We start from the raw sequence: 57671 nt of genomic DNA, 5'->3' as shown, positions 1-57671 counted from the left end.
CCGGCGGCGGTCGACTCCTGCCTGTCCGACCTGCGCGTCAGCGAGGTCGCGCTGCTGGTGCTGACCCACGGCGACCTCGACCACGTCGGCGGGACGCGCGGCGCCGTCGAGGGCCGCCGGGTGCGCGCCGCCCTGCTGCCGCCCGCGTTCGACCACCCCGCGACCCTGCGCACCCTGCGGTCCGCCGACATCCCCGTGCACGTCGGCACCGCCGGGCAGCGCTGGCGGGTCGCGCCGTGGACGCTGGACGTGCTGTGGCCGCGCGGGGGCGGCGGGGTAGGCGCGGGCGGCAACGACGGCAGCGTCGTCCTGCTCGTCCGGTGGCCGCTGTCCTCGGGCGGGGCCATGACCGCGCTGCTCACCGGCGACATCGAGGAGCCCGCGCAGCGCGCGCTGCTGGGGTCGCACGCCGTACGCGGCGTGGACGTGCTCAAGGTCCCCCACCACGGCGCCGGGTCGCAGGAGCCCGCCTTCATCACGGCCACCCGCCCCGACATCACCCTCATCTCGGTGGGGGCCGACAACCCGTACGGCCATCCGGACCCGGGCACCTGGGGGCTGCTGCGGCGGATGCCCTCGGCCGACTACCGCACCGACCGGCACGGCGACATCGCCGTCGTCCCGGAGCCGCGCGGCGCGGGCGTGCGCCCGTCCGGACCCGCCGTCGTGTGCCGCGACCCGGGGCCGCGTCGAGCGGCCCGCCACCGGCCCCGGCCCCACCTCTTCCCGCTGTCCCGGCCCGTGCTCCTACCTCCGCACCGGGTCCGGCGCCTGCCCACGCACCGGCACCGGTACCGGCACCACTCCCGGCGCCCCTCCCCGCACCGGCACCCGAACTCGGCGACGAACGGTCGGCGGGGCGTGGCATGCTTCAGGTATGTCCTCCGCATCCGCTCCGCCTCCGCTGTCCGTCGTGGTCGGCGACGAGGAGCTTCTGGTCGACCGCGCCGTGGCCGAACTGGTCGCCGCCGCCCGCGCCGAGGAGCCGGGCGTGGACGTGCACGACCTCATGCCCGGACAGGTCACGGCGGGCAAGCTGGTCGAGGTCACCTCGCCCTCGCTGTTCGGCGAGCGGCGTGTGGTGGTGCTGCGGGGCGTCCAGGACCTGGGCAAGGACCTCGCCGCCGAGGTCACCGGCTACCTCACCGCGCCCGTAGACGACGTCATGCTGGTGCTGGTGCACGCGGGCGGCGCCAAGGGCAAGGCGCTGCTCGACGCCGCCGTCAAGGCGGGCGCCGCCCGGATCAACTGTGCCAAGCCCACCAAGTCCGGGGAGCGCCTCCAGTTCCTCAAGGGCGAGTTCTCCCGCGCCGGACGGCAGGTCACCGCCGACGCCGCCCAGGCGCTGCTCGACGCCGTCGGCACCGACCTGCGCGAACTCGCCGCCGCGTGCACCCAGCTCGTGGCCGACACCGAGGGCCGGATCGACGCCGCCGCCGTGGCCCGCTACCACACCGGCAAGGCCGAGGTGACCGGGTTCACCGTCGCCGACCGCACCGTGGAGGGCCGGATCCCCGAGGCCCTGGAGCAGTTGCGGTGGTGCCTGGCCGTCGGCACCGCCCCCGTGCTGATCAACAGCGCCCTGGCCGGTGCGGTGCGCGGCCTGGCCGTGGTGGCGCAGCCGCAGCGCGGGGTGCCCGAGACCGAACTCGCCAAGGCGGCCAAGGTCCCGCCGTGGAAGCTGAAGACGCTGCGCCAGCAGGCGCGCGGCTGGACCCCCAAGGGGGTCGCCCGCGCCATGGCCGTGGTCGCCGAGACCGACGCCCTCATCAAGGGCGCGGGCCGCGATCCGGCCTACGCCCTCGAACGCGCCGTCATCGAGATCGCCGGAGCCCGCAACCAGCGCTGACCCGGGCGCGACGACGTTCCTCCGCAGTCGCCGTTGACAAACCAACGGTTGTGAGTGTGTACTCACATACATGGAAAGCACCGAACCCGCGCGCTCGACCGCCGAAGCCCGCCGCGCCGTGGTGATCGACCGGGCCGTGGCCGTCTTCGCGAAGAACGGGTACCACGCCACCCCGGTGGCCGATGTCGCGGCCGCCGCCGGGATCTCCCAGGCGTACGTCTTCCGCCTGTTCGAGGGGAAGCTGGGCCTGTTCGTCGCGGCGCTGGAGCGGTGCTACGCCCGCATCGAGGACGCCCTGCGCGAGGGCGCCCGCAAGGCGGGCGACGGCGGCTCCCCGGCCGAGGTGCTGGAGGCCATGGGCGACGCCTACGCCGACCTCATCGCCGACCGCGACCTGCTCATGATGCAGGTCCACGCCCAGAGCGTGGCCGACGTCCCCGAGGTGCTGGCGGCCATGCGGCGCGGCTACGCCTCGGTGGTGTCCCTGGCCTACGCCCTCTCGGGCGCCAACCGCGACCAGGTCCAGCACTTCATGGCCATGGGCCAGTTGTGCCACCTGATCGTGGCCATGGACCTCGACTCCGTGGACGAGACCTGGGCGCGCACCCTCACCAAGGGCATGCGCCACGTTCCCGCCCCGCCTCGGGACGCCCCCTCCGCCTGACCCGCCCCGCCCGCCCCCGGGCGCCGGCGCCACCGGACACCCCGCCGGACCGGGTCGGCGCCCGCGCCTGCGGCCGGTCACGCCTTCGCCGCACGAGGCGGTTTTGTCACCCGTTTCAAGTGACTGACTACTCACTAACAAGTTCGACATACGACCCTTCCAAGGGAGCCACCATGGACCGCACCGAGCACACCCCCGCCGCCGAGACCGCCGCCAACCCCCGCCCCGCACCCCGGGACCGCACCTCCGAAGCCGTCGAGGTCGTCCTGCCGGGCATCGTCGAGCCCGCCGGGCTCCAGGTCCGCCGGCGGGACCTGCCGCCGCCCGCCGCCGGCGAGGCGGTGGTGGAGGTCGAGGCCACCGGCGTCTCCTTCGCCGAGCAGCAGATGCGCCGGGGCAAGTACTACGACCAGCCGCCCTTCCCCTTCGTGCCGGGCTACGACCTCGTGGGCACCGTCGCCCGGGTCGGCCCCGGCGTCGACCCCGCCATGGTGGGGCGCCGCTACGCCGCCATGACCAAGACCGGCGGCTGGGCCAGCCGCGTCGTCCTGCCCGCCGCCGACCTGGTGCCGGTGCCCGACGGCGTGGACCCGGCCGAGGCCGAGACCCTGGTCGTCAGCGGCATCACCGCCTGGCGCATGCTGCACGGCCTCGCCCGCGTCCGCGCGGGCCAGACCGTGCTCGTCCACGGCGCCAACGGCGGGGTGGGCACCACGCTGGTGCAACTGGCCCGCCACGCGGGCGCCCGGGTGATCGGCACCGCCGCACCGCGCCACCACGACGCCGTGCGGGCGCTGGGCGCCGAACCCGTCGACTACCGCGACCCCGACCTGCCCGCGCGCGTGCGCGCCCTCGCCCCCGAGGGGATCGACGCCGTCTTCGACCACGTCGGCGGCCCCGGGATCGTGGACTCGTTCCGCCTGCTGAACCGGGGCGGCACGCTGGTCTCCTACGGCACGGCCGCCACCCGCGACGTCGCCGGGTCCTCGCGCCTGCCCGTGCTCGCGCTCCTGCTGCGGCTGGCCGTGTGGAACGCGCTGCCCAACGGCCGCCGGGCGCACTTCTTCAACGTCTGGTCGGGCAGCCGCGACCGCGACCGCTTCCGCGCGCGCCTGCGCGACGACCTCGGCGCCGTGTTCGCGCTGCTCGCCGAGGGCACGCTCACCGCGCGGGTCGCCGCGCGCCTGCCGCTGGCCGAGGCCGCGGCGGCGGTGGAGCTGGCGGAGTCCAAGACGGTGGTCGGCAAGGTCGTGCTGCTCGGCGCGGAGTCCTGACCCGCGGCCTCCACCGCCCGCGCCCGCGCGGCCCGCCCCCACCTGGATCCGCACCCACGCGACCCGCCCGGCCCGCCCGCCTCCGGCCGCTCCGCCGCAGCGGCGGCCGCACACACGTCGGCCGCCCCGGACCGCGAAGGCCCGGGGCGGCCGGCGGTGTGCTCCCCGCGCGCCGGGGACGCGCGGCAACCCGGCGGGCCGGCCGCTCAGGGCCGACCGGCCGGCCTTTAGCGGATGGTCTCGCCGCCGCGCCACACGCGCAGCGTGTTGAGGCCGTAGGACCAGGCGAACGCGCCCTCGTGGTCGGCGTCCCACTGCACGATGTCGGCGTAGTGGCCGGGCGCCAGCAGGCCGCGGTCGGTCAGCCCCAGCGCGAACGCCCCGCCGACCGTGGCGGCCCGCAGCGCCTCCAGCACGCTCATGTTGAACATGGACACGGCCATGGAGATCGCCAGCGGCAGCGACATGGTGCCCGACTGCCCGGGGTTGTGGTCGGTGCCCAGCCCCACCGGCACGCCGTGGTCCAGCAGCGCGCGCACCGGCGGGGTGCGGCGCTCGTGCAGCGAGGTGGTGGGGCAGACCACCACCGGGGTGGAGGTCTTGGCCAGGGCCAGGACGTCGTCCTCGTCGGTGTCGTGCAGCAGGTCCACCGAGGAGCACTGCATGTCGGCGGCCATGCGCACCGCGCCGTGCCGGGGCTTGGCGCAGGCGTGCATGTGGGTGCGCAGTCCGGCCGCCCGCGCCGCCGACAGCAGCCGGGCGGCGTCGTCGGTGGTGAACTGCTGGTTGTCGCAGTAGACGTCCACCCCGTGCGCGCCGGCCTGCGCGGCGTCGCTCAGCCAGGAGCACACCGCGTCGACGTAGTCGTGCGGACGGCCGAAGTACTCCGGCGGGACCGCGTGGGCGGCGAAGAAGGTGACCTGGAGCCGGGGCATGCCGGGCTCCTCCTCCAGGGCGCGCAGCAGCCGGACGTCGGCGAGTTCGCCGTCGCGGGTGAGGTGGTAGCCGGTCTTGGCCTCGACCGTGGTGCAGCCCGACAGCACCCAGTGCCGCAGCCGCTCGCGCACCGCGTTGCACAGGGTCCAGGGATCGGTGCCGCGGGTCACGGTGACGGTGGAGGCCACCCCGCCGCCCGCGCCGGTGATCTCGGACTTGGAGGCGCCGCCGGCGCGCATGGCGATCTCGGCGTAGCGGTTGCCCGCGTACACCGGGTGGCAGTGGGCGTCGATCAGCCCGGGGGTGACCAGGCCGCCGCCGATGTTGTCGACCTCGTCCACGTCCACGATGTCGTTGATGACACCGGGCAGGCTCTGCGGGAGGTCGGCCGCCGGACCCACCCACGCGATGCGGTCGTGGTGCACCAGCATGGCGGCGTTACTGAGGAGATCGGTGCCGGTCCACAGCCGCCCGATGTTCGTCAGCAGTCGTACGGTCATCGTCTCACCGGCCCGCCCCAGTAGTCATGGCCGCCGGATCGCGGATGCGGGGCGGAACACGCGAGTAGACATAGGCGACCTCGTTCTCGACTGGGTCTGGCTGGGGGGAGGGGTGGTGCGGCCGGGGAGGCGGGCAACTCACGGGTCTCGAACCAGTGGTTCAAAACCGTAGTTCATCCTCCGACGCCGTGTACACCTCTCCCCTCTGCAATCCCGCTCCAATTCAGGCTCTGCACACGACAACGGCGGAACCCCGTCCGGGGTTCCGCCGTAGCATATCCGGCCTGTGACCGCTCCGTTACCCTCGGGGCGCGCGGAGGCTAGCCGACGACCGCGTACTCCTCCAGCTTGCCCGCCAGAAGCTCGGGCACCCAGGCGTGCAGCCGCGTGCCCTCGCCGGTGTGGTCTTCGTCGACGATCCGGCCCTCGGCGTGCACCCGGGACACCAGGTCGCCGCGTTCGTAGGGCAGGACCACGCGGACCTCGCGGTCGAGGGTGGGCAGCGCGGCGGCCACGGCCGCCACGAGGTCGTCGACGCCCTCGCCGGTGCGCGCCGACACCTCGACCGCCTGCGGCTCCTTGGCCTTGAGCTGCTTGAGCACCAGCGGGTCGGCCGCGTCGGTCTTGTTCAGCACGACGAGTTCGGGCACGTCCTGCGCGCCGATCTCGGCGAAGACCTCGCGCACCGCGCTGAGCTGCTGCTCGGGGTCGGGGTGGGAGGCGTCGACCACGTGCAGGATGAGGTCGGAGTCGGCGACCTCCTCCAGGGTGGAGCGGAACGCCTCGACGAGCTGGTGCGGCAGGTGCCGCACGAACCCGACCGTGTCGCTGAGCGTGAAGGACCGGCCGTCGGGCGTGCGCGCCTGGCGGACCGTGGGGTCGAGCGTGGCGAACAGGGCGTCCTCGACCAGCACCCCGGCGTTGGTCAACCGGTTGAGCAGGCTGGACTTGCCGGCGTTGGTGTAGCCGGCGATCGACACCGCCGGCACCTGGCGGACCTGGCGCTGGTCGCGCTGGACCTCGCGGGTGGTGGACATGTGCGCGAGCTGGCGGCGGAGCTTGGCCATGCGGGCGTTGATGCGCCGCCGGTCGGTCTCGATCTTGGTCTCACCGGGGCCGCGCAGGCCCACACCGCCGTTGCCGCCGCCGGCGCGGCCGCCGCCCTGCCGGGACAGCGCCGAACCCCACCCGCGCAGGCGCGGCAGCAGGTAGCTGAGCTGGGCCAGCTCGACCTGGGCCTTGCCCTCGCGGCTGCGCGCGTGCTGGGCGAAGATGTCGAGGATCAGCGCGGTGCGGTCGATGACCTTGACCTTGACGACGTCCTCGAGCTGGCGGAGCTGGCTGGGCGCGAGTTCGCCGTCGCAGATGACAGTGTCGGCGCCGGTGCTCTCGACGATCTCGCGGAGTTCGTCGGCCTTGCCGCGGCCGATGTAGGTGGCGGGGTCGGGCTTGCGGCGCCGCTGGGTGACGCCCTCCAGGACCGCCGCGCCGGCGGTCTCGGCGAGCTGCTTCAGCTCGTACAGGGAGTTGTCGGCGTCGACCTGGGTGCCGCTGGTCCACACGCCCATGAGGACGACGCGCTCCAGCCGCAGCGAGCGGTACTCGACCTCGGTGACGTCGGTCAGCTCAGTGGACAGGCCCTCGACCCGGCGCAGCGCGTGGCGCTCGGCGAGGTCGAGTTCGCCCTGCTCGGGGACACCGGCCAGGGTGTCGGCGCGGTCCTCGGCGGTGTACTCACGGTCCCCGTCCCAGGCGCCGCGGGCGGCGGAGTCGGTCGGACCGTGGTCAAAGAAAGTATTCATATCCCTCCGGTTGGGAGAACGCCGGGACCGCGGTGACTTGTTCCCGCCCCGTCCGTCCCCTTGATGGTCGCATGCGGGGGTTGCCCGGGGCACGCGTTTTTCCCGGTGGCGCGCTGCGGAAAAAGCGGGCGACCTTTCCACCTGGGCAAAAGGTGCGGCGCTGCGGCCGGGGGGCGCCGTTGACCCTGCCGCGACCGGCGAGTAGCGTCAATTCCACATAACAGAAGTAAATTTCGCTTCGTGGAAGGTACTCCTATGGGCGCCACCCCTGGGGTCGAGATCACCGGCCCCATGCACGACCGGTTCGACCAGATCCTCACCGACGACGCGCTGGCCCTGATCGCCGACCTGCACCGCCGGTTCGAGGGCCGCCGCCAGGAGCTGCTGGCGGCCCGCGCCCGCCGGCAGGAGGAGATCGCGGCGGGCGCCGACCTCGACTTCCTGCCCGAGACCCGCGCGATCCGCGAGGACCCGTCCTGGCGCGTCGCCCCGCCCGCCCCCGGCATCACCGACCGCCGCGTCGAGATCACCGGGCCCACCGACCGCAAGATGACGGTCAACGCGCTCAACTCCGGCGCCAAGGTGTGGCTGGCCGACTTCGAGGACGCCAACACCCCGCTGTGGGAGAACATGATCGGCGGCCAGCTCAACCTGCGCGACGCGCTGGACCGCACCATCGACTTCACCACGCCCGAGGGCAAGTCCTACGCGCTCAAGGACGACTCCGAGCTGGCCACGGTCATCGTGCGCCCGCGCGGCTGGCACCTGGACGAGAAGCACATCCTGGTCGACGGGCAGCGCGCCTCCGGCGCGATCGTGGACTTCGCGCTCTACCTGTTCCACTGCGCCCAGCGCCAGCTCGACAAGGGCAAGGGCCCCTACTACTACCTGCCCAAGATGGAGAGCCACCTTGAGGCGCGGCTGTGGAACGACATCTTCGTCGCCGCCCAGGAGCGCCTGGGCATCCCGCGCGGCACCATCCGCGCCACCGTGCTGATCGAGACGATCCCGGCCGCCTTCGAGATGGAGGAGATCCTCTACGAGCTGCGCGAGCACTCCGCGGGCCTCAACGCCGGGCGCTGGGACTACCTGTTCAGCATCATCAAGGTGCACCGCACCCGGGGCCGGCGCTTTCTGCTGCCCGAGCGCAACGCCGTCACCATGACCGCGCCGTTCATGCGCGCCTACACCGAGCTGCTGGTGAGCACCTGCCACCGGCGCGGCGCCTTCGCCATCGGCGGCATGGCCGCGTTCATCCCCAGCCGCCGCGACCCCGAGGTCAACGAGCGCGCCCTGGCCAAGGTCCGCGACGACAAGGCGCGGGAGTCCGGCGACGGCTTCGACGGCTCCTGGGTGGCCCACCCCGACCTGGTCCCGGTGTGCCGCGAGGTCTTCGACGGCGTCCTGGGCGAGCGCCCCAACCAGCTCGACCGGCAGCGCGACGACGTCGCGGTCAAGGCGGGCGACCTGCTGGCCGTGGACTCCGCCGAGGGCGGCGTCACCGAGGCCGGGCTGCGCGGCAACATCAACGTCGCCCTCCAGTACCTCGCGGCCTGGCTGGGCGGCAACGGCGCGGTGGCCATCCACAACCTGATGGAGGACGCCGCCACCGCCGAGATCTCCCGCTCCCAGATCTGGCAGTGGCTGCACAACGGCGTCACCCTGGACGACGGCCCCCAGGTCACCCGCGACCTCGTCACCCGCCTCATCGACGAGGAGCTGGCCGCCATCCGCGAGCAGAGCGGCGACGCCTTCGACGCCGGCCGCTACGAGCGCGCCATGGAGCTGTTCACCGAGGTCGCGCTGGCCGACGACTACGTGGAGTTCCTGACCCTGCCGGCCTACGAGCGGATGCCCTGACCCGGCTGCGCTCCACCCGCTCCACCCGCGCCGCCGGGGCGCCCTGCCCCGCGCACCGGCGGCGCCCCCCGCGCTCCCCCTTGCCCCGGGCGGGCGCGTGCGCGAAAGTACGGCTAGGACGAGCTGGGGAGGCGATCCTCGTGCCCGAACCGCTCCACGCGCTGCTGCCGCGCCTGCGCGCCGTCTGCGGCGACGACGGCGTCATCACCGACACCGCCCGCCGCCGCACCTACGAGAGCGACGGCATCACCTACCACGCGGCCCTGCCCGGCGTGGTCGTCCTGCCCACCAGCACCGCCCAGGTCGCCGCCGTGGTGTCCCTGTGCGCCGAGCACGGGGTGCCGTTCGTGCCGCGCGGCGCGGGCACCGGGCTGTCGGCCGGCGCGCTTCCCCACACCGAGGGCGTCCTGATCGTCACCTCGCGGATGCGCTCGATCCTGGAGATCGACGTCGCCAACGAGCGGGCCGTGGTCCAGCCCGGCGTGGCCAACCTCGACATCACCCGCGCGGCGGCGCCGCACGGCTACTACTACGCGCCCGACCCCTCCAGCCAGCAGGTGTGCTCGGTGGGCGGCAACATCGCCGAGAACTCCGGCGGCGCGCACTGCCTGAAGTACGGGTTCACCGTCAACCACGTGCTGGGGCTGGAGGTCGTCACCCCCGCCGGCGAGGTGGTGCGGCTGGGCGGCAAGGCCGCCGACGCCCCCGGCTACGACCTGCTGGGCGCCTTCATCGGCTCCGAGGGCACCCTGGGCATCGCCACCGAGGTCACCGTGCGGCTGCTGCGGGCGCCGCAGAAGGTCCGCACCCTGCTCGCCGCCTTCCCCACCATGGACGCCGGCGGGGCGGCGGTGTCGGCGATCATCGCCGCCGGGGTGCTGCCCGCCGCCGTGGAGATGATGGACGCGCTGTCCATCGAGGCCGCCGAGGCGGCCGTGGCCTGCGGCTACCCCGCCGGCGCGGGCGCGGTGCTCATCGTGGAGCTGGACGGCCCCGCCGCCGACGTCGACGCCCAGTTCGAGGAGGTCGCGGCGCTGTGCCGGGCCGAGGGCGCCTTCGAGATCCGCACCGCCTCCGACGCCGCCGAACGCGCGCGCATCTGGAAGGGCCGCAAGTCGGCGTTCGCGGCCGTGGGGCGCATCAGCCCCGCCTACATCGTCCAGGACGGCGTGGTGCCGCGCACCTCGCTGCCGGAGGTGCTGCGGCGCATCGCCGAGCTGTCGGCGGAGTCGGGCATCCGGGTGGCCAACGTCTTCCACGCCGGCGACGGCAACCTGCACCCGCTGGTGCTGTTCGACGACGCCGAACCCGGGGCCGCCGAGCGCGCCGCCGAGGTCTCCGGCGCGATTTTGGACCTGTGCATCGAGCACGGCGGCTCCATCACCGGCGAGCACGGGGTGGGAGTGGACAAGGCGTGCCACATGCCCGAGATGTTCAGCCCCGCCGACCTGGAGACCATGGACCTGTTCCGCGGCGCGTTCGACCCCGCCGGGATCGCCAACCCCGAGAAGCTGCTGCCCACCCCGCGGCTGTGCGGCGAGCGGCCCGGCGTGCGCAAGGGCGTCCACCCGCTGGTGGAGCGGGGCGCGGCGGAGCAGTTCTGAGCGGGCGCGCCGGGGTCCGCGCCGCGCGGCGCGGCGGCGGACCGCGCGGCGGCGGGCGCCCGCGCGATGCGCGGCGCGCGAGAGGGGCACCCGGGCGAGCACGGCCGCCGGCCCGGCGCCCCCTGACCGGTTCGGCGGCCGAGGAGGCGGGCGCGTGATGCACGAGGCGACCACGACCACCCTGACCGAGGCGCTCAGCGCGGGCGGCGCGGCGGTGCGCGAGGGCACCTCCGCCGACGCCGTGCACGGCCGCGTGCCGCGCCTGGTCGCCACCCCGCCCGACACCGCCGCCGCCTCGGCGCTGCTGGCCGCCGCCCACCGCCACGGCCTGGCCTCGATCGCGCGGGGCAACGGCACGGCGCTGGCGTGGGGCGCCCCGCCGCTGCGCTGCGACCTGCTCGTCGACACCACCGCCCTCACCGGGATCGAACACGCGGCCGGCGACCTGGTGGTGCGCGCCGGCGCGGGCACCCCGCTGGCCGACCTGCGCGACCACCTGGCGCGGGCCGGGCAGCGGCTCACCCTGGACCCGCCGGTGCCCGGCGGCACCGTGGGCGGCGCCGTGGCCACCGGGCTGTCGGGGCCGCGCCGCATGCTGCACGGCCCCCTGCGCGACCTCATCATCGGCATGACCGTGGTGCGCGCCGACGGGGTCGCCGCGTCCTCCGGCGGGCGGGTGGTGAAGAACGTCGCAGGGTATGACCTGGGCAAACTGCACACCGGTGCGCTGGGCACGCTGGGGCTGATCACCTCGGTCACCTTCCGGCTGCACCCGGTACCGCCGGCGCTGCGGCTCGTCAGCGCCCAGGCGCCCGACGCCGCCGTCCTCCAGGAGTGGACGGCGCGGGCGCTGCGCTCGGCGGCGGTGCCCGCGGCCGTCGAACTCCGCTGGCCCGCCGAGGGGCCGCCCCGGCTCCAGGTGCTGCTGGAGGGCGCGCGGGGCGGGATCGACGCCCGCGCCGCCGAGGTCGCCGCCCTCCTGGACGCCCCGCACACCGCCGAGGCCCTGCCGCCCGACTGGGGCGCCCCGCCCGGCGGCGCGCGGGACACCCTGCTCAAGGTCACCGCGCCGGTGTCGGCGTCGGCCCTGGCGGCCCGCACCGTCCGCGAGGCCGCCCGCGCCCTGGGCACGTCGGCCGACGTCGGCGGCTCGGCGGGGGCGGGGGTCCTCTACGCCGCCCTTCCGGCCGACGCCGACCCCGAGGCGGTCGCGGGGGTCGTCGCGCGGGCGCGGGCGGCCCTCGCCGAGGCCGGGGGCACGCTCACCGTCGCGCGCACCGCGCCGCACCTGGCCGACCCCGCCCTCGACCTCGGTCTCGACCGCTGGGGACCGGTCGGCGGCCTCGCGCTGATGCGCGCGGTCAAGGACCGGTTCGACCCGCACCGCCTGCTGTCGCCGGGGCGCGGCCCCGGCGGCATGTGAGGCGCCGCACCGCGCCCCTGGTCCCCGCCGCCCCCGCACCACCGGCCCGACCGGCACCACCGGCTCACAAGGAGGACGCCGTGACCGACAGCGACACCGAGGCCGGGGCCGCCCGGCCCGCCCGCTCCTTCGACGACCTGCTCGGCGACTGCGTGCACTGCGGGTTCTGCCTGCCCACCTGCCCCACCTACGTGCTGTGGGGCGAGGAGATGGACTCGCCGCGCGGCCGGATCCACCTCATGGGCCAGGTCCGCCAGGACGACGTGCTCACCGACGCCGCCGTGCAGCACTTCGACAACTGCCTGGGCTGCCTGTCCTGCGTCAGCGCCTGCCCCTCCGGCGTGGCCTACGACGCGCTCATCGAGTCCACCCGCGCCCGGGTCGAGGCCGAGCACGAGCGCTCCCCCGGCGACCGGCTGCTGCGCGCGGCGGTCTTCGCGCTGTTCCCCCACCGGCGGCGGCTGGAGCTGCTGCGCGCGCCCCTGCGCGCCTACCAGGCCAGCGGGCTGTCCGCGCTGGTGCGGCGGACGCGAATCCTGGACCGCCTCGCGCCGCCGCTGGCGGCCATGGAGCGCATCGCCCCGCCAATCCGGGGCGGGGTGCCGCGCCTGCCCGCGCGCGTCCCGGCGCGGGGGCGGCGCCGCGCCGTGGTGGGCATGCTGACCGGGTGCGTGCAGGGGGCGTTCTTCCCGCAGGTCAGCACCGCCACCGCGCGCGTGCTGGCCGCCGAGGGCTGCGACGTGGTGGTGCCGCCCGAGCAGGGCTGCTGCGGCGCGCTGTCCGCCCACACCGGGCGCGCCGAGGAGGCGGCCCGGTTCGCCCGCGCCACGGTCGCGACGTTCACGCGGGCGGGGGTTGAGGCCGTGGTGGTCAACTCCGCCGGGTGCGGCGGCACCATGAAGCACTACGGGCGGGTGCTGGAGGAGGCCGGCGCCGCCCCCGCCGAGGTGCGCGCGGCCGAGGCGCTGTCGGAGCGCGTGGTCGACCTCACCGAGTTCCTGGCCGACCTGGGTCCACGGGCGCCCCGCCACCCGCTGCCCCTGCGCGCCGCCTACCACGACGCCTGCCACCTGTCCCACGGCCAGGGCGTCACCGCCCAGCCGCGCGCCCTGCTCGCCCAGATCCCCGACCTGGAGGTGGCCGACCTGCCCAACCCCGAAATCTGCTGCGGGTCGGCCGGGGTCTACAACCTGCTGCGCCCGGAGGCCGCGACCGACCTGGGCGACCGCAAGGGCGCCGACGTGTCCTCGACCGGAGCCGAACTGCTGGTGGCGGGCAACCCGGGGTGCTCCCTGCAAATCGCCTCCGCCCTGGAGCGCGCGGGCACCCCGATAGCCGTCGCCCACACCGCCCAGGTCCTCGACGCGTCGTTGCGCGGCCTGCCGCCCTCGGCTGTGCTGAGCCGCTGAGGACGAGGCCGAGGACGGCGAGGGGGCGGGGCGGGGGCGCGTGCGGGTACCGCTTCGGCCATCGGTCTCCACGGCCGATGGCCGATGAGGCCGCCCCGCGCCTCAGCTCTCCAGCGCCTCAACCACCGTGCGCCGGCATCGCGGCATGTGCGTCTCAGGCGGGCGCGTCCACGGAGTCCAGCAGGGTGGTCTCGCCTTCGGCGACGATGACCGCCGGGCCGCGCAGGCGGGCGCCGTCGGCGTCGAGGAACACGACGCACTCGCCGCCGGGCACGCGCACCCGCCAGGTGGCGCCCTCATCGGCCGGGGTGGCGGCGGCGGCCACCGCCACGATCCCGGTGCCGCAGGAGCGGGTCTCGCCCGCGCCGCGCTCGTAGACGCGCATGCGCAGGGTGCCCGGCGCGGCCACCGCGAAGACCTCGACGTTGGCCCCCTCGGGGAAGTCGTCGGGGTCCAGCCCGGGGGCGGCGGAGAGGTCGACGTCGTCGGGGTCGCGGTCGACCTGGCAGGCCAAGTGGGGGTTGCCCACGAACACCCGCTCCCCGTGCACGGTGCCGTCGGCGAGTTCGGCGGCGGACTCCCCGCGCCGCTCGGGGCGGCCCATGTCCACGGTGAGGTCGCCGTCGTCCTCGACCGTGACGCGCCGCGCGCCCGCGCGCGTGCCCACCGGGATCTCCGGCCCCTTTGCCAGTCCGCGGTCGAGCAGGTAGCGGGCGAAGACCCGCACACCGTTGCCGCACATCTCGGCGACGCTGCCGTCGGCGTTGCGGTAGTCCATGAACCACTCGCACGCGGCGGAGGAGGCGGCCGGGCCGGTCAGCGCCTCGCCCAGGGCGGCGGTGCGCACCACGCGCAGCACGCCGTCGCCGCCGATGCCGGCGCGGCGGTCGCACAGCGCGGCGACCTGGGCGGGCCGCAGGTCCAGGGCGCCCTCGGGATCGGGGATGATCACGAAGTCGTTCTCGGTGCCGTGGCCCTTGGCGAATCGCATGGAGATCATCTTAGGAGCAGCCAGGGCAACGCACGCCCACCGTCCGGCCGCTGCCACACTGGAGGGACGGACGTGGACAAGGACGACGCGTGAGGAGGTCCGCGACATGGCAGCGCGATCCACGGGGGCGGACCGCCCGGGCGCGGTCCGATGACCGCCGCCGCGAACGCGGCGGGCGGCCCGCCGGTGATCGCCGTCGTGGGGCCCACGGCCGCCGGGAAGTCCGACCTCGCCGTCGAACTGGCGCTGCGGCTGGGCGCCCGCCGGGGCGCGGCCGAGATCATCAACGCCGACTCCATGCAGCTCTACCGGGGCATGGACATCGGCACCGCCAAGCTCACCGTGGCGGAGCGGCGGGGCGTGCCCCACCACCTCCTCGACATCTGGGACGTCACCCGCGCCGCCAACGTCGCCGAGTACCAGGACCTGGCGCGCGCCCTCATCGACGGCCTGCGCGGGCGCGGCGCCGCCCCCGTGCTGGTCGGCGGGTCGGGGCTGTACGTGCGCGCCGCCCTGGACGAACTCGACTTCCCCGGCACCGACCCCGCCGTGCGGGCGCGCCTGGAGGAGGAGCTGGAGCGCCGGGGACCCGCGCCCCTGCACGCCCGGCTGGCCGAGCGCGACCCCGAGGCCGCGCGGGCGATCCTGCCCGGCAACGGGCGGCGCATCGTGCGCGCGCTGGAGGTGATCGAGCTGACCGGGCGGCCGTTCACCGCCACCCTGCCCGAGCACACCTCGCACTACCCGTGCGTGCAGATCGGCCTGCGCGTGCCGCGCCCGGTGCTCGACGACCGCATCGAGGAGCGCGTGGCGCGGATGTGGCGGGCCGGGCTGGTGGAGGAGGTCCGCGCGCTGCGCGACGCCGGCCTCGCCGAGGGCCGCACCGCCTCGCGGGCGCTGGGCTACGCCCAGGCGCTGCGGTTCCTGGCCGGTGAGTGGACCGAGGAGGAGGCCCGCGAGGAGACCGTGCGGGCCACCCGCCGCTTCGCCCGCCGCCAGGAGTCCTGGTTCCGCCGCGACCCCCGGGTGCACTGGCTCGACCACGGCGACCCCGACCTCACCGAGCGCGCGTTGGAACTGGTGCACGCGGCCTGGCCCGACCCGGCGGCGACCGGCGGCCACTGAGCCCTGACTGGGAGCGCGCCCCCGCCGCTGGACGGACGGTCCGCACCGCAGGGGCGGCCGCTACAGGCGTTCCCCGACCGAGGGAGCACGGTCCAGCATCTGCCTGACCCGCATGCCTTCTGCGCGTGAGGCCACCCTCGGCAGCGGGGCGAAGTCGTCGGGAAGCACGTCCAGCAGGCTCAGCACCCGGTCTCCACCGCGCAGCGTGATCAGCAGCTCGCACCGCAGGTGGCGGGGAACGTCGGGGCGGTGGGACAGGCCGTGCCACAGGGCCGGCCACAGGTAGTGCGTTCCCTCGGGCGCCGTGTTCGCCCGCACCCACGCCGGGTCCAGGCACTGGTTCAGGCTGAGGACACCCGCCCGCTCCTCCAGCCGGAGCAGCGAGGCCGAGTCGATGACCTTGACCTCGCGAGGCAGTGGCTGATCGACGTGCATCGCCCCATACTGCCCGGCAGCGCCCCCGGCGCCGAGCGGGCGACCACCCTTGCGGCGGCGTGTTTCGGCCTGTTTGCATCCACTTTGCCGACGCGCCGAATGCGCCGAGTAGAACACGGGTACGACGCCGCCATGACGACTGCGGTGGAGTACCCGGCCGGCGCCCCCTGCTGGATGGATCTTTCCGTGCCCGACCTGGACCTCGCCCGGCGGTTCTACGGCGGCGTCCTGGGCTGGGAGTTCGACGACCTGCCCTACTCCATGGCCCGCCTGAACGGCCGCCGCGTCGCCGGGCTCTCGCAGCGCTGGGGACCCGACCCCGAGGCCGAGGCCGCGCGCTCCGCCGCGTGGACCGTCTACCTGGCCACCCAATCCCTCGCAGGCACCCTGGAGGCCGTCACCAACGCCGGCGGCCGGCCGCTGGGCGTGCCGCAGGACATCGGCGACCTCGGCGCCATGGCCATCGCCCGCGACCCCGCCGGCGCGGTGTTCGGAATGTGGGAGCCCGGCACCCTGCGCGGGGCCGAGGCGTACGGCGAGCCGGGCGCGCCGGTGTGGTCGGAGGTGACCAGCGGCGACGTGGAGGCGGCGAGCGCGTTCCTGGTGCGGGTGTTCGGCTACGAGCCCGAACGGCTCGCCGGCTACGACTTCGTCACCCTCTACAGCGGCGGCACACCGGTGTGCGGCGTCTACGGCGGCACCGCCGACCGCCCCAGCCGGGGCCTGGCCGCCTGGCTGACCTACTTCGCCGTGCGCAGCGCCGACGACGCGGCCGCCCTCGCCCAGGACTCCGGCGGCACGGTGGTCGACCCGCCCGCGGACTCCCCGTTCGGCCGCCGGTGCCTGCTGGCCGACCCCTTCGGCGCCCGGTTCGCCGCGGTCGAACCCGCCGAGCGCTCCGGACCGGCCGGGCCGACCGCTCCCCCGCCCGCGCCGCGCTGAACACGCCGGGGGACGGTGCCTGGCCGCCCGCTCCGGCCGGGCCGGGGTCCGCGTCCTCGCTGAACACACCCGCGCTCATGCTCGCGCCCGTACCCGGCCGGACACGTCCGCGCCCGCGCGCCCGCGTCCGGCCGGCCCGCGCGCCCACGGCCAAGCGCGGCGCCTCGGACGTGCCGCCCCGTCAGCGGGCCGCTGCCTCCACTCCCCCGGCCTCCTGGGTCCACACCGCCACGAAGTAGCCCACGCCGTACGGTGCCTCGTGCGCCAGCAGCTCGCCGCGCAGCGGCCTTCCCTCCGGTAGGGCGCGGGCGGCGCCCGCCAGGACCTGCCAGGCGGGGCGGCCCTGGGCCATCAGCCGCTCGGCCGCGCGCGGCTCCAGGCGCGCCAGCGCGTCGGCGTCGGCGGCCGCCAGGGCCGCGGCGACCGCACGGTCGAAGGCGGGGGCCTGGGGGTCGGCGGGGGCCGGGGCCGCCTCGCCGTTGCGCGCGCTGCCGTCGCCCATCACCAGCAGCGCCACCCGCCGCCCGGCCCCGGCCAGCGCGGCGCCGCGCGCCAGGCAGCGCTCGGGGCCGGCGGCGGCGGCCACCTCCGCGTACCGGTCGGGGCGCACGCCCGCGCGCTCGGCCAGCCACCGCCCCACCGTCAGCGCCGGCGGCAGCACCGGCTCCCCCGGCCCCACCCGCAGCGGCACCCCGAAGTCGGCGAACCCGCCGCCCGCCCCGGCCGGGTGGTCGCGGTCGCGCGCGCCCGCCCCCACCACCGCCACCACGTCGGGGCCGGAGGCGGCCAGGGCCGCCACGGCGCGGTCGCAGGCCGCCCGCAGCCCGGCGAGTTCGGCGGCGGCACCCGCCGCGACCTGCGGGACGAGCAGCGGCGGGTGGGGGCACACGGCGGCGGCGGTCAGCACACCGGCAGGCTACCCGCCCACCGTTGACGGCTTCCTAACGCCGGACGCCCTTGCCGCCGCCCGCCCGCCCCGCCTAGGTTGACTTCATGACCGGATTTGAAATCTGGTCAAACAGTCACAGCGTCCGGCCCCCGCGCCGGACCCGCCCGCATCCGCCTCCGACACCGAACAGGAGCCGTTCCGCCCGTGACGCAGCACCCCGTGGACGACCAGCACCCGCCCGCCCCCGCCGCGGCCGACACCGAACGCGAGGCCCGCGCCGAGCGGATCCTCGCGGCCGCGGCGGACCTGCTCGTCTCCCTGGGCTACCGCCGGGTCACGGTCGAGGACGTCGCCCGCCGCGCCGACATCGGCAAGGGCACCGTCTACCTGCACTTCCGCACCAAGGAGGTGCTGTTCCTCTCCGTGGTCCTGCGGTCGCAGGAGGCCATGATGCGGCGCCTCATCGACGGCATCCGCGCCGACCCCCATCAGGTGCGGCCCTCCGAACTGGCGCGCGCCTCCTACCTGCTGGTCCACGAGGACCCCGTGCTGCGCGCCGTCGTGGTGGGCGACCCCGACACCCTGGGCTTCCTGGCGCGCGGCGGCGCCAAGCACATGCGGGCGCTGATGGACCAGCGCCGCGACACCATGCGGGACTACTTCGCCGTCCTGCGCGAGCACGGCGTGCTGCGCGGCGACCTGCCCGTGGACGCCCAACTGATGCTCTACATGCACGTCTTCACCGGGTACTTCCTGGCCGAGCCGCTCGCCGCCGTGTTCTTCCCCGAACCCGACCCCGTGACCGAGCGGGCCGACCTGCTCGCCCACGTCCTGCGCACCTCCATCGAGGCCGCGCCGGACGACCCCGGCCCCGACCGCGCCGCCGCGCCCCACGTCATCGCCGTGTTCGACCGGGTGCTGACCGCGGTGCGGACCGAACTCGCCACCCAGAAACGCACCTGACGCCCCTTGAGGAGGGCACCATGACCGCACCCACCCCCCAGCACGAGAGCCCCGACTCCGCCACCGTGAGCCTGCTCGACCCCGACCTGCTCGCCGACCCCTACACCGGGTTCGCCCGGCTGCGCGAGGCCGCGCCCGTCCAGCGCGTGCGCCACCTCGACGGCAGCACGATGTGGCTGGTCACCCGGCAGGACGACGTCCGCACGGTGCTGGACGACCCCCGGTTCGTCAACGACCCCGGTCGCATCGAGGGCGGCCCCGGCGACAAGCGCGCCCAGATGATCACCACGTTCGGGATCCCCGAGGAGTACATCCCCTACCTCGCCGACACGATGCTGGACGCCGACCCGCCCGACCACACCCGGCTGCGCAAGCTGGTCTCGCGCGCCTTCACCGTGCGCCGCGTCAACGCGCTGCGGCCCCGCGTCGAGGAGATCACCGACGACCTGCTGGACCGCCTGCCCGCGGCCGCCGGAGACGACGGCGCCGTGGACCTGGTCGAGCACTTCGCCTACCCGCTGCCCATCACCGTCATCTGCGAGATGGTCGGCGTGCCCGAGGCCGACCGGCCGCTGTGGCGCGACTGGGGCGCCCGGATGATGGGCCTGGACCCGGCCAGCATGTCCTCGGCCTTCCGCGAGATGATCGACCACATCCACGGCATGGTGGAGGAGCGCCGCGCGCGCCCGGCCGACGCCCTGCTCGACGCGCTGATCGCCGTGCGCGACGACGACGGCGACCGGCTCACCGAGACCGAACTGGTCACCATGGTCCTCACCCTGGTCATCGCCGGCCACGAGACCACCGCCCACCTGATCGGCAACGGCACGCACGCGCTGCTCACCCACCCCGAGCAGGCCCGCATGCTGCGCGAGGACCCCGCCCTGGCGCCGGGCGCCGTGCACGAGCTGATGCGCTGGTGCGGCCCCGTGCTGATCACCCGGCCGCGCTGGGCCGCCGAGGACGTCGTCCTCGCCGACACCCTGGTCCGCAAGGGCGAGGGCGTGGAGGCGGTCCTCGTCTCGGCCAACCACGACCCCCGCCACTACCCCGACCCGACGCGGCTGGACATCACCCGCACCTACGACACGCGCGGCGAGCACCACCTCGGGTTCGGCCACGGCCTGCACTACTGCCTGGGCGCGGCGCTGGCCCGCCAGGAGGGCGAGGTCGCCTTCACCCGGCTGCTGAGCCGCTACCCCGACCTGGCGCTGGCCGTGCCCGAGGACGAGGTGCGGTGGATGCCGCGCCCGGGGCTGCGCCGGCTGATCGAGCTGCCGCTGCGCCTGGGGTGACACGGGCCGGGCCGCCGGCAGCGCCGACCGGACGCGGGCACGCCCGGCGCGGCGGGGCCGGCGGCCCTCCACCCGCGTGCGGCGCGGGGGCGCCACCGCCGGGGCCGCCCACGGGGAGCCCCCGAACCGGTCGGCCCGCCGCGCCCGCGCGGAGTAAGGTCGAAGGCATGGAGTCCTGCCCCGTGCCGATCTCCGCACCCCGGACCCGTGTGGGCCGCCGCTGCCGATGGGAGGCACACCACCCGCACGCCCGGACCCCGCCCCCGGGCACCCGCCCCGGCGCGCGCTGCCGGCTGCGGCCGGGCGGCACCCGCCGCAGGCCGGGGACGGCGGGCTAGGCCGACCCCGGACCGGCCCTCTACATACCGGCCCTAATACGGACCGGCCCTAGTCCAGGGCGCAGCCGCCGGTGGCCGCGGGCAGCGGCGCGGGCACGCCCACCTTCGGCATGCCCAGCAGCACGCCCGGCGCCTGCGGTGCGCGGCCGTTGCGCGCGGCCCAGGCGTCGCCGGCCCGCGTGGGCCGCACCGCGCGCACCCCGGAGTCGGCCACCAGGTGGTGCGGGGCGGCGTAGGTGACCTCGACGGTGGCGAGGTCGCCGGGCCGCAGCCGCTCGGCGGCGGTGTCGTCGACGGCGAAGTGCACCAGCCGGTTGTCGGGGGCGCGCCCCGACAGCCGCCGCCGCTCGCCGTCCTTGCGGCCCTCGCCCTCGGCCACCAGCAGCTCGACCTCGCGGCCCACCAGCTTCTGGTTCTCCTCCCAGGAGATGCGCTCCTGGAGTTCCAGCAGCCGCTCGTAGCGCTCCTGCACGACCTCCTTGGGAAGCTGGTCGGGCATGTCGGCGGCGGGGGTGCCCGGCCGCTTGGAGTACTGGAAGGTGAACGCCGCCGCGAACCGGGCCTCGCGCACGACCTCAAGCGTCTCGGTGAAGTCGGCCTCGGTCTCGCCGGGGAACCCGACGATGATGTCGGTGGTGATGGCGGCCTCGGGCATGGCCTCGCGCACCTTGGCCAGGATGCCCAGGTAGCGCTCGCGCCGGTAGGAGCGGCGCATGGCCTTGAGCACCCGGCTGGACCCCGACTGGAGCGGCATGTGCAGTTGCGGCATGACGTTGGGGGTCTCGGCCATGGCCTCGATGACGTCGTCGGTGAAGTCGCGCGGGTGCGGCGAGGTGAACCGCACGCGCTCCAGTCCCTCGATGCCGCCGCAGGCGCGCAGCAGCTTGGAGAACGCCTGGCGGTCGCCGAACTCGCTGCCGTAGGCGTTGACGTTCTGGCCCAGCAGGGTGACCTCGGCGACGCCCTCGGCCACCAGCGCCCGCACCTCGGCCAGGATGTCGCCGGGGCGGCGGTCCTTCTCCTTGCCGCGCAGGGACGGCACGATGCAGAAGGTGCAGGTGTTGTTGCAGCCCACCGAGATGGCCACCCACGCGGCGTAGGCGGACTCGCGGCGGCTGGGCAGGGTGGAGGGGAACGCCGAGAGCGACTCCTCGATCTCGACCTGGGCCTCGCGCTGGACGCGGGCGCGCTCCAGCAGCACCGGCAGCGAGCCGATGTTGTGGGTGCCGAACACGACGTCGACCCAGGGGGCGCGGCGCACGATCTCGCCGCGGTCCTTCTGCGCCAGGCAGCCGCCCACGGCGATCTGCATGCCCGGATGGGAGTCCTTGACCGGGCGCAGGTGCCCGAGGTTGCCATACAGGCGGTTGTCGGCGTTCTCGCGGACCGCGCAGGTGTTGAACACGACGACGTCGGCGGTGGTGCCCTCGGCTGCGCGTGCGTAGCCCGCGTCCTCCAGCAGGCCGGACAGCCGCTCGGAGTCGTGGACGTTCATCTGGCAGCCGTAGGTGCGCACTTCGTAGGTACGGCTCTGGCTCACCGCTCCAGGCTAGTGGCTGCCACCGACCGCCCGGGGCGCGCGGTGCGGCCCGCGCCGCGCCGCGCGCCCCGGCCGCCTCAGCTTGCCGCCGGCGCCGCCGAGGGGGCGGCCTGGGTCCGGCCGCCGCGGCCGGCCCAGTACTGCCAGGCGAACAGCGCGGCGCCCACGACGAACCCGGCGACGTCGCCCTGCCAACTGGCGTGCAGCAGCGCCAACCCGCCCAGGGCCGTCGCGATGCGCACCGCCCAGTTGATGTCGGTGCGCAAATGGCCCACCACCGCGATACCGACCAGGACGATGCCCAGCACCGCCGTGAGGAAGGCCCACGTGCCCTCCACCCAGCCGGTCTCCTGGAGCAGCAACTGCGGGGAGAACACGAACATGTAGGGCACCACGAACCCCGACACCGCGATCCGCACCGAGTACACGCCCGTCATGATCGGGTTGCCGCCGGAGATGCCCGAGGCGGCGTAGGCCGCCAGGCACACCGGCGGGGTGATGTCGGCCATCACCCCGAAGTAGTAGACGAACATGTGCGCCATCAGCAGCATCGCCACGGTCGGCTCGGCCAGGTCGGCCTGGAGGATCGCGATGATGGCCGGCGCCGCCAGGGTGGCGGTGATGACGTAGTTGGCGGTGGTCGGCACGCCGATGCCCAGGATCAGGCAGGCCAGCATCGACAGCAGCAGCGTGCAGAACAGCAGGCTCTGGGTGGGGTCGAGCAGCCCGAAGGTGATGAGCTGGAGCCCCGGCGAGAGCACGTCCTCGGCCAGGTTCACCAGCCCGCCGCTCAGCCGCAGGCCCAGCCCGGTCAGCGTGATGACGCCGGCGATGATGCCGGCCGCCGCGCACGCGATGATGATCGGAATTGCCACCCGGGTGGCGTCGACCAGGCCGTCCAGCAGCGTCCACAGCGTGAGCCGGTCGTCCATGCCGCGCCACCGGCGCAGCGCCAGCGCCACCAGTTGGGCCAGCAGGTTCACCCCGACCGTCAGCGCGATGGCGCCCATGGCCGAGCGGATCGGCGAGAAGCCCAGCGACAGCAGCACGAACAGGCCGATGATGGGCACCAGCAGGTAGCCCTTGGTGGCCATCAGCATCCGCACGTTGGGCAGCAGCTCGCGCGGCACGCCCCGGATGCCCAGCTTCTTGGCGTCGTAGTGCACCACCACGAACTGGGCGATGAAGAACAGCAGCGCCGGCACGATCGCCGCCTGCATGATCTGGAGGTAGGGCACCCCGGTGAACTCGATCATGATGAACGCCGCCGCGCCCATCACCGGCGGGGCGATCTGCCCGCCGGTGGAGGACGCCGCCTCCACCGCGCCCGCGTAGTTGGGGCTGTAGCCCGAGCGCTTCATCATCGGGATGGTGAACGCGCCGTTGCTGACGGTGTTGGCCACCGAGCTTCCGGTGATGGTGCCCGAGAACGCGCTCGTCACCACCGCCACCTTGGCGGTGCCGCCGGTGGTGCCGCCGGTCAGGCCCAGCGCCAGGTCGGTGAAGAACCGCTCCATGCCGGTGCGCGCCAGCATCGCCGAGAAGATCAGGAACAGGAAGATGAACGTCGAGGAGATCGCCAGCGGGGTGCCGAACACGCCCTCGGTGCCCAGGAACAGCGTCGAGACGATCCGGTCGATGCTGTAGCCGCTGTGGTGCAGGAACCCGGGCAGGAACGGCCCGAAGAACGCGTAGGCCAGCATCAGCCCGGCCAGGATCACCAGCGCCGCGCCCAGTGTGCGCTGGGCGGCCACCAGGACCAGCAGCAGGCCCACCGTGCCCACCGCGACGTAGACGGGGTTGATGACGCCCACCGAGCTGACGATGTCCTCGTAGGCGAAGAACAGGAACAGGCCCGCGCCGGTGCCCAGCAGCGCCAGCAGCACGTCGGCCGCCGGCATGCCCATCGGCTGCCAGGGCACGTAGCGCGCGGCCTGCACCAGCGCCAGGATCGCCGCGCCGGGCGCCCACACGTACCAGTCGGCGATGCCCTCCACCTGCACGTAGACGATCAGTCCGATGCCGGCGGCGATCAGCCCCCAGCCGTACCAGCGCTGCCGCCGGGTGTCCTGGGGGGTCGAGGGGTAGAGCAGGAACACCAGGCCCAGGCCCAGCGCCAGGTGGAAGGAGCGCTGCTGGAGCCCGGGCAGGGTGCCGAAGTAGCCGGTGTAGAGGTGGAATAGCGACAGCGCCAGGCCCACCGCGAAGATCGTCCAGCGCCACACGGCGCGGATGTCGCGGCGGGTGCCGGCGGTCTCCTCGGCCAGGTTGTGGCCCTCGAGTTCGGCGACCTCCTTCTGTAGCTCGATGTCGCTGAAGTCGTCGGCGCCCTTCTGCGGCGGCGCCGTCGACGGCGGATCCGTCGTCATCGCCCATCCCCTTCCTGTCGCCGCGGACCGCGTCGCGGCCCGCGCCCGCTGATCACGGCCAGGCGCCCGGCGCGCCCTGGACGCTCCACTCCACCCGCGTGCCGCGCTCCACCACGTCCAGCAGCCGCAGCCGCCGCCCGTCGGGGAAGGTGAGGACGTGGTCGACCCGGGGGCCGCCCACCATCTGCTGCACGCGGTCCAGCGGCCGGTCGTGGTGCAGCACCCGGTAGCCCTCGTCGGTGCGCAGGAAGGTCGTGGTGACCGAGCCGATGCGCTCGGGGCCGGCGGGCAGGTTCGCGCCGAAGGTGTCGAAGCGCATCTCCGCCATGGCCAGCCGGCCCGGCGGGGCGACGGAGAACACCTCCTCCACCGGCCGCTTGCTCACCGAGTGGGTGTGGCGCAGCACCACGTGCTCGCCCACGGCCACCGGGTGGGCGTGCAGCACCCGGCCCGCGTCCAGGTCGGCCACCACGAAGCGCAGCCGGCGGCCGGGCACGGCGGCGCCGGGGACCGCCGCCACCGCGACGGCGGCGGCCGCCCCCGCCAGCCCGCGCAGGACGCGGCGGCGCCCGGGACCGAGCCCGCGCGCCGCCCCGACTGCGCCGGCCGCGCCGCGCGCCCTACTCGCCGAGGACGCCCTCTTCCTCGTAGTAGCGCTCCGCGCCGGGGTGGAGCTGGACCGGGCCCTGGCTCTCCACGGCGGTGTCGAGCTGGATCTGGCCGCCGACGTCGTGGCCGATGTCGCCGGCACCCTCGTACAGCTCCTTGACCAGGTTGTAGGCCGTCTCCTCGTCGAGGTCGGCGGTGGTGTAGAGCGCGGCCCAGTTGGTGACGGTCTCGGCGGCCTCGGTCTGGCCGTTGTAGGTGTCGGCCTCGATCGTCATGGCGCTGTAGCTGGGGTTGTCCTCCATGAGCTGGTCCAGGCCGTCGCCGGTGATGTCGACCAGCCGGATGTCGTTCTGGGTGGCGACCTGCTCGATGGAGCCGGCCGGCAGCGCCAGGATCGCGAAGGCCGCGTCGGTCTGGCCGTCGCCGAGCTTGGTGGCGGCCTCCTCGAAGGTGCTGTCGAACGCCTCGATGTCGTCCAGGCTCATGCCGTAGGCGTCGAGGATCTGCTCGGCGGCGACGGCCGTGCCGCTGCCGGGCGGGCCGATGTCGACGCGCTTGCCCTCCAGGTCCTCGATCGTCTCGATTCCGGAGTCGGCGGTGGTGACGATCTGGAGCACCTCGGGGTAGACATTGCCGAGGAAACGCACGTTGTCGGGGTTGGACAGCGGGTCGTCGGCGAATTCCGCGCCGCCTTCGACGGCGCTGGCGGCCACACCGTTGATGGCCATCACCAATTCGTTTTCGCCCTGGTCCAGAAGTCGCATGTTCTCCACCGAGGCGCCGCTGGCCTGCGTGCTGACGTTGACGCCCTCGATGTTCTGCGACCAGATCTCGGCGATTTCGCCGCCCAGGGGGTAGTACGTGCCGCCGGTGCTGCCCGTGGCCATGCTCAGCTCGCCACCGGCCCCGGCGTCCCCGACACCGCAGCCGCCGAGCGCGATGACGCCCGCCGCCGCTGCCGCCGACACGCCCGTCAGTCGCCTGCTCGTGGGTCTGGTCCTCATTGCGCGTCCTTTCCGCAAGGGCGCCGCGCCGGGGGTCGCCCGGCGAGGGCCACTGAAGTGCCTAAGGCGGATTCCGGCCCGGAACATTGGCTGGACTATAGACAGCGGGTCGGTACCGCGGCGCTCCGGGCGCATTACAAGTAGGGAACGAATAAGCCGTGGCGGCGAAGTGCCGCACAGTGCCTACTTTCAGCCCTATTCCGATCGCGGAGAGCACAGTCGGGGACACCGGCCTACTGCGCTCGGCCGCACATACCACTAAGGTCGACATGTCGTTCCATAAGCCCACAGAGTGCAAAGTTTCCACATGACCGACCGCGTGACGGCCCCCTACGGCGCCTGGCCATCGCCCATCGCTGCCAGCGACGTCTCCCGAGGTGAGCGCCTGCTGGGCTACCCCAGCGTCATCGGCGCGCAGACCTGGTGGGAGGAGTCCCGCCCCGAGGAGGGCGGGCGCACCACCGTCATGCACCGCGGCGCCGACGGCAGCGTCGCCGAACTCCTCCCCGCACCCTGGGACGCCCACACCCGCGTCCACGAGTACGGCGGGCGGTCCCACCTGCCCGTCCCCCGGCGCGACGACAAGGCCATCACCCGCTACGGGATCGTCTTCGCCAACCTCACCGACCAGCGGCTCTACCTGCTGGAACCCGGCGCCTCGGCGCCCCGGCCCATCAGCCCCGAGCCGCCCGCGCCCGGCGCGCTGCGCTACGCCGACTTCGCGCTCAGCCCCGACGGCAAGCGGCTGCTGTGCGTGCGCGAGAGCCACCCCCACCCCGCCGCCGACGGCACCCCGGCCCGACCCCGGCGCGCGATCGTCTCACTGCCGCTGTCGGGACGCGCCGCCGAGGACCCCGGCGCCGTCACCGAACTCGTCTCCGGCGCCGACTTCTACGCCTGGCCCACGCCCTCCCCCGACGGGCGCCACCTGGTGTGGGTGTCGTGGAACCACCCGCGCATGCCCTGGGACGGCACCGAACTGCGGGTCGGCACGCTCGCCGACGGCGGCGTCACCAACGTCTACACGCTCAAGGGCGGCATCAACGAGTCGGTGCTGGCGCCCGTCTGGCGCGACGACAGCACCGTCTGCTTCGTGTCGGACTGGCCGGGCTGGTGGAACCTGTACGAGATCGGGCTCACCGGGCCCGCCATCGCGCTGTACCCGGCCGAGGAGGAGTTCGCCCACGGCTTCCCCGGACTGGGCCAGCGACCCTACGCCCGCCTGGCCGACGGCCGCCTGGTCGCCCTGTCGGGCAACGCCGACCTCACCCCCGGGGTCTACGACCCCGCCACCGCCGACCTCACCCCGCTGGAGACCGGCGGCGCGGGCCTGACCAGTTGGCTGTCGCTGGAGAGCGACGGGCACACCGTCGTCGGGCTGGCCGGCGGGCCGCGCACCCCGCTGAGCCTGGTGCGCCTGGACGCCGACACCGGCCGCACCGAGGTGCTGCGCCGCGCCGCCGAGCACCTGCCCGAGCCCGGCTACCTGCCCGAGCCGCGCGCCATCACCGTGAGCGGGCGCTACGGCGCCACCGTGCACGCCACCGTGTACCCGCCCACCCACCCCGGGATGCGGGGCGAGGGGCCGGCGCCCTACGTGGTGTGGGCGCACGGCGGGCCGGTCGGCAAGGCGCTGGGGCTGCTCGACCTCGCCAAGGCGTTCTACACCAGCCGCGGGATCGGGGTCCTCGACGTCAACTACGGGGGATCGGTCGGGTTCGGGCGCACCTACCGCGAACGGCTGCACGGCCAGTGGGGCGTCGTGGACGTGGAGGACGTCACCGCGGCGGCGCGGGCCCTGGTGGACCAGGGGGAGGCCGACCCCGCGCGGCTGGCCGTGCGCGGCGCCAGCGCCGGCGGGCTGACGACCCTGCTGGCGCTCACCGGCGACACCTTCGCCTGCGGCACCTCCGCCTGGGGCGTGACCGACCTGCTCCGGCTGGCCGGGGAGACCCACGACTTCGAGTCGCGCTACCTCGACGGCCTGATCGGACCGCTGCCCGGGTACGCGGCCACCTACCGGGAGCGCTCGCCCATCGACCGCGCCGGGGAGATCGCCCGGCCGGTGCTGCTGCTCCAGGGGTCGGCCGACCCGGTGGTGCCGGCCAACCAGGCCCACACGCTGGCGGCGGGGCTGTCGGAGCGGGGCGTCCGGCACGCGCTCATCGAGTTCCAGGGTGAGGGGCACGGGCTGCGCGCCGCCGACAACCGCCGGCGCGCGCTGGAGGCGGAGCTGGCGTTCTACGGGGAGGTCTTCGGCTTCACCCCCAAGGGGGTGCCGCCGATCGCGCTCGGCACCGAGTACGCCCCGGTGCGAGTGGGCGCGGCGCCGCAGCGGTCGGACGGCGCGGGCACCGGCCACGATCACGGGGCAGGGTTCGGGTCCGGAGCCGGAGCCGGGGGCGAGACCGAGGCCGAGGGCGAGACCGACCTGGACCTGGTGGCCGAGCCGCTGCCGCCGCTCGACGGCCCCGACCCCCGGGCGGGCGCCCAGGAGGGCATGGCGGCGGGCCGCGACCACGGCGAGGGGTAGCGGGGACGGCCCGGGGGCGGGGTGAGCCGGGCGAGGAAGGGCCGGCGTGGGCGGGGATGTGAAGCGCGGAGCGGATCTGGACCCGACGATCATGGCGGACTATCTTGAGCGGATCTCCCACGCATCAGACCACCCTCCCTCCCTCCGCAGTGGAAAGCAGCGCCCCATGAAAGAACAACCGGATTCGGCCGCCAGCGAGCGGAAAACCGTTCGCCCCAACCTCAAAAGAGGCGGCATGGCCGCAGGTGCGATCGCGCTCGCCATCGGAGCGGGCGCGCTTTGGAACGGAGGCTCATCCCCGTCGCCCAAAGCCGACCTCGTCCGAACGTCGCAGCAGGCGGTGACGGCCGCCGAGGGCATCAGCACGTCGGTCAGATCGTTCATCAACGCGCTGCCCACAGCCGAGCAGGACGCGTTCTGGCAGCGCCGGGACCTGGGAAACGATCCCGGCCTCAACGGCTCCCGCGTCAACGACACCGCGCACTCCTCCCTCGAACTGGGGTACGTGCGGGCGGGCGACCTCGGTGAGCGCGCGGTGGCCATCAATCGCGCGCTCACCGCCGCCGAAAGGGACCTCAAGACCTATACCAAGGGCGCGTACAAGGCGACCGACGGCAACGGCATCCTGCCCGAGAACCCGCAAAGCGCCACCCTGGAGGACTATCGCAAGTTCCTCCACAACTCCGCCGAGCGCGTCTCGACGCTTCACTCAGCCGTCAACCGCGTTGCACCGTCCGTTGAACACAACAAGGACGCGAAAGCCGCACTGGACGGCATGCAGCGTTGGGCCATCCACTTCCCGGGCAAGGAGGAAATCGACGCCGGTGTCGTGGGGGAGAACCGCTCGACCAACAACGCCCTGGCGCCGAGCCTGAGCCCGAAGTCGTTGGCTGCGGCCACCACCGCCACGGCCCGCAAGTCACACGCCGCCGCCCCTCGGGCGAACGCGGCCCACCGCATGCCGAGGGCGAACACGTCCGGCAGAGCCGCACTCTAGCCCCCAGCGGCGCGGCCCGGAGGTCAAGCGCTCTCCGGACCGCGCCGCGCTGCCGTCCCCATCCCTGACCTAGCGCGTCCCAGGTCAGCGGCCATCTGCTCGCCCGACGGTGGTCAACGCGAGCGACGGGGCGGCAACGCGGCGGGGGGTCGGGGCGCGCGAGGCAGGCTCGGCGTGGCGTCGGTCCCCCACCTCCCGTCTGCGTCAACTCAATCCGCGACCGGGTTTCCGCTGCTCCCGACGGCGGGCGGCGGACGGTGAGTGGCGGGCGGCGCCCTTAGTAAGGCGCCAGCGTCGCGGCCTGTCCGCCCGCGTCGTTGCCACTGCGGCGCTGCGGCCCTCCTCCTGCTCGGGCGCGGGCGGGGCGGAGTCGGTTCCGCCCGCCAGGCTCGCGGTGATCCTCTGGCGCAGGTCGCGCATCTCCGCGACGCCCTCGCGGACGCGCCGCGTTCCGCGCGACAGGGCCGTGTGGGTGTCGTGCCCGCGCCGGTGCGCGGCCTGGGTGCTGCCCGCCAGGAACCGCACCGCCACCGCGGGGTTCATCCGGTCGGCCGTGGCGTAGCCGCCGACCTGCTCCGGGTCGAGCCGCGCCCACTTCTCCCGGATCTCGGCGGCGTGGCGCGCCCGGTCCGCCGCCGCCTGCGGCGGCACCCCTGCGGCGGCCGGACGGTCCAACTCCGGGAGAAGGTCCACCAGCGCGGCCCGCTCCCGCGCCCAGTCGCGCAGAGCGGCCACGGCCTGCTCCACGTCGACGTTCAACTGGCCCCGGATCATGCCGTGCTTGTGCTCGGCCCAGGGGAACCACGTTTTCGCGTCCGCGCTCAGCGGCGGGAACTCGATGTCGAACGCCATGCCGGCCTTTCCTCGTCCACCCGGGCCGCGCGGCGGTGCCGGGAACCGCGCCGTCGCCCGGGGGCGATCATCGCGCGTGCGCACCCAGGTGGCAAGACCGCGTCGTGCGCGGGAGCGACATGGATCCCGCCCTCGGACCGCCCCGCCCGCAGAGGGAGCGCCGGGACTCGGGGAGCATCTGGACGCCAGGGCTCCGAGAGCACCGGCCCGGAAACCGGACTACGTCGCCTTGGGTGCGGCGCGGCGGGCGGAACCGGGCGTCGGCGCCTGCGGGCGGCGCTTGACGCGCCGGGCGTTCGATCGCCCGGCGGCCAGTGTCTCGGCGTTCATCGGCAGGGCGCCCGGCAAGTCCTTCACCGTCTTGGCCGACTCCGCGGTATTCGCCGTCTTCACGGCGCTCGCAGCCGCCGTGAACAGGCCGCTCTCCAGCGCATGCTCGTCGCTGCGCTGCGCTGCGTCGATCTCCGTGGGCGACGGGAACTGCCGCACGTACTCCCGCGTGTTCGCCACCAACGCGGCGGCCTGCTCCTCCTGCGCGGTGCCGCGCCGGGTGGCGGCGTAGCGCTCCGCCCACTTCGCCACCGCGTTCAGGACCTGTCCGGAGTTGCTCAGGAACCGCGCGGCGTCGTTGGGTTTGAGGTCGCCGACGTCGTCGGGCAGCCCGCTGACGTGGCTGAACTGCGGGCTGGTGTAGTCGACTCCGTGCCCCTCGCCGATGCAGTACTCCAGGCTTTGCAGGTACCTGTTGTAGTCCATCGCGTAGGTCCCGAAGACGCCCCCGTGCTCTTTATAGTCCTTCTCGACCTCGGCCGACCTGTTCAGCCGCACCGAGTGGAAGTACCGTCTTTCCTGCTCGTACAAGTCGGGGTTCGCCGTGAGCACGGCGATGTCGTTGCGGGATTTCAGGGACGCCTGCACGACTCCGTCGTGGGCGTCGCGGGCCATGGCGGTGAGAGCCCCCGCGTCGGCCCAGTGCGGGCGCACGCCAGGCGCGGTGGACCTCTCCCGGGTGAGTTCGCTTACCCCGTAGAGCGTGGCCGCGGCGGCGACCGAAGTCACCGTCAGACCGGCCGCGGCGCGAGCCCACTCGGCTTTCGCCATTGCCACCACTCCTTAATTCGAGGAGAACGACTCCCGAATCGACCGGAAACGGCCCTACGTTAGCGAGATCCGAGGCCGACCACCAGCGCCGCATGCGCGTGAACACCGACCGCACCTCCCCGCCCGACCGCTCACAGCCGCCGACACCGCCTACCGGACGCACACCGAACCACCCGCTCCCACGCGGCCGCCATCGCCCGCCCGCCGCGGACCTTTCCCGCTAGAGCGTCCGGCGGGGCCGGGCGGCCGGCTGCGGTGCCGGGGCGCGCCGGGCGGATGCGCGGCGGCCCTCGCGTGCGGCGGTGAGGCGGCCCCGAGTCAGCGGCGCACCGGCCGCGTTGGTGGCCCCCCGCTGATCAGCGTCGCGCTGGGCGGCGCCGATCTCCTTCTCGGACGGGAAATCCGCCGCCACCCGCCGCAGCCCGTCCGCCGACACCTCGGCGGCGGCCGCGTCCGGCGTGCCGCTGTGCGCCCGCGACAACCGGTCGGCCGACTGCCCCATGTGCTCGACCCCGGACCGGGCGGCCCGCAGGTAGTCGCCCACGTCCGCCGGGGTCAGCCGGTTGACGTCGTCGGGCAGGGCCTGCCCGCGCCGAGCCGGTGTGAAGCGGGGGTCGGCCCCCGCGAGCGCCGTCTCGACCTGCCGCAGGTCCTTGTCCAGGTTCACCAGGCTCTGCCCGAGCCGCCCGTAGCGCCGGTAGGCCGACTCCACCTCGGAGGAGTCGTTCAGTTGGGTGGGATCAGGGGCGGCCTGGCCGGTGAGACCCGCGAGCCGGTTGACCGTGGCGGCGTGCAGGTTCCGCACGGCGGTCTGGGCGCGGAACGCGGTGACGTCGAGGGCGCCCTCGGTCCACTTCGGAGGTTGCGCGGGCTCCCTCTCGATACCGACCGCGCCGGTCAGGACCGCGCCGACGGCCACCGCCCCGATTCCGGCCTTCTCCCAGGCGTTGAGCCCACCCTGCCGCTTCGCCGCCATGCCACCGCTCCTTTGCGGAAAACAGTCGTCGCCACCCTGTCCGTGGGCGGCCACGGTAGCGGGATCGGCGCCCCGACACCAGCGAGCGGCGTGCCGAGGGGCTACCCGGCCTCGGGATCGGGCAGGTCGAGGTCGTCGCCTTCGGCTTCCATCTCCTCGCGGACGACGCGGTAGGCCAGGCCCGCCGCATACCCCTTGCGCGCCAGCATGCCCAGGGTGCGCCGCGCGCGGACGGCGGGGTCGTGGTCCCGTGTGGCGGCGAGCTTGCGGCGCACCAGGCGGCGGGCGGTGTCCTCCTCCTGGTCGGGGGTGAGGTCGTCCACGGCCTCGCGGACGGTCTCCTCGGCCACGCCGCGCTGGCGCAGCTCGGCCGCCAGCGCGCGGCGGCCGAGCCCGCGCCCGGCGTGGCGGGAGTCGACCCAGGCGTCGGCGAAGGCGGCATCATCGATGATGCCGACCTCGCTGAAGCGGCCGAGCACGGATTCGGCGACGTCGTCGTCGATCCCCCGGCGCCGCAGCGCCTGGGCGAGCTGGGCCCGCGTGCGGGGAGCCGAGGTCAAAAGGCGCAGGCAGATGCCGCGCGCCTTGGCCTCGGGGTCCTCCTCCGCAGCGGGACCGCCGCCCGCCCAGGTGCCGGAGTCGGCCGCGTGGGGCTCATGCCCTTCGCGCGGATCAGGCATCCGCGGTGGGAGCGGCCTTGGTCCGCGTGGCCCGCTTGGCGGGCGCGGCGGCGGGGTCGGCCGCCGACGCGGCGGGGTCCTTGGCGCCCGTGTCCTTGGCCCCGGCCGCCTTGGCGGCGTCGGCCTTGGGGTCGGCGGGCGGCGACCCGGCGGAGTCGTCGCCGGAGGCCCCGGGCACCCCCAGCTTCTCCTTGATCTTCTTCTCGATCTCGTTGGCCATGTCAACGTTCTCGCGCAGGAAGTTCCGCGCGTTCTCCTTGCCCTGGCCCAACTGGGTGCCCTCGTAGGTGTACCAGGCGCCGGACTTGCGCACGACGCCCTGCTCCACCCCGAGGTCGATCAGCCCGCCCTCGCGCGAGACGCCGACCCCGTAGAGGATGTCGAACTCCGCCTGCTTGAACGGCGGAGCCACCTTGTTCTTCACGACCTTGACCCGGGTCCGGTTGCCGACCGCGTCGGTGCCGTCCTTCAACGTCTCGATCCGCCGGACGTCCAGCCGCACCGAGGCGTAGAACTTCAGCGCCCGCCCACCTGTGGTGGTTTCGGGGCTGTTGTGGACCATGACGCCGTCCACGAAGTAGTTGTGACTGCCCTCGACCTCGATGTCGAACCGGCGCATGCTGCGGGTGACCGGCTTGTCGTGGATGTCGAGGATGGGCGCCGCGACAAGCTTCTCCTCCGGCTCGACGAACTCCGGCTCGATCGCGCACCGCCCGCGGAAGCGCGGCAGCAGCTTGTAGTCCATCGACTCGTGGACGTAGGGCGCGACAATCTCCTGGAAGCGCGCCGAGGCCGCGGTGGTGAAGCGGATGAACGCCTTGCGGGCGGAACCGCGCAGGGCCAGGCTGACGTCGAGGCCGTGGGTGTCGCGCAGGTACTCGACGAGCCGCTGGCGGGAGCCGGGGCTCATCGCCTCGACGCAGATCTCGATGCGGCCGCTGCCGCCCTCGGTGCGCGCCTGCACGCCCTTGGAGCGCAGGGTGAAGGAGCCGTCGTCCATGTACCACACGGCCAGGGCCAGTGGGGTGAGGGACTTCAGGAACTCCCAGGTGAAGTGCTTCTTGCCGTCGCCGAAGTAGACGACCTCGCGGAGTTCGCTCAACTCCGGCAGCGGGGTGAAGTCGGTGAAGACGGCGCCCTTGGCATTGGTCGTGCAGGAGTGCCCGATATTGGCCAGCAGCGAGGTCTTCCAGTCGAGATAGGGCTTCTGGGCGGCGCCGTGCCCCATGCGGAACCGGACGCCGGTGCGCCCTCGGCGGTTGGGCGAGAGGTTGCCGTCGCCCATGACGGATCCGAAGACGATCTGGCGCTGCTGCTCGCTCAGGCGGTGGGTCTCGGTGGTCAGCACGCGGTCGCCCACCATGAGTTCGCCGGCCTCGCGCCACCCGCCGGGCGTGCGCACCAGGTGGTTGGGCGTGGCGGCGAACTGCGCCCGGCCGTTCTTGCCGGACTTGGCGACGGTGAACTGGAGGAAGAGGTCGGCGTTGCCGTTGTCGAACCAGTTGACGATCCTGCGCGGCACGACCTTGTCGAGGTCGGGGTCGTAGGACATGACCTCGACGTCCATGCGCTGGTTGACGATCTTGCCGATTTTCTCCTGCGTTCCGTCGGCGAGGGTGACCCGGGTGCCGTACGACATGCACCCGAACATGACGCCGACCTTTTCCCGCAACTGGTTGATGAAGATCGCGGTGGTTCCGGTCTGGTGCAGCGCACCCGCGATCTTGCGGAGCGCCTGGGACATCAGCCGGGCCTGGAGGCCGACGTGGCTGTCGCCCATCTCGCCCTCGATCTCCGCGCGCGGCACCAGGGCGGCCACGGAGTCGACCACCAGGATGGAGACCGCGCCGGAGCGGATCAGCATGTCGGCGATCTCCAGCGCCTGCTCACCGGTGTCGGGCTGGGAAAGCAGGAGTTCGTCGGTGTCGACGCCGATCTTCTTGGCGTATTCGGGGTCGAGCGCGTGCTCGGCGTCGATGAACGCGGCGATCCCCCCCAGCCGCTGGGCACTGGCCACCGCGTGCAGGGCCACCGTGGTGTTGTGCGAGAGGACGCCCTCGGCGACGAAGCTGTGGGTGTCGGGCAGCATGAGGTCGAAGGTGGGCTGAAGGCCACCGTCCTCGATGGCGGTGATCGACTCGTAGGTGTAGGGCGCTTCGGCGAGGTAGCGCAGATAGTCCACGAGCGGCTGGACTGCCGGGCCGGTCAGATGCGGGCGGTCGTCGACCCAGCGGAGGATGGCGCGCAGGGATTCGCGGCTACAGGCCAGGGTGGAGCCGACGCGCATGACGTCGCCCGCGACGTCGTCGAAGTCGCGGTCGCCGCCCAGGTGGTCGCGCAGGCTGCGGATGAGGCCGCCCAGGTGCGGAATGTTCTCGAACTGGGAGTTGCGCACCGAAAGCCGGTAGTGGCGCTCGACCTGCTTGGCCCGGCGCGCCGAGCGGAAGCCGACCTCCTGGAGGAACCGGTGCGCCACCGCCGGGTTGACGACGACACTCCAGTAGGTGCGCTCGTAGGCGGGGTTGTACTTGCTGTAGATCGAGGCGGGCACGCCCAGGCCGTAGAGCAGGAGCTGGACCTCGCGGGCGAGCTGCTCGGAGGCGGTGCCCAACCCGATGGAGGAGGATTCGTCGATCCAGCCGTCGCCCTCGAAGAGGGCGGACAGGAAGGCGCGCTGGGCCTTGTCGCCCGCCGTGCGCACGCAGTGCGGCACGGTCTTGGCGGCGGCGCCGCAGTAGTCGAGGCCGTAGGTGGCGGCGACGTGTTCGCGGACGGCCTTGCCGGGGATGACGTACTCGGTGCAGTTGCTGCCGCTGTATTCGCGGACCTCGGTGTCGAGGATCCAGCGGGCGAGGGCGGAGAACTCGGCACCGACCTCGGGGTCTCCGTTGGTGAACCGCAGGGAGTAGCGCTCGCCCAGCGTGCCCTCGGCGACGAGGTAGCCGAGGAAGACCGCTTCGTCCTCGCTGAGGCCGCCGCCCGAGGCGGCCTCCTTGGCGCCGAACCGGGCCGAGACCACGGTGTCGCCGGTGGCGAGGTCGCCCGCGTTGCGCCAGACGATGTATCCGTCGCGGTTGACGACCCGCAGCGGGTGGTTGCGGGTCACCGTGACCTGTCGGCCGGATTCGAGGGTGACGCGAAGCACCGGCTTGCGGTTGTTGTGCGTGAGGGCGGCGACGGGCTCCAGTTCACCGCGTTCGTTGACGGCGCGGATGCCCTGGTCGCGGATATCGGTCACGCGGCTGGTGCACGACGCCTTCTGCCCGGCCCGCGCGAACAGCTCCTCGACGGTTTCGAGGCCGCGGTCGGTCCAGACCCGGGTGTCGGCGACCAGACACTTACCGCTCGATTCCGGTCCGTAGATCTCCACAATTCGCCCACGCGGAATTCCGCCGATTCCCAATGCGATATCCAGGGAAATCGCCCCGGTGGGGATGGACTCGATCGGGGGGCGGTTGTCATCGCCTAGGCGCATGACGGAGCCCTTGCCGAACTGGCGCTCGATCTGCGCGAGCGCGGTTTCGAGAGCCTTCTCTCGGTCAGCAGCAGCCACGGGGAACCCCTGTTGGGTCGACGTCTTCTTCTTCATGTTGAGAGCGACGCTACGCGGTCGTGAGGACAATCCTCGACCGGGTCCGCGCTCCTGTGGACAACCGCCGCGGCCGGTGTGCGGCTGCGGTGGTCGTGGTCGCTCGCGGACGCCCGACCTGCGGGGCGTCGTGGTCCGCCGGAGGCCGATGAGACACACCACCGGCCCCGGATTCACCACCAGCCTACCCGAACCTCTGTTCGATCGCGTGTTTTCCCCACCCGTGCGGGCGGGTCGAGGGCGGTGCGGGCGCGAGGCGGCACCCGGACATCGTCGCAGATCAGGCCGGTAACACGGCGATCCGGCGGATACCGGGGCGATTGGTCGGCGCACGGCCGGGCGCGCGCGGCTCGCGGGTCCGCCCGCCTCTCTCGGACGCGGGGCCGCCGGGCGCCCGGCGCCCGGCGCGGGGAATCCGGCCGGGCGGTGTCAGCGCGCCGCCGCCGGCAGGTCGAAGGTGTCGCAGACGGCCCGCCAGACCTCCTTGGCGCTGACGCCGTCGGCCAGCGCCTGCTGGACCGTGCGCGACCCCAGCCCCTCGATCACGTGGTCGCGGGCGAGGCTGTCGGCGTAGCCCTCGCCGAACTGGTCGTACATGCGCTGCCAGAATTGCGAGATTCTCATCCCCACCAGTATCGGCGCCCGCGCAAGCGCGCGCACCCACCGCGCGCACCCCGCCACCCGCGCCCCCCTGCCCCGCTGCCGCACCTCCCTTCCCCGCCGCGCGGATCACCTGTTTCGTCAGTGCCGCGTTGCAGACTGGTTCCCATGGTGTCCAATCCCCAGTCCGGCGCCCGCGGCGGCGCGGCCGGCGGCGACCCGCCGGACCGGTTCTCCCCCGCCACGCGCGCCTGGTTCCGCGGCGCGTTCCCCGGCGGTGCCACCCCCGCGCAGGCCGGGGCCTGGGACTCCATCGCCAGGGGCGACAACACCCTGGTGGTCGCGCCCACGGGTTCGGGCAAGACGCTGTCGGCGTTCCTGTGGGCGCTGGACCGCCTGGCCACCGATCCGGTGCCCGACGACCGCGCGCTGCGCTGCCGGGTGCTCTACGTCTCACCGCTGAAGGCGCTGGCCACCGACATCGAGCGCAACCTGCGGGCGCCGCTCTCGGGCATCCGGCGCGCCGCCGAGCGGATCGGCGCCCCCGTCCCCGCGCTGTCGGTGGGCGTGCGCACCGGCGACACCCCGGCCGGCGAGCGCCGCGCCCTGGCCACCGCGCCGCCCGACATCCTCATCACCACCCCCGAGTCGCTGTTCCTGGTCCTCACCTCCCAGGCCCGCGCCGGGCTGCGGGGCGTGCGCACCGTGATCGTCGACGAGGTCCACGCGCTGGCGGGCACCAAGCGCGGGGCGCACCTGGCGCTCACCCTGGAGCGGCTGGAGGCCATGCTGGAGCGCCCCGCGCAGCGCATCGGCCTGTCGGCCACGGTCCGTCCGCACGACGAGGTCGCGCGGTTCCTCGGCGGCACCCGCCCTGCCACGGTGGTGGCGCCGCCGAGCGCCCCCTCGATCGACGTGCGCATCGCCGTGCCGGTCGAGGACATGACCGAACTGGAGGCGTCGGAGGCGCCCTCGCGCGGCGACGACCGCGCCGCCAAGGCCCGCACCTCCATCTGGCCCCACGTCGAGGAGAAGGTCCTCGACCTGGTCGAGGCGCACCGCTCCTCGATCGTGTTCTGCAACTCTCGGCGGGTGGCCGAGCGGCTGTGCGCCCGGCTGAACGAACTGGCGGCGGAGCGGAGCGCCGTCGACCGCGGCCTCGACCCCGCCGCCGCCCCCGACCCCGGCGGCGCGGCCGGCGGCCCGCCCGGCGCGCCTTCCCTCGCGCCGGGCGGGCCGGCGGTGCCGCGCCTGGCCCCGGCCGAGGTGATGGCCGAGGCCGGGCAGACCTCGGGGGTCGAGGCGGGTGTGGTGGCGCGGGCGCACCACGGCTCGGTGTCCAAGGCCGAGCGCGCGCGGATCGAGGACGACCTCAAGTCCGGTCGGCTGCCGTGCGTGGTGGCCACCTCCAGCCTGGAGCTGGGCATCGACATGGGCGCGGTCGACCTGGTGGTGCAGGTGGAGTCGCCGCCGTCGGTGGCCAGCGGCCTCCAGCGGGTGGGGCGCGCGGGCCACCAGGTGGGCGAGGTCTCGCGCGGGGTGCTGTTCCCGAAGTTCCGCGGCGACCTGCTGACCTCGGCGGTGGTGGTGGAGCGCATGCGGGCGGGCGCCATCGAGGAGCTGCGGATGCCGCTGAATCCGCTGGACGTCCTGGCCCAGCAGGTGGTGGCCATGGCCGCGATGGACGAGTGGCGGGTGTCCGACCTCGCCGCCCTGGTGCGGCGGGCCGCACCGTTCGCCTCCCTGCCCGACTCCGCGCTGTCGGGGGTGCTGGACATGCTGTCGGGCCGCTACCCCTCCGACGAGTTCGCCGAGCTGCGCCCGCGCCTGGTGTGGGACCGCGACGCCGGCGGCCCGGGATCGGGCGGCACGGTGGCGGGCCGGCCGGGGGCGCAGCGGCTGGCGGTGACCAGCGGCGGCACCATCCCCGACCGCGGCACCTACGCGGTGCACCTGGCCGGGGGCGGCGGGGGCGGCCCCACCCGGGTGGGCGAGCTTGATGAGGAGATGGTCTACGAGTCCCGCGTGGGCGACGTGTTCGTGCTGGGCGCGAGCGCCTGGCGCATCGAGAACATCACCGCCGACCGGGTGCTGGTGTCGCCGGCGCCGGGGCGCCCGGGCCGGCTGCCGTTCTGGAAGGCCGACGCGCTGGGCCGCCCGGCCGAGCTGGGCCGGGCCATCGGCGCCCTGACCCGGGAGCTGGGCGGCATGGACACCCCCGAGGCGCTGCGCCGGGCGGCCGCGGCCGGGCTGGACGACTGGGCGGCGGCGAACCTGGTCGGGTACCTCGCCGAGCAGGAGGAGTCCACCGGCCGGGTGCCCGACGAGCGCACGATCGTGGTGGAGCGGTTCCGCGACGAACTGGGCGACTGGCGGGCGGTGGTGCACTCCCCGCTGGGCGCGCGGGTGCACGCGCCGTGGGCGCTGGTGATCGGCGCGCGGCTGCGGGAGCGCTACGGCCTGGACGCGCAGGTGGTGCACGGCGACGACGGCATCGTGGTGCGGCTGCCCGACGTCGAGGACTCCCCCGAGGCCGCCGACTCCGCCGGCGGGGGTCCGGGGCGCCGCCCGCGCTCCCGCGCGGCGGGTGCGGGCGGTGCGGGCGGGCTGGCGGAGTCGCTGGTGGTGGCGCCCGAGGACGTCGAGGACGCGGTCACCGCCGAGCTGGGCGGTTCGGCGCTGTTCGCGGCCCGGTTCCGGGAGTGCGCGGCGCGGGCGCTGCTGCTGCCGCGCCGGCGGCCGGGCCGGCGGATGCCGCTGTGGCAGCAGCGGCAGCGCTCGGCGCAACTGCTGTCGGTGGCGGGGCGCTACGGGTCGTTCCCGATCGTGCTGGAGGCGGTGCGCGAGTGCCTGCGCGACGTGTTCGACGTGGGCGGGCTGACCGAGCTGATGGCCGACATCCGGGCGCGTCGGGTGCGGGTGGTCGAGGTCGAGACCCCGCGCGCCTCCCCGTTCGCCCAGTCGCTGCTGATGGGCTACACGGCGGTGTTCCTGTACGAGGGCGACGCCCCGCTTGCGGAGCTGCGGGCCCAGGCGCTGACGCTGGACTCCGGGCTGCTGGCGGAGCTGCTGGGCCAGGCCGACCTGCGCGAACTCCTCGACTCCGAGGTGGTCGCCGAGTACGACTCCTGGTTGCAGCGGCTGCTGCCCGAGCGCCGGGTGGACCCCGCCTCGGGCCGCGAGGGCGCCGCCGACCTGCTGCGTGAGCTGGGGCCGCTGTCCACCCGGGAGGCCGAGGAGCGCGGGGTGGCGGCGGGGTCGCTGGCGGAACTCGCGGCGGCGCGGCGGGCGATCGAGGTCGTGGTCGCCGGTGAGCACCGGTGGGCGGCGGTCGAGGACGCCGCGCGGCTGCGCGACGGCGCGGGGGTGGCGCTGCCGGAGTGGCTGGAGGCGCCGGGCCGTCGCGGTGGCACGGGCGGTGGCGCGGGCGCGGGCGCGGACGGCGGCACGGGCGCAGGCGGCAGTGCCGACGCGGGTGGCCGGAAGGACGCCAGTCCGGAAGGCGGGGCGGGCACCGGTACGGAGGCGGCCGACGGCACGGCCTTCGCGGGCGCGGCCGAGGTGTTCGCGGCCCCGGTGCCCGACCCGCTGGGCGACCTGGTGTCGCGCTACGCCCGCACGCACGGGCCGTTCCGCGCCGACGACGCGGCCGCGCGGTTCGGGCTGGAGCGGGGGCGGGTGGTCGAGGTCCTGCGTCGGCTGGCCGGGGACGGCCGGGTGGTGGAGGGCGAGTTCCGCCCCGGCGGCCGGGGCACGGAGTGGTGCGACACCGACGTCCTGCGGGCGCTGCGGCGGCGCTCGATCGCGCGGCTGCGCCGCGAGGTGGAGCCCGTGCCGCAGCGGGCGCTGGGCCGGTTCGTTCCGGCGTGGCAGCACGTCGGCGCGCTGGGGGCCGGTCCCGCCTCGCCGGGGGGCGGGCGGCGGCTGCGCGGCCCCGACGCGGTGTACTCCGCGGTGGAGTCGCTGCGGGGCGCGCCGGTGCCCGCGTCGGCACTGGAGTCGCTGGTGCTGCCCGCCCGGGTGGAAAGCTACTCCCCGCCGCTGCTGGACGAACTCACCCAAGCCGGCGAGGTGCTGTGGGCGGGCGCGGGTCCGATGACCGGCAACGACGGCTGGGTGTGCCTGGTCACCGCCGAGGAGGCGGCGGCCCTGCTGCCCGAGCCCGCCGACGACGACTCCCCGGGCACCCCCGCGCGGGCGGCGGTCCTGGCGGCGCTGCGCGAGGGCGGCGCGCTGTTCTTCCGCGACATCGCCGACCGGGTGGCGCGCGCCGAGGGTGCGGCGGCGGTCTCCGACGCCGCGATCGTGGCGGCGCTGTGGGACCTGGTGTGGTCGGGGCGGGTGGGCAACGACTCCGTGGCGCCGCTGCGGGCGCTGCTGGGCGCGGGCGGGACCGCCCACCGCAGCCGGTCGCGGCGCCCGGCCATGCCCACCCGCACGGGGCCGCCCACGGCGGCGGGCCGGTGGTGGCTGCTGCCGGAGCGCGAGCCCGACCCCACCCGCCGCCTGGCGGCGGGCACGGGCGCGCTGCTGGACCGCTACGGGGTGGTCACCCGGGGGTCGGTGGTGGCCGAGCAGGTGCGCCGGGGAGACCGCCGCCGAGCGGGCGGCGCGGGCGGGTTCAGCGCGGTCTACCCGGTGCTGCGCGGCTTCGAGGAGGCGGGCCGGGCGCGGCGCGGCTACTTCGTGGAGGGCCTGGGCGCGGCCCAGTTCGCGCTGCCCGGCGCGGTGGACCGCCTGCGGGGCATGGCCGAGGACGCCGCCGAGCCGCCGCTGGTGCTGGCGGCGGCCGACCCGGCGAACGTGTACGGCGCGGCGCTGCCGTGGCCGCCCGCCTCCGACGCGGCGGGCCGCCCGGGGCGCAAGGCAGGAGCCCTGGTGGTGATCGACGACGGCGCGCTGACCCTGTACCTGGAACGCGGCGGCCGCTCGGCCCTGACCTTCGGGTCGCCGCCGCCGGCCCTGCACCGCGCGGCCCAAGCCTTGGCCGCCACGGTCAGCGCGGGCGGCACCGACTCCCTGACCGTGGAACGCGCCGATGGAGAGCCGGTTTTCAGCACCCCTCTGGACACCGCCCTGACCGAGGCCGGCTTCCACGCCACCCCCAAGGGCCTCCGCCTGAGACGCTGACCCGCAACCGGAGCAGAGAGTGCGAGCGCCGCACGGTCTCGCCCGGCCCGGACAGGATCTGCCCCAGCCCTCAAGGCCGGTGGTGGCACTGAACCGACGCATCCCCTACCGCCGCCGCGCCGAATGCAGTGGAAGTAATCGAAAACGCCACCCTCGGCAGACAGCACCCCAGGTCAATAAGTGTGCTCCCCGCGCATGCGGGGATGGTCCCGTCGCTGCTGATGATCAGGCACCGCCTCTCCGGTGCTCCCCGCGCATGCGGGGATGGTCCCAACTTGGGCGGCGCCCGGTTGTCAACGGCCTTGTGCTCCCAGCGCACGCGGGGATGGTCCCACCGCGCCCATGTAGTCGTAGCACTCCGCGCAGTGCTCCCCACGTACGCGGGGATGGTCCAGTCGACCAGCAGCACGCGCCGCCCAGACTCGGCGTGCTCTCCGCGCGCGGGGATGGGCCTGGCCCGTGAGGTGGTGGCGATGGTGGGCGACAGTGCTCCGCGCATGCGGGGATGGTTGACGTACGCACCACCCACGTTCCGGGGTTGACTGGATGCCCCGCCTGAGGATGGCGCTCAGCCTCCTTCGAGTTCCCGGCGGACCGTGGCTGCGATGCGGGTGAGTGCGGTCCCGAGGTGGCGGCGCTGGGCGGCGGTGAGGGGATCGAACACGAGCCGCTTCACCTGCGCGACGTGTTCCGGTGCGCTCTCGACAAGCTTCTGCCGACCGGTGTCGGTCAGGGTGGCCAAGGTGTAGCGACCGTCGCCGGGGTCGGGGCGGCGGGCGACCCAGTCGCGGGCTTCGAACCGGTCCATCACCTTCGACAGGCGGGGCTGGGTGCTGTCGCAGACCCGGGCCAGGTCGCTGAGCCGCATCGTGGCTTCATCCGCCATGGACAGCCGGGCCAGGACCCCGTACTCGAAGTTGGAGATACCGGCCTCCCGCTGCAACTGGCGGTCGAGGGCCGCCGGGAGGGCGATCACGACCGTGAGCAGCGCCTGCCACAGGTCCTGCTGTTCGTCGTCAAGCCAGGGTTGGGCGTCCATGACCTTCATCATACTTGCCCAGGCAACACGAATGACTTGCCTAGGCAACCGTGAACGAGCTACCTTTCACTTGCCTAGGCAAGTGAAGGCACTTGCCTAGGCAAGCGAAGAAGCTGGTTTTGACGCCCACGCCCGGGGCGCCGCCGATGGTCCCGGCAGCGCCGTGAGCGCCATCGACCGAGTGGTGATGGGCAACTCCACCCGGTCGGTGCGGCTGACCTGAGCGCCACGACGCGCTTCACCTTCCCCGTTCGCCCATCACTCGGCGACGACATCACCACACCCTGGAGGAAAGTGTCATGAAGGCAGTCCGTTTCCACGAGTTCGGCGGCAGCGAGGTCCTGCGCTACGAGGACGTCGACCGTCCGGTCCCCGGCGCCGGGCAGGTGCTGGTGCGGGTGGCGGCCACGTCGTTCAACCCGGTCGACGACCACATCCGCGCCGGTGTCCTGGCCGAGATGCTCCCGATCGCTCTCCCCTACGTGCCGGGGATCGACCTCGCGGGCACCGTCGCCGAGCTCGGCGCGGGCGTGACGGGCCTGGACGTCGGCGACCGGGTCGTGGCGATGCTCCCCCTCGACTCCGCCGGCGGGGCCGCCGAGTACGCGCTCGTCCCGGCCGGGTCCCTGGCCCCGGCGCCTCGGACGGTCGAGCTTGTCGACGCCGCGGCGCTGCCGCTGACCGGCCTGGCGGCCTGGCAGACGACCTTTGAACTCGCCGAGCTGAAGCCCGGCCAGACCGTCCTGGTCAACGGGGCGGGGGGTGCGGTGGGCAGCCTCGTGGTGCAGCTCGCGGTCGACGCGGGAGCGCACGTGGTCGCGGTGGACGCGCCGCGGCATGCCGACCGCCTCCGGGGCTACGGCGCGGACCGGGTCGTCGGCCCCCTCGACCTCGCCGCGGGCCCGGCCGCCGTGGGCGGTCCGTTCCAGGTCGTGGTGAACCATGTGCGTGTCTCCCCGGAGGAACTCGCGCGCCTGACGGACTACGTCGCCGACGGCGGGGTCGCCGCCAGCACGGCCGGCCCGATTCCCGAGGCCCCCGCGCGGAAGGTGCGCAGCGCGAGCCTGTGGGTCCGCGGCGACGGAGCCCAACTGACGGAGCTTGTCGCCAAGGTGGACGCCGGCACGCTCCGGCTGCACGTCGCCGCTCACCGCCCGGTGGCCGAGCTGGCCGCCGTGCATGAGGACGCCGCCGCCGGGCGGCTGCCCGGCAAGACCGTCGTGCTCGCTCCTTGATCACGCCCTGACCGCACCCGGCCGGGCCGCCGGCCGTTCGCTCTCCCGCCGGTGGGCGGCCCGCAGGTTACGGCGGGGCGGGGCGGGACGGTGGGGGCTTGGGGGAAGGGGGGTCCGACGAGGCGGTGGGGGGTGCCGAAGGGGACGTTGACGGCTCGGGGTGGGTGGGGCGGCGGCAGGTGGGGCAGGTGCGGGTGGCGATGAAGGTGGCGGTGCCGCAGTAGACGCAGTGGCAGGTCTCGACGGACCGCTCGCCTGAGGTGGCCTCCTCCACCGGGACCCACTCCACGCGGATCTCCGACCGGGAGTTGAACTTGCGCGGCAGCGGCTTGGCGCAGCGCCAGCAGTCGGCGAGGAAGCCCCGGTCGGCGTTGACCATCGCCTGGCAGTTGGGGCAGTAGGCGAACCACAGCAGCGCGTGGCCGTCGTCGCCGGCGGGTACGGCGACACGGGGACCGTGTACCGCTCTGCCCCGCTCGACGTTGTCCATGGCGCCGAAGCGTACCGAAGATCCGCTCCGCGCCGCAGATGAACCCCGTTGTGTCCCCCGGGGAAATCCGCTCGCGGGCGCCGCCTGGCCGACGGCATCATGGCGGGCGTCCGACCGCCGCCGCACCGACCCGCTGGGACCGCCGATGCCCGACCTCCCCGCCGTGCCGATCCGCCCCCTGCTTCCCGAGGACGTCGAGGACGTCGTCGCGGTGAGCCTGGCCGCCGACACCCTGTTCGCCGAGGCCGGGCTGGTGCTGCCGCCCGACGACCCGCGCGCGATGCTGCGGGAGGCGCGCTGGGTGCTGGTGGCGCACTCCCCCGTGCGGGGCCTGGCGGCGCTGACCGTGCTCGACGGCGCGGCGCACCTGGAGCAGCTCGCCGTCCACCCCGACCACGGGCGGCGCGGGGTGGGCTCGGCGCTGCTGGAGGCCGCCTGCGCGTTCGCGCGCGAGCGCGGCTTCGCCGCGATGACGCTGACGACCTTCCGCAACGTGGGCTGGAACGCGCCCTGGTACGCCCGGCGCGGGTTCGCCGAGCTGCCGCGCGAGCGGTGGGGGCCGCAACTGCGGGCGCAGTGGCGGACGGAGGAGGCGGCGGGGATCATGGTGGCGCCGCGCATCGCGATGCGGCGCCCCCTGGACGGCTCCCCGGGCTGAGCCCCACCCGCGCGGCCGTCCGGCCTCGCGCGTGACGCGCACCCCGCCCGCTCACCGCTGAGCCCCCCGCACGCGCCCCCGTCTCCTCCCCACGCGCACGTCCACCCGGGCTCCTCCGCACGCCCCCGCCGGAACCCGCCTTCCCGGTGCCCCCGTTCCCGGCCCGCTCATGCCGCACGGCTCCTCTTGCCGCCCCGGACCGGCTGGACGGCTCGCCCCCGCCCCCGTCCGCCCGCGCCGCTAGCCCACCGTCGAGTCGAACACGTCCTCCCGCGCGTGCTGGAGGGCGCGCAGCAGCGCGCCCCTCAGCACCGGCGACTCCACGCGGCCCACGCCCACCTGCGGGGCGTTGGGGCCGATGCGGGCCGTGGCGCGGGCGACCCGCTGGGCGAGGTTGTCCCCGCCGCCCTGGGCGACCTCTCCGCCCAGCACCACCAGCCCCGGGTCCAGCACCACGCACACCGCCGCCACGCCCCGGGCGATGCGCTCGGCCAGCTCGTCCAGGAACGCGTCGCCCCCGGCTCCGGCCGCGCACGCCGCCGACAGGAGTTCGCCGACGTCCTTGCCGGTGAACCCGTGGCTCTCGCCCAGCGCGCGGATCTCCTGTGCGCCCACGAGCGCCTGGAACCCGTGGGCGATGGTGGGCTGGTCGCGGGTGCGGCGCAGCGAGTGGTAGTCGCCCGGCAGGCCGACGTCGCCGGGCAGCGGCGCGCCGGGCACCGGCAGGTAGCCGATCTCGCCCGCGCCGCCGGTGACCCCGGTGTGGATGCGGTCGTCCAGCATGATCGCCATGCCGACACCGCCGCCCTTGCCCAGCCAGATGAGGACGAAGTCGGAGACGTCCTCGGCCGCCCCCTCGGCGTGCTCGGCCAGCGCGGCGAGGTTGACGTCGTTCTCGATGCGCACGAACGGCCCGAGGTCGGTCCGCAGCGCCTGGAAGGCGCCTTCCAGCCAGGTGTGCAGGTCGAACGAGAACCGGACGCCGCCCGTGCGCGGATCGACCACCCCGGGGGTGCCGATGGTGGCGCCGCTGAGCCGGTCCAGCGGCACCTCGCAGCGCCGCAGCAGGTCCATGACGGCGGCGTGCACGCGCTCTCCGGGGTCGCCGGTCTCGGCGGGGTCGACGGTGAAGTCGCCGATGACCTGCCCGGTGATGTCGGCGACGGCGCCGGTGACCTCGTCGGCGCGCACGTCCAGCGCCAGCGCGTAGGCGCTGGAGGGCACCACGGCGTACAGCGCGGCGTTGGGCCCGCGCCCGCCGGCCTGGCTGCCGACGACGTGCACCAGGTGGCGCTCCTCCAGGCGGGCCAGCAACTGCGAGGCGGTCACCTTGGACAGGCCGGTCTCCTGGCCCAACTGGGTGCGCGTCAGCGGACCCGACGCCAGCAGAAGCTCCAGGGCGGCCCGGTCGTTGAGTTGGCGCAGCAGGCGTGGAGTCCCCGGACGTCGAGACATAACCGTGACACCCCGTTCTCTATTCATTAGGAAAGTTTCTTGTTAGTTTAACGGCCAATCCGGACCCGGCGCCGCACCGGCGCCCTCTCAAGGCCCTTCCGGCGGCGCGCCGGGCGGGGCGGACCGACCACAGGTGCCATCCCAGCACACCCCTGCACACCCCTCGAACCGACGACGAAGCCCGCACCGCGCTTGCAGCCGACCCGAGATGTACGGGGGCGTCTTCTCGACGCAACGTCGCGCGTGGCGACGCGTGAAGGGAGTTACCAGCATGAGATCCCTGAAGACCGCAACCGTGACGACGGCGGTGCTGCTGGCCGCAGCCGCCTGCGGCCAGGGCGGGTCGGGGGGCGGCACCGACCCCTCCGAGGCGCCCGAGAGCCTGACCGTGTGGGTCATGGGCACCGCCAACGACCCGCTCAAGGAGTACTTCGACACCGTCGAGCAGCGCTACCAGGAGACCTACCCCGAGACCGCCGTCGAGGTGGAGTTCATCCCCTGGCCCGACGCCCAGCAGTCCATCAACAACGCGCTGGCCGGCGGCGACGCCCCCGACGTCCTGGAGGTCGGCAACGACCAGGTCGCCAACTGGGCCGCCCAGGGCGCCGTCCTGGACATCACCTCCCACGCCGAGGAGTGGGACGCCGTGGCCGACATGGACCAGGCCGCGGTGGAGTACGGCACCTACGACGGCGCCCAGTACGGCATCCCGTGGTTCGCGGGCGTGCGCACCCTCTACTACCGCGCCGACTGGCTCGAGGACATCGGCATGGAGCCGCCCACCACCTGGGACGAACTGGTGGAGGTCGCCAAGGCCATCGAGGAGGAGAAGGACGTCCCCGGCTTCGCCGCCCCCACCGACTTCACCAACGGCATCGCCAGCTTCATCTGGAGCAACGGCGGCGAGATCGCCACGCGCGAGGGCGACTCCTGGCAGGGGCAGCTCACCTCGCCCGAGACCCAGGAGGCCATCGAGTTCTACGCCGGCCTGACCGCCGAGGAGGAGGTCTCCCCGCAGTCCTACGTCGGTGAGAACGAACTGGTGCCGCTGGCCGACATGGCCAACGGCGAGGTCGGCATGTACATCGACGGCGGCTGGGCGCTGACCTCCATGGAGGAGCAGGCCGAGGACCCGGCCGTGCTGGAGGAGATCGGCGCCGCGCCCATCCCCGGCGCCGAGGGCACCGCCCCGGCGTTCGCCGGCGGCTCCGCGCTGACCGTCTTCGCCACCACCGAGCACCCCGACTTCGCGTTCGAGCTGCTCAAGGTTATGGGCGACAAGGAGGGCGGCAAGGGCTACGCCGACGCCGCCGGCTACTTCCCCGCCTACCCGGAGATGCTCGACGACGAGTCCTACCAGTCCGACCCGCTCACCGCGGCCGCCGCCGAGCAGATGCGCAACACCAAGTTCTTCCCGACCACCCCCAACTGGAACGCCGCCGACCAGGACGGCAAGATCCTGCCGGGCGCGGTCCTGGACATCGTCCGCGGCGAGGACCCCGACGAGGTCCTCCAGGCGGCCAACGAGGAGCTGACCCAGGTCCTCAACGAGCCCGTCGAGTAGCCCGACCGTCCGACCGGCCGGGGCGGCGCACCACCCCTCACGCCGCCCCGGCCCCACGAACCGGTCCTCGACCCGATTGCGAAGTCCCGCCATGGCACAGACCGCCGAAGCCGTACGAGGCCAGAGCCCTCCGGCACCGCCGCCCCCCGGGCCGCCCACCCCGCCCCGGCCGCGCCGCCGCAAGATCCCCACCCCCTACCTGCTGATCGCCCCCGCCCTGGTGCTGCTGGCCCTGGTGCAGATCGGGCCGATCCTCCAGATGGTGTGGAACTCGCTGCACAGCTACACCGTCCGCCACCTGCTGCCCACGGCCCCGGCGCCGGAGTGGAACAGCTTCGCGCACTACACCACGCTGCTCTCCGACGCCGAGTTCTGGATGATCCTGCGCAACACCGTGGTGGTGTGCGCGCTCATGGTGGGCGTGACCATGATCCTGGGCACGGCCGTGGGCAACCTGCTGCACCGGCTGCCGCGCTGGTTCTCGGTGACCGTCTCGATCGGCATGATGCTGGCCTGGGCCACCCCCGCCATCAGCGCCTCGCTGGTGTTCCGCTGGCTGTTCCTGCCCGAGCGCGGGCTGGCCAACGTGGCGCTGGACCGGCTGCCCGACTGGCTGGTGGGCGGCGGCTGGCTGGACTACAACTGGTTCCTGGAGCCGGTGCCGCTGTTCACCGTGCTGATCCTGGTGATCGTGTGGCAGTCGTTCCCGTTCGTGGCGGTGTCGGTGCTGGCCGGCCTCAAGAGCATCCCCGACGAGCTGTACGAGGCCGCGCGGGTGGACGGCGCGGGCGGGTGGCGGTCGTTCTGGAGCATCACGTTCCCGATGCTGCGCCCGCTGTTCGCACTGCTGCTGGTGCTCCAGATCATCTGGGACCTGCGGGTGTTCACCCAGCTCTACATCCTGGCCAACAGCTTCCAGAACAAGTCGGTGTACCTGCTGTCCTACTACATCTACCAGCAGGGGTTCTCGGCCAGCCCGGCCAACTACGGCATGGGCTCGGCGATCGCGGTGGTCATGACGGTCATGATCCTCGCCGTCACCGCCTACTACCTGCGCATCATGATCCGCCAGGGGGAGACCCGATGACCGCGACGACGACCCGCGCCGGCCTGCCCGGCGCCGCCCGCCCGCCGCGCCGGCGCCGCACCCCGCTGCCGGTGCTGCTGCGCCGCTCGGGCTCTTACGCCGCCGGCGCCGCCGTGCTGGTGTTCTCGGTGTTCCCCGTCTACTGGATGGTGGCCACCGCGTTCAAACCGGTCGGCGAGATCTTCTCCAAGGACGTGCGGCTGTTCCCCGGCAGCCTCACCCTGGAGCACTTCGACCGGGTGATCAACGGCGAGCTGATCCCCGGGGTGAACTTCTGGGAGTTCCTCACCAACAGCCTGCTGGTGACGCTGGGCTCGGTGGCGGCCGGCGCGCTGCTGTCGCTGCTGGCGGCCGTGGCGGTGGCCCGGTTCCGGTTCAAGATGCGCACCGCCTTCATCATGGTGCTGATGGTGATCCAGATGGTGCCCTGCGAGGCGCTGATCATCTCCATCTTCATCAACTTCCGCCGCCTCCAGGACGCCTCGGGCGTGCAGATGCTGGGCAACCTCACCGGCATCCTCATCGTCTACACCGCGTTCTCCCTGCCCATCACGATCATGATGCTGCGCGGGTTCGTCGCCGCGGTGCCCCGGGAGCTGGAGGAGGCCGCCGCCATCGACGGCGCCGGCCCCTGGACGGTGTTCTGGCGGATCCTGATGCCGCTGGTGGCGCCGGGCCTGGTGGCCGCCAGCATCTTCGCCTTCATCACCGCCTGGAACGAGTTCATCGTCGCGCTGACGTTCCTGGGCCGCAGCACCGAGGAGTACACGCTGCCGCTGTCGCTGTCCTACTACTTCGGCCGCTTCGGCACCGAGTGGGGCGCGATCATGGCGGCCTCCACCCTGCTCACCCTGCCGGTGATGGCGTTCTTCCTGTTCGTCCAGCGCCGCATGGTCTCGGGCCTGACCATGGGCGCGGTCAAGGGCTGACCCCTCCGGCCCGCCGCCGCCCGCCCCGCGTGCCGCGCCCCGCCCCGGGCGCGGCGCGCCCGCGCCCGCCCACCCTGCGCGGTCGCCCCCTCACCCCAGTGAACGGAGTTCCCCATGCCCGCAGATCCCCAGCTCGACCGCCTCGCCAACGCGACGCTGCTGGTGCCCTTCGAGTCCTACGACGCGCCGCGCTGGGTGCTGGACGGGCTCGCCGAGGGCGTGGCCGGCGTCTGCCTGTTCCACAACAACATCGCCGACGCCGAGCAGGTGACGGCCCTGAACCGGCGCCTGGCCGAGGCCGCCGACTCCCCCCTGGTGTCCCTGGACGAGGAGGGCGGCGACGTCACCCGCATCGGCCAGCGCGAGGGCAGCGGCTATCCCGGCAACGCGGCCCTGGGCGCGGTGGACGACCCCGAGCTGACGCGGGCGGTGCACCGCTCGCTGGGCGCCGAGCTGAGCGAGCTGGGCTTCACCCTGGACCTCGCGCCCTCGGCCGACGTCAACACGGTCGCGGAGAACCCGGGGATCGGCACCCGCTCCTTCGGCGCCGACCCGGCGCTGGTGGCCCGCCACACCGCCGCCGCCGTCGCCGGCCTCCAGGAGGGCGGCGTCGCGGCCTGCGCCAAGCACTTCCCCGGCCACGGCGCCACCCACCAGGACTCCCACACCGAGCTGCCCGTCATCGACGCCGACCGCGACCTGCTGTTCGCCCGCGAACTGCTGCCGTTCCGGGCGGCGGTGGAGGCGGGGGTGCAGGCGGTGCTGACCGCCCACATCCGGCTGCCCCAACTGGGCCTGACCGGTGCGGCGACCCTGGCGCCCAGCGTCGTCCACGGGCTGCTGCGCACCGAACTGGGCTTCACCGGGACGGTCATCACCGACGCGTTGGACATGGCCGGGGTGAGCGCGCGCATCGGGATCCCCGAGGCGGCGGTGCGGGCCCTGGCCGCCGGGTGCGACCTGCTGTGCCTGGGCCGGTTCGTCTACGCCGACCAGGTGGCGGCCATCCGCGCGGCCATCACCGCGGCGGTGGCCGAGGGCCGCCTCAGCGGCGAGCGGCTGGAGGAGGCGGCCGAGCGCACCGCGCGGCTGCGCGCCTGGACCGCCGGGCGCCCGCGCGGGGCGCGGGTGGCCGACATCGGGCTGGACTCCGCGCGGCGGGCGGTGCGGGTGCAGGGCACCGTCCCCGCGCTGCGCGACCCGGTGGTGGTGGAGATAGACGCCCCGCCGGGGATCGCCGTGGGCGAGGTGCCGTGGGGCCTGGCGCCGTGGTTCCCGCACACCGAGCGGCTGGACGCCGAGGCGGCCGCGCCCGAGCGGGTGCTGGCCTCGGCGCGGGGGCGCGGCCTGGTCGTGGTGGTGCGCGACGCCCACCGCTACCCCCGCACCCGGGCGCTGGTGGCCGAGCTGTGCCGGCAGCGCCCCGACGCGGTGGTGGTGGAGATGGGCCTGCCCGCCTGGCGGCCGGAGTGCGCCGCCTACATCAGCACCTACGGTGCGGCGCGGGTCAACGGGCAGAGCGCGGCGGAGGTGCTGGGTGCGCCCGCCGGGGCGTCGGTAGGCTGAAGGGGTCCCCGCGCGGGCGCACCCCCGGGCGCGCCCGCGGCCCCGCCCGTCCCCGCGCCCGTTTCCCGGCCGCACCGGTAGGAGAAGTACAGATGCAGGTCACCGCCCCGCGTGAGCCACACGTTCGCCCCGCTGACGCGGCCTCCCCAGCCGTCACGGCATAATCGCAGCATGCGCCTTTCTGCCCGGGTCGACTACGCGTTGCGTGCCGCGGCCGAACTCGCCGCCGCCAGTGGCGGTCCGGTGACGGCCGAACAACTGGCGCGCGCCCAGGCCATCCCCGGAAAGTTCCTGGAGAACATCCTCACCCAACTGCGCCGCGCGGGCCTGGTGCGCAGCCAGCGCGGCCCTGTGGGCGGCTACTGGCTGGCGCGTCCCCCGTCCGACATCTCCCTGGCCGACGTCATCCGCGCCGTCGACGGCCCGCTGGCCAACGTCCGCGGCGAGCGCCCCGAGCACGTCGACTACGACGGCGCGGCCCGCAGCCTCCAGCAGGTGTGGATCGCGCTGCGCGCCAGCGAGCGCTCGATCCTGGAGAGCGTGACCCTGGAGGACGTCTCGACCGGGCGGCTGCCGGCCACGGTGCGCACCCTGGCCGAGGACCCCGACGCCTGGGCGAGCTGACCCGCCCCTCCCACTCCCCTGCCCCTCCCCTGCCCCGGACATGACGGCGCCGGCGGCGCGCGGCCGCCGGCGGGTGGGCGGCGGGCCGGGTGCGGCCCGCCCGCGCCGTGGTCTCCCGGCGCGCTAGCGCATGGCCTCGAACATCCAGTGCTGCTGCTCCAGGTCCTCGGCCGCGGCGATGAGCTGGTCCTGGGTGACGGGGTCGGGCTCCTCGGTGGCGGCGATGCGCTCGCGGAACCGCTGGACGACCCCGCTCAGGGCGTCGGTGATCACCGCGATGACCTTGTCGTCCTGGAGGTAGCCGGGGTCGGGCTGGGAGATCTGGGTGTCGGCGGCGACCTTGGTGGAGCGCCCGTCGGGGTTGACGCCGATGGCCACCGCGCGCTCGGCCAGCACGTCGGTGTGGTTGCGCGCCACCTCGACGAGTTCGTCGAGCTGAAGGTGCACCGACCGGAACGAGCGCCCGATGACGTTCCAGTGGGCCTGCTTGGCAAGCAGGGAGAGGTCGATCAGGTCGACCACGGCGCCCTGGAGCGCCTCACCGGTGGCCTTGCGGGCGTCGGTGTCGAGCGGTCCGTGGATCTTCTGCATAACGTTCATCCCCCGATGTGCCGTTTGCGTTTCCAGCAGACCACCTGCCCGACATAACGGGCGGGAAACACCGGCGGCGCGCGGTGCCCGGAACTCCGGGGCCGGGTTTCCACGGGCGTGGTCCCGGGGCAGGGCGGCGAGCGCGGGGCGGCTCACACGAGTGGCGCACAAAAGCGCGGCGCCGGCCGCTTTGGGTGAGCGGCCGGCGTCGTCGCCGTGTGTGTGCGGCCCGCGGGGCGGCGGGCCGGAGTTGTGTACGGAGCGGGTGGGCCGGGGACCGCGGGCGGTGCTACACGCCCACCATGTCCACGACGTCGGGAACGCGGTCGGGCACCGAGTCGATACCCAGGCGGTCGGGGGAGGGCACGGAGTCGGCCGGAACCGATCCGCTGAGCAGCGCGGCCTCCTGGAGCTCGGCGAGAGCGAGCTGGTCGGCGACCTCACGCAGCACCTGGGAGAGCGGAACGCCCAGGGCGCCGCAGATCGAGGAGAGCAGCTCGGAGGACGCCTCCTTCTGCCCGCGCTCGACCTCGGACAAGTACCCCAACGAAACCCGAGCATCGGCCGACACCTCGCGGAGGGTGCGGCCCTGTCGCTGCCGAAGCCGCCGTAGCACGTCACCAAGTAGGTGACGAAGCAGGACCATCATTCGCGCTCCCTCCCACCGGTAGCGACCTTCATACAAAACACCGTACCTGTCCTAGGCCCGATCGTCGCACCTCACGCCGTGCTGTTCGCTGGAGGGGTAACACGATCTTGGTGTCGGTTTGTTCCCCGGAAACCCCGGTTGGAACGGCGGTGGGGCCGTTATTTGCCCGTGATCGTCGCCACCTCGGCGGCCAGCAGGAAAAGGGCCTGATCAGTGGTGGAGTAACGGATGTCCGCCCGGTCGCCGGTGAGACGCAGTTCGCACACCCGGCCGCTGCCGCTGGGACCGGAGACCGCCGCGAACACGGTGCCCACGGCCCGGCCGTCCTGCGGCTCGGGCCCGGCCACCCCGGTGACGGCGAGGCCGAATGTGGCCGCGAGGTTTAGCCGCGCGCCCCGCGCCATCGCGGCCGCGACGTCGGGGTGGACCGCGCCGTGGGCGGCCAGCAGGTCGCGCGGCACCCCCAGCAGGTCGGCCTTGAGGTCGGTGGCGTAGGCCACCACCCCGCCCCGGTAGGTGGCCGAGGCGCCGGGCACCGCGGTGAGGGTCGCCCCGATCAGCCCGCCGGTGAGCGACTCGGCGGTGGCCGCCGTGGCGCCGGCCGCCGCGAGCGCGCGGTGCACCGCCGCGGCGGCCTCCAGGCCGCCGCCGGCGGGCGCGGGCGCGCCCACCTAGGCCGCCGGGCCGGATGTGGTGTCGCGGCGGCGCAGCCGCAGGGCCTGCACCACGTAGTCGCCGCCGGTCCACAGGGTGACCGCCAGCGCGGCGGCCATCACCACGTGGGCCACGATCGTCAGCGGCTCGGGCAGCGGGAACAGGTAGACCGAGATCGCCACCACCTGGAGCACGGTCTTGAGCTTGCCGCCGCGGCTGGCCGGGATCACGCCGTGGCGGATCACCGCGAACCGCAGCGCGGTCACGCCCCACTCGCGCACCAGGATCGCGATGGTCACCCACCACCACAGCTCGCCCAGCAGAGAGAGCACCACCAGCGCGGCGCCGGTCAGCGCCTTGTCGGCGATGGGGTCGGCGATCTTGCCGAAGTCGGTGACGAGGTTGTGCCGCCGGGCCAGCTCGCCGTCGACGCGGTCGGTGATGGCGGCCACCACGAACACCGCGAAGGCGGCGAACCGCCAGCCGGGGTGCTCCAGGAACATGAACACCACGAACAGCGGCACCATCACCAGCCGGGTGACGGTCAGGATGTTGGCGATGTTCCACAGCGGGACGGGCTGGGGCGGGGGCTCGGGCGCGGCCCCGCCGGTGCTCATCGGGCAACCGAGGGGTCGGTGGCGGCCTCGGCGACCAGGTCGGCGCCCAGCGCCTCGGTGACCGTGGCCGGCACGATGTCGCCCACGCGCAGGCCGTCGCCGTGGACGACGGTGCTGCCGTCGACCTCGGGGGCCTGGTGGGCGGCGCGGCCCTCGTAGGCGCCGTCGCCCAGGTCGGTCTCGATGAGGACGTCGACCGTGGAGCCGACGCGCTTCTCGGATCGCTGCGCCATGAGTTCCTCCGCTAGCCGGTTGAGCCGGTCGACCCGCTCGCCGACGGTGTCCTCGGGGAGCTTGCCGGAGTACCCGGCCGCCTCGGTGCCCTCCTCGTCGGAGTAGCCGAAGACGCCGATGGCGTCGAGCCGGGCCTCCTCCAGGAACGCCACCAGTTCGGCGTAGTCCGCGTCGGTCTCCCCGGGGAAACCGACGATGAAGTTGGAGCGAACACCCGCCTCGGGCGCCGCCGCCCGCACGGTCGCCAGCAGCTCCAGGAACCGCTCGCGGTCGCCGAAGCGGCGCATGCGGCGCAGCAGCGGGCCGCTGGCGTGCTGGAAGGACAGGTCGAAGTAGGGCACCACGCCCGGGGTTCCGGTCAGCACCTCGACCAGCCCGGGGCGGGTCTCGGCCGGCTGGAGGTAGCTGACGCGCACCCGCGCGATGCCCTCGACGGCGGCCAGGCGCGGCAGCAGCTTCTCCAGGGCGCGCAGGTCGCCCAGGTCCTTGCCGTAGGAGGTGGAGTTCTCGCTGACCAGGAACAGCTCGCGCACGCCCTGGCCGGCCAGCCACTCGGCCTCGCGCACGACCTCGTCGGGGTGGCGCGAGATGTAGGCGCCGCGGAAGGCGGGGATGGCGCAGAAGGTGCAGCGGCGGTCGCAGCCCGAGGCGATCTTGAGGTTGGCCACCGGGCCGCCGGTGAGGCGGCGGCGCGGCACGCGAGGACCCGAGGCGGGTGCCACGCCCTCGGGCAGCGGCTCGATGGCGGCGTGGCCGGGGACGTGGGTGCCGGGGGCGCCGTGGCGCTCCACGGGCGAGATCGGCAGCAGGGTGCGGCGGTCGCGCGGGTCGTGGGGGGTGAGCGGGCGGCCGTTGAGGACGTCGTCGAGCCGCTCGGAGATGTGGGTGTAGTCGTCGAAACCGATGACCTGGGCCTCGGGCAGGGCCTTGGCGAGTTCCGAGCCGTAGCGCTCGGCCATGCACCCGGCGGCCACGACCTTGGTGCCGTCCTCGGCGGAGCTGAGCAGGGCCTCGATGGAGTCCTGCTTGGCGGCGTCGATGAAGCCGCAGGTGTTGACGACCACCACGTCGGCCTTCGCACCGCCCTCGCCGTCGACGAGGTCCCAGCCGCCGGCGGCGAGCCGGCCGGCCAGCTCTTCGGAGTCGACTTCGTTGCGGGCGCAGCCGAGGGTGACGAGTGAGACTGTACGGCGCGATGACATGGCTTCCAAGGGGCTTGAGGAGGTCGGGGCGCATGGTACGGCGGGGTGCCGCGCCCCTACCAGGGTAGAACCTCGGCCCGGGGGGTTGTGCCCGAGTGCCGCCCCTCGCGGTGCCGGCGGGCGGCCGGCGGGGGCGGCGGGGCCGCCCCCGCGCGCGTCAGACCAGGTCGACGGCAGCGTAGCGGACGTCGGCCACTCGGCCGGTGTCGCCCAGCGGCCCCCGGTCCTGCCCGTTGACCCGCACGTGCACCGCCGACGCCTTGCCGGCGTGCAGCCGCAGCTCGTCGGGGTGGGCGAAGGTCCGCACGTGACCGCGCTCCATGATGCCGGTGTAGTGGTCGCGGCCGTCGGGGTCGGTGATCCGCACCCACACGCGGTCGGTGGCGGCCAGGGTGAGGCGGACTTCCTCGGCCTTGCGCTCGCCGCTGACGACCGCGCTGAGGTCGCCGCCGCGCTCGGGCGCCGCCGCGGCCTGGCCGCCGGGCCGGGCCACGACGGCGCCGCCCGCGCGCTCGCGGGACTCCTCGTCGGGCCAGGCGCGCACGGCGGCGAAGATCGCGGCGCCCACCAGGGCGGCCACCACCAGCAGCGGCCAGGAGCGGCGCGCGGCGGCGGCGATGGCGGCGGGCACGGCGAGGGCGCGCCGGCCCCGGCGGCGCGGCGGTGCGGCGGTGTCCTCGGCCTTCGGGGCGCCGGCCTCGGCGGGGCCGGCGTCGGCGGCCGCGCGGCCGCCCTCGCCGGTCTCGTCGGTCCCGGCGGCGGCCGGCCGCTGCCCGGCGGGGCGGGCGGTGCCCGCCC

Annotated in this window: 45 protein-coding genes and 2 pseudogenes (1 of these 47 running past the window's edge); 22 read left to right on the top strand and 25 right to left on the bottom strand. The window is 74.3% G+C overall.

The genetic code is table 11. The features are described 5' to 3' along the window. The 4 genes and pseudogenes from LG943_RS06520 to LG943_RS06505 all read left to right on the top strand — a co-directional run. A pseudogene (locus tag LG943_RS06520) lies at positions 1-243 on the top strand (ComEC/Rec2 family competence protein) (its annotated part extends 1869 nt beyond the left edge of the window); the annotation flags it as partial. Positions 244-877: 634 nt separating this feature from the next. Next, positions 878-1849: a DNA polymerase III subunit delta gene (gene holA / locus LG943_RS06515; RefSeq protein WP_270071278.1), complete on the top strand. Its 972-nt coding sequence runs from the start codon at positions 878-880 to the stop codon at positions 1847-1849. Positions 1850-1919: 70 nt separating this feature from the next. Continuing rightward, a complete protein-coding gene (locus LG943_RS06510) occupies positions 1920-2513 on the top strand; it encodes a TetR/AcrR family transcriptional regulator (protein ID WP_270071277.1) in 594 nt (197 codons plus the stop codon). Positions 2514-2686: 173 nt separating this feature from the next. Then, entirely contained in the window at positions 2687-3787 is a 1101-nt protein-coding gene (locus tag LG943_RS06505) for a medium chain dehydrogenase/reductase family protein (RefSeq protein WP_270071276.1), read from the top strand. A gap of 227 nt (positions 3788-4014) precedes the next feature. Here the strand turns inward: LG943_RS06505 and hutI are convergent, their stop codons facing one another. Together hutI and hflX are read right to left on the bottom strand one after the other, a co-directional pair. Further along, a complete protein-coding gene (hutI, locus tag LG943_RS06500) occupies positions 4015-5223 on the bottom strand; it encodes an imidazolonepropionase (RefSeq protein ID WP_179766962.1) in 1209 nt (402 codons plus the stop codon). Positions 5224-5543: 320 nt separating this feature from the next. Next, positions 5544-7025: a GTPase HflX gene (gene hflX / locus LG943_RS06495; protein WP_270071275.1), complete on the bottom strand. Its 1482-nt coding sequence runs from the start codon at positions 7023-7025 to the stop codon at positions 5544-5546. Between the two features lie 255 nt (positions 7026-7280). On the opposite strand from hflX, the gene aceB reads away from it, so the two are divergent. The 4 genes from aceB (at position 7281) to LG943_RS06475 (ending at position 13321) form a co-directional block, all read left to right on the top strand. Next, the gene (gene aceB, locus LG943_RS06490; RefSeq protein WP_270071274.1) at positions 7281-8885 is read left to right on the top strand and encodes a malate synthase A; all 1605 of its coding nucleotides are present in this window, start codon (positions 7281-7283) and stop codon (positions 8883-8885) included. A gap of 140 nt (positions 8886-9025) precedes the next feature. Then, on the top strand, positions 9026-10489 hold the full coding sequence (locus tag LG943_RS06485; RefSeq protein WP_270071273.1) for an FAD-linked oxidase C-terminal domain-containing protein: 1464 nt from the start codon (positions 9026-9028) through the stop codon (positions 10487-10489). Positions 10490-10646: 157 nt separating this feature from the next. Further along, positions 10647-11912, top strand: coding sequence for an FAD-binding oxidoreductase (locus tag LG943_RS06480; RefSeq protein WP_270071272.1), 1266 nt, complete (start codon positions 10647-10649; stop codon positions 11910-11912). An 80-nt stretch (positions 11913-11992) separates the two neighbouring features. Continuing rightward, positions 11993-13321 carry a (Fe-S)-binding protein gene (locus LG943_RS06475; RefSeq protein WP_270071271.1) on the top strand — a complete coding sequence of 443 codons (1329 nt, stop codon included), beginning with the start codon at positions 11993-11995 and terminating at the stop codon, positions 13319-13321. 154 nt (positions 13322-13475) lie between these two features. On the opposite strand, the gene dapF is transcribed toward LG943_RS06475, so the two are convergent. Further along, positions 13476-14321, bottom strand: a complete 846-nt coding sequence (gene dapF, locus LG943_RS06470) for a diaminopimelate epimerase (protein WP_270071270.1) — start codon at positions 14319-14321, stop codon at positions 13476-13478. Positions 14322-14462: 141 nt separating this feature from the next. On the opposite strand from dapF, the gene miaA reads away from it, so the two are divergent. Continuing rightward, the gene (miaA, locus tag LG943_RS06465) at positions 14463-15437 is read left to right on the top strand and encodes a tRNA (adenosine(37)-N6)-dimethylallyltransferase MiaA (RefSeq protein WP_270071269.1); all 975 of its coding nucleotides are present in this window, start codon (positions 14463-14465) and stop codon (positions 15435-15437) included. A gap of 60 nt (positions 15438-15497) precedes the next feature. Here miaA and LG943_RS06460 read toward each other — a convergent pair whose 3' ends face one another. After that, complete coding sequence (locus LG943_RS06460) at positions 15498-15872, bottom strand: hypothetical protein (protein WP_270071268.1); 375 nt, start codon at positions 15870-15872, stop codon at positions 15498-15500. Positions 15873-16004: 132 nt separating this feature from the next. Between LG943_RS06460 and LG943_RS06455 the strand changes: the two genes are divergently transcribed. Then, positions 16005-16814 carry a VOC family protein gene (locus LG943_RS06455; RefSeq protein WP_270071267.1) on the top strand — a complete coding sequence of 270 codons (810 nt, stop codon included), beginning with the start codon at positions 16005-16007 and terminating at the stop codon, positions 16812-16814. Between the two features lie 181 nt (positions 16815-16995). Here the strand turns inward: LG943_RS06455 and LG943_RS06450 are convergent, their stop codons facing one another. Beyond that, on the bottom strand, positions 16996-17721 hold the full coding sequence (locus tag LG943_RS06450) for a class III extradiol ring-cleavage dioxygenase family protein (protein ID WP_270071266.1): 726 nt from the start codon (positions 17719-17721) through the stop codon (positions 16996-16998). A gap of 186 nt (positions 17722-17907) precedes the next feature. Between LG943_RS06450 and LG943_RS06445 the strand changes: the two genes are divergently transcribed. Both LG943_RS06445 and LG943_RS06440 read left to right on the top strand, forming a co-directional pair. Beyond that, positions 17908-18666, top strand: a complete 759-nt coding sequence (locus LG943_RS06445; protein ID WP_270071265.1) for a TetR/AcrR family transcriptional regulator — start codon at positions 17908-17910, stop codon at positions 18664-18666. A 20-nt stretch (positions 18667-18686) separates the two neighbouring features. Then, positions 18687-19961, top strand: coding sequence for a cytochrome P450 family protein (locus LG943_RS06440; protein WP_270071264.1), 1275 nt, complete (start codon positions 18687-18689; stop codon positions 19959-19961). A gap of 387 nt (positions 19962-20348) precedes the next feature. Here the strand turns inward: LG943_RS06440 and miaB are convergent, their stop codons facing one another. The 4 genes from miaB to LG943_RS06420 form a co-directional block, all read right to left on the bottom strand. After that, entirely contained in the window at positions 20349-21815 is a 1467-nt protein-coding gene (gene miaB, locus LG943_RS06435; protein WP_270071406.1) for a tRNA (N6-isopentenyl adenosine(37)-C2)-methylthiotransferase MiaB, read from the bottom strand. Between the two features lie 101 nt (positions 21816-21916). Continuing rightward, positions 21917-24208, bottom strand: a complete 2292-nt coding sequence (locus tag LG943_RS06430) for a TRAP transporter permease (RefSeq protein WP_270071263.1) — start codon at positions 24206-24208, stop codon at positions 21917-21919. A 52-nt stretch (positions 24209-24260) separates the two neighbouring features. Then, complete coding sequence (locus LG943_RS06425) at positions 24261-24728, bottom strand: DUF1850 domain-containing protein (RefSeq protein WP_270071262.1); 468 nt, start codon at positions 24726-24728, stop codon at positions 24261-24263. A 100-nt stretch (positions 24729-24828) separates the two neighbouring features. Beyond that, positions 24829-25821, bottom strand: a complete 993-nt coding sequence (locus tag LG943_RS06420; protein ID WP_270071261.1) for a TAXI family TRAP transporter solute-binding subunit — start codon at positions 25819-25821, stop codon at positions 24829-24831. Between the two features lie 307 nt (positions 25822-26128). Between LG943_RS06420 and LG943_RS06415 the strand changes: the two genes are divergently transcribed. After that, entirely contained in the window at positions 26129-28354 is a 2226-nt protein-coding gene (locus LG943_RS06415) for a S9 family peptidase (protein WP_270071260.1), read from the top strand. A 46-nt stretch (positions 28355-28400) separates the two neighbouring features. Continuing rightward, on the top strand, positions 28401-29351 hold the full coding sequence (locus tag LG943_RS06410) for a hypothetical protein (RefSeq protein ID WP_270071259.1): 951 nt from the start codon (positions 28401-28403) through the stop codon (positions 29349-29351). Positions 29352-29555: 204 nt separating this feature from the next. Here LG943_RS06410 and LG943_RS06405 read toward each other — a convergent pair whose 3' ends face one another. The 7 genes and pseudogenes from LG943_RS06405 to LG943_RS06380 all read right to left on the bottom strand — a co-directional run bounded on the left by LG943_RS06405 (position 29556) and on the right by LG943_RS06380 (position 37173). Continuing rightward, a complete protein-coding gene (locus LG943_RS06405; protein ID WP_270071258.1) occupies positions 29556-30203 on the bottom strand; it encodes a hypothetical protein in 648 nt (215 codons plus the stop codon). A gap of 219 nt (positions 30204-30422) precedes the next feature. Continuing rightward, positions 30423-31304: a hypothetical protein gene (locus tag LG943_RS06400; protein WP_270071257.1), complete on the bottom strand. Its 882-nt coding sequence runs from the start codon at positions 31302-31304 to the stop codon at positions 30423-30425. A gap of 220 nt (positions 31305-31524) precedes the next feature. Beyond that, the gene (locus LG943_RS06395) at positions 31525-32280 is read right to left on the bottom strand and encodes a hypothetical protein (protein ID WP_270071256.1); all 756 of its coding nucleotides are present in this window, start codon (positions 32278-32280) and stop codon (positions 31525-31527) included. A 101-nt stretch (positions 32281-32381) separates the two neighbouring features. Further along, on the bottom strand, positions 32382-32960 hold the full coding sequence (gene recX / locus LG943_RS06390; protein WP_270071255.1) for a recombination regulator RecX: 579 nt from the start codon (positions 32958-32960) through the stop codon (positions 32382-32384). Further along, on the bottom strand, positions 32953-36240 hold the full coding sequence (recA, locus tag LG943_RS06385; RefSeq protein ID WP_408648559.1) for an intein-containing recombinase RecA: 3288 nt from the start codon (positions 36238-36240) through the stop codon (positions 32953-32955). The genes recX and recA overlap by 8 nt, the downstream gene beginning before the upstream one ends. A 45-nt stretch (positions 36241-36285) precedes the next feature. Next, positions 36286-36513 (bottom strand): annotated as a pseudogene (locus LG943_RS27670) (recombinase RecA); the annotation flags it as partial. A gap of 465 nt (positions 36514-36978) precedes the next feature. Continuing rightward, positions 36979-37173 (bottom strand): DUF3046 domain-containing protein, encoded by a 195-nt coding sequence (locus tag LG943_RS06380; RefSeq protein WP_270071253.1) that lies wholly within the window; start codon positions 37171-37173, stop codon positions 36979-36981. Between the two features lie 144 nt (positions 37174-37317). Between LG943_RS06380 and LG943_RS06375 the strand changes: the two genes are divergently transcribed. Then, positions 37318-42279 (top strand): DEAD/DEAH box helicase, encoded by a 4962-nt coding sequence (locus LG943_RS06375; RefSeq protein ID WP_270071252.1) that lies wholly within the window; start codon positions 37318-37320, stop codon positions 42277-42279. Positions 42280-42847: 568 nt separating this feature from the next. Here LG943_RS06375 and LG943_RS06370 read toward each other — a convergent pair. After that, positions 42848-43318 (bottom strand): MarR family winged helix-turn-helix transcriptional regulator, encoded by a 471-nt coding sequence (locus LG943_RS06370; protein ID WP_270071251.1) that lies wholly within the window; start codon positions 43316-43318, stop codon positions 42848-42850. 299 nt (positions 43319-43617) lie between these two features. Between LG943_RS06370 and LG943_RS06365 the strand changes: the two genes are divergently transcribed. Beyond that, positions 43618-44553 (top strand): NADP-dependent oxidoreductase, encoded by a 936-nt coding sequence (locus LG943_RS06365; protein WP_270071250.1) that lies wholly within the window; start codon positions 43618-43620, stop codon positions 44551-44553. A gap of 67 nt (positions 44554-44620) precedes the next feature. Here the strand turns inward: LG943_RS06365 and LG943_RS06360 are convergent, their stop codons facing one another. Then, positions 44621-45043, bottom strand: coding sequence for a hypothetical protein (locus tag LG943_RS06360; protein ID WP_270071249.1), 423 nt, complete (start codon positions 45041-45043; stop codon positions 44621-44623). 145 nt (positions 45044-45188) lie between these two features. Here LG943_RS06360 and LG943_RS06355 point away from each other — a divergent pair, with 145 nt between their 5' ends. Beyond that, the gene (locus LG943_RS06355) at positions 45189-45701 is read left to right on the top strand and encodes a GNAT family N-acetyltransferase (protein WP_270071248.1); all 513 of its coding nucleotides are present in this window, start codon (positions 45189-45191) and stop codon (positions 45699-45701) included. Between the two features lie 240 nt (positions 45702-45941). On the opposite strand, the gene LG943_RS06350 is transcribed toward LG943_RS06355, so the two are convergent. After that, entirely contained in the window at positions 45942-47156 is a 1215-nt protein-coding gene (locus LG943_RS06350) for an ROK family transcriptional regulator (RefSeq protein WP_270071247.1), read from the bottom strand. A gap of 271 nt (positions 47157-47427) precedes the next feature. Between LG943_RS06350 and LG943_RS06345 the strand changes: the two genes are divergently transcribed. The 5 genes from LG943_RS06345 to LG943_RS06325 all read left to right on the top strand — a co-directional run bounded on the left by LG943_RS06345 (position 47428) and on the right by LG943_RS06325 (position 52926). Continuing rightward, a complete protein-coding gene (locus LG943_RS06345) occupies positions 47428-48720 on the top strand; it encodes an extracellular solute-binding protein (protein ID WP_270071246.1) in 1293 nt (430 codons plus the stop codon). A 91-nt stretch (positions 48721-48811) separates the two neighbouring features. Beyond that, a complete protein-coding gene (locus LG943_RS06340; RefSeq protein ID WP_270071245.1) occupies positions 48812-49807 on the top strand; it encodes a carbohydrate ABC transporter permease in 996 nt (331 codons plus the stop codon). Further along, positions 49804-50736 carry a carbohydrate ABC transporter permease gene (locus tag LG943_RS06335; protein ID WP_270071244.1) on the top strand — a complete coding sequence of 311 codons (933 nt, stop codon included), beginning with the start codon at positions 49804-49806 and terminating at the stop codon, positions 50734-50736. The genes LG943_RS06340 and LG943_RS06335 overlap by 4 nt, the downstream gene beginning before the upstream one ends. A gap of 114 nt (positions 50737-50850) precedes the next feature. Further along, entirely contained in the window at positions 50851-52302 is a 1452-nt protein-coding gene (locus tag LG943_RS06330) for a glycoside hydrolase family 3 protein (protein WP_270071243.1), read from the top strand. Positions 52303-52473: 171 nt separating this feature from the next. Next, the gene (locus tag LG943_RS06325) at positions 52474-52926 is read left to right on the top strand and encodes an RrF2 family transcriptional regulator (RefSeq protein ID WP_270071242.1); all 453 of its coding nucleotides are present in this window, start codon (positions 52474-52476) and stop codon (positions 52924-52926) included. 123 nt (positions 52927-53049) lie between these two features. Here LG943_RS06325 and LG943_RS06320 read toward each other — a convergent pair whose 3' ends face one another. From LG943_RS06320 to LG943_RS06295, 6 genes are all read right to left on the bottom strand, one after another. After that, positions 53050-53517, bottom strand: coding sequence for a Dps family protein (locus LG943_RS06320; RefSeq protein ID WP_270071241.1), 468 nt, complete (start codon positions 53515-53517; stop codon positions 53050-53052). Positions 53518-53806: 289 nt separating this feature from the next. After that, on the bottom strand, positions 53807-54166 hold the full coding sequence (locus tag LG943_RS06315; protein WP_179766994.1) for a helix-turn-helix domain-containing protein: 360 nt from the start codon (positions 54164-54166) through the stop codon (positions 53807-53809). 158 nt (positions 54167-54324) lie between these two features. Then, entirely contained in the window at positions 54325-54837 is a 513-nt protein-coding gene (locus LG943_RS06310) for a CinA family protein (RefSeq protein ID WP_270071240.1), read from the bottom strand. After that, positions 54838-55437 (bottom strand): CDP-diacylglycerol--glycerol-3-phosphate 3-phosphatidyltransferase, encoded by a 600-nt coding sequence (gene pgsA / locus LG943_RS06305; RefSeq protein WP_270071239.1) that lies wholly within the window; start codon positions 55435-55437, stop codon positions 54838-54840. It abuts the gene before it with no gap. Next, positions 55434-56873: a 30S ribosomal protein S12 methylthiotransferase RimO gene (gene rimO / locus LG943_RS06300; protein ID WP_270071238.1), complete on the bottom strand. Its 1440-nt coding sequence runs from the start codon at positions 56871-56873 to the stop codon at positions 55434-55436. Before rimO ends, pgsA begins: the two co-directional genes overlap by 4 nt. Before the next feature lie 157 nt (positions 56874-57030). Next, on the bottom strand, positions 57031-57671 hold a 641-nt coding region (locus LG943_RS06295), incomplete at its 5' end, for a DUF4115 domain-containing protein (RefSeq protein WP_270071237.1).

The sequence above is a fragment of the Streptomonospora mangrovi genome, from assembly GCF_027604915.1.
Classification (GTDB): domain Bacteria; phylum Actinomycetota; class Actinomycetes; order Streptosporangiales; family Streptosporangiaceae; genus Streptomonospora; species Streptomonospora mangrovi.
The sequence above is the reverse complement of the archived record's forward strand: the minus strand, read 5'-3'. Positions and strand labels throughout refer to the sequence as shown.

Bases quoted from the DNA above. Each gene is read 5' to 3' on its own strand.
- LG943_RS06455 (WP_270071267.1), top strand. From the start codon at position 16,005: ATGACGACTGCGGTGGAGTACCCGGCCGGCGCCCCCTGCTGGATGGAT.
- LG943_RS06505 (WP_270071276.1), top strand. From the start codon at position 2,687: ATGGACCGCACCGAGCACACCCCCGCCGCCGAGACCGCCGCCAACCCC.
- LG943_RS06510 (WP_270071277.1), top strand. From the start codon at position 1,920: ATGGAAAGCACCGAACCCGCGCGCTCGACCGCCGAAGCCCGCCGCGCC.
- LG943_RS06360 (WP_270071249.1), bottom strand. From the start codon at position 45,043: ATGGACAACGTCGAGCGGGGCAGAGCGGTACACGGTCCCCGTGTCGCC.
- LG943_RS06460 (WP_270071268.1), bottom strand. From the start codon at position 15,872: ATGCACGTCGATCAGCCACTGCCTCGCGAGGTCAAGGTCATCGACTCG.
- LG943_RS06325 (WP_270071242.1), top strand. From the start codon at position 52,474: ATGCGCCTTTCTGCCCGGGTCGACTACGCGTTGCGTGCCGCGGCCGAA.
- LG943_RS06320 (WP_270071241.1), bottom strand. From the start codon at position 53,517: ATGCAGAAGATCCACGGACCGCTCGACACCGACGCCCGCAAGGCCACC.
- LG943_RS06335 (WP_270071244.1), top strand. From the start codon at position 49,804: ATGACCGCGACGACGACCCGCGCCGGCCTGCCCGGCGCCGCCCGCCCG.
- dapF (WP_270071270.1), bottom strand. From the start codon at position 14,321: ATGATCTCCATGCGATTCGCCAAGGGCCACGGCACCGAGAACGACTTC.
- LG943_RS06430 (WP_270071263.1), bottom strand. From the start codon at position 24,208: ATGACGACGGATCCGCCGTCGACGGCGCCGCCGCAGAAGGGCGCCGAC.
- LG943_RS06380 (WP_270071253.1), bottom strand. From the start codon at position 37,173: ATGAGAATCTCGCAATTCTGGCAGCGCATGTACGACCAGTTCGGCGAG.
- LG943_RS06370 (WP_270071251.1), bottom strand. From the start codon at position 43,318: ATGGACGCCCAACCCTGGCTTGACGACGAACAGCAGGACCTGTGGCAG.
- pgsA (WP_270071239.1), bottom strand. From the start codon at position 55,437: ATGAGCACCGGCGGGGCCGCGCCCGAGCCCCCGCCCCAGCCCGTCCCG.
- LG943_RS06440 (WP_270071264.1), top strand. From the start codon at position 18,687: ATGACCGCACCCACCCCCCAGCACGAGAGCCCCGACTCCGCCACCGTG.
- LG943_RS06405 (WP_270071258.1), bottom strand. From the start codon at position 30,203: ATGGCGTTCGACATCGAGTTCCCGCCGCTGAGCGCGGACGCGAAAACG.
- aceB (WP_270071274.1), top strand. From the start codon at position 7,281: ATGGGCGCCACCCCTGGGGTCGAGATCACCGGCCCCATGCACGACCGG.
- LG943_RS06400 (WP_270071257.1), bottom strand. From the start codon at position 31,304: ATGGCGAAAGCCGAGTGGGCTCGCGCCGCGGCCGGTCTGACGGTGACT.
- LG943_RS06420 (WP_270071261.1), bottom strand. From the start codon at position 25,821: ATGAGGACCAGACCCACGAGCAGGCGACTGACGGGCGTGTCGGCGGCA.
- LG943_RS06315 (WP_179766994.1), bottom strand. From the start codon at position 54,166: ATGATGGTCCTGCTTCGTCACCTACTTGGTGACGTGCTACGGCGGCTT.
- LG943_RS06355 (WP_270071248.1), top strand. From the start codon at position 45,189: ATGCCCGACCTCCCCGCCGTGCCGATCCGCCCCCTGCTTCCCGAGGAC.
- LG943_RS06375 (WP_270071252.1), top strand. From the start codon at position 37,318: ATGGTGTCCAATCCCCAGTCCGGCGCCCGCGGCGGCGCGGCCGGCGGC.
- LG943_RS06345 (WP_270071246.1), top strand. From the start codon at position 47,428: ATGAGATCCCTGAAGACCGCAACCGTGACGACGGCGGTGCTGCTGGCC.
- LG943_RS06330 (WP_270071243.1), top strand. From the start codon at position 50,851: ATGCCCGCAGATCCCCAGCTCGACCGCCTCGCCAACGCGACGCTGCTG.
- LG943_RS06395 (WP_270071256.1), bottom strand. From the start codon at position 32,280: ATGGCGGCGAAGCGGCAGGGTGGGCTCAACGCCTGGGAGAAGGCCGGA.
- LG943_RS06350 (WP_270071247.1), bottom strand. From the start codon at position 47,156: ATGTCTCGACGTCCGGGGACTCCACGCCTGCTGCGCCAACTCAACGAC.
- rimO (WP_270071238.1), bottom strand. From the start codon at position 56,873: ATGTCATCGCGCCGTACAGTCTCACTCGTCACCCTCGGCTGCGCCCGC.
- hflX (WP_270071275.1), bottom strand. From the start codon at position 7,025: ATGAATACTTTCTTTGACCACGGTCCGACCGACTCCGCCGCCCGCGGC.
- LG943_RS06415 (WP_270071260.1), top strand. From the start codon at position 26,129: ATGACCGACCGCGTGACGGCCCCCTACGGCGCCTGGCCATCGCCCATC.
- recX (WP_270071255.1), bottom strand. From the start codon at position 32,960: ATGCCTGATCCGCGCGAAGGGCATGAGCCCCACGCGGCCGACTCCGGC.
- hutI (WP_179766962.1), bottom strand. From the start codon at position 5,223: ATGACCGTACGACTGCTGACGAACATCGGGCGGCTGTGGACCGGCACC.
- LG943_RS06340 (WP_270071245.1), top strand. From the start codon at position 48,812: ATGGCACAGACCGCCGAAGCCGTACGAGGCCAGAGCCCTCCGGCACCG.
- LG943_RS06365 (WP_270071250.1), top strand. From the start codon at position 43,618: ATGAAGGCAGTCCGTTTCCACGAGTTCGGCGGCAGCGAGGTCCTGCGC.
- holA (WP_270071278.1), top strand. From the start codon at position 878: ATGTCCTCCGCATCCGCTCCGCCTCCGCTGTCCGTCGTGGTCGGCGAC.
- miaA (WP_270071269.1), top strand. From the start codon at position 14,463: ATGACCGCCGCCGCGAACGCGGCGGGCGGCCCGCCGGTGATCGCCGTC.
- LG943_RS06480 (WP_270071272.1), top strand. From the start codon at position 10,647: ATGCACGAGGCGACCACGACCACCCTGACCGAGGCGCTCAGCGCGGGC.